The 56,211-nt window shown below is 58.4% G+C and carries 52 protein-coding genes, 1 tRNA gene and 1 pseudogene (1 of these 54 only partly in view); 24 read left to right on the top strand and 30 right to left on the bottom strand.

The genetic code is table 11. The features are described from left to right. Positions 1-353: the 5' end (the start) of an ABC transporter ATP-binding protein gene (locus AC3ZVB_RS12610; RefSeq protein ID WP_162436987.1), read on the bottom strand. 421 nt of this gene lie to the left of the window's left edge; the window shows 353 of its 774 coding nt (coding positions 1-353); the start codon lies at positions 351-353; the stop codon falls past the left edge of the window. A 564-nt stretch (positions 354-917) separates the two neighbouring features. Between AC3ZVB_RS12610 and gabP the strand changes: the two genes are divergently transcribed. After that, positions 918-2,309 carry a GABA permease gene (gene gabP, locus AC3ZVB_RS12605; protein ID WP_490146676.1) on the top strand — a complete coding sequence of 464 codons (1,392 nt, stop codon included), beginning with the start codon at positions 918-920 and terminating at the stop codon, positions 2,307-2,309. Positions 2,310-2,388: 79 nt separating this feature from the next. Here gabP and vapC read toward each other — a convergent pair whose 3' ends face one another. The 6 genes from vapC to AC3ZVB_RS12575 form a co-directional block, all read right to left on the bottom strand. Next, the gene (vapC, locus tag AC3ZVB_RS12600; RefSeq protein ID WP_194691760.1) at positions 2,389-2,793 is read right to left on the bottom strand and encodes a type II toxin-antitoxin system tRNA(fMet)-specific endonuclease VapC; all 405 of its coding nucleotides are present in this window, start codon (positions 2,791-2,793) and stop codon (positions 2,389-2,391) included. Further along, entirely contained in the window at positions 2,793-3,023 is a 231-nt protein-coding gene (gene vapB, locus AC3ZVB_RS12595) for a type II toxin-antitoxin system VapB family antitoxin (protein WP_194691759.1), read from the bottom strand. The genes vapC and vapB overlap by 1 nt, the downstream gene beginning before the upstream one ends. 173 nt (positions 3,024-3,196) lie before the next feature. Beyond that, positions 3,197-3,661, bottom strand: a complete 465-nt coding sequence (locus AC3ZVB_RS12590) for a hypothetical protein (protein WP_194691758.1) — start codon at positions 3,659-3,661, stop codon at positions 3,197-3,199. Positions 3,662-3,667: 6 nt separating this feature from the next. Then, a complete protein-coding gene (locus AC3ZVB_RS12585) occupies positions 3,668-4,084 on the bottom strand; it encodes a hypothetical protein (RefSeq protein ID WP_162436984.1) in 417 nt (138 codons plus the stop codon). A 37-nt stretch (positions 4,085-4,121) separates the two neighbouring features. Further along, a complete protein-coding gene (locus tag AC3ZVB_RS12580; protein WP_490146675.1) occupies positions 4,122-5,075 on the bottom strand; it encodes an alpha/beta hydrolase family protein in 954 nt (317 codons plus the stop codon). 62 nt (positions 5,076-5,137) lie between these two features. Next, a complete protein-coding gene (locus AC3ZVB_RS12575) occupies positions 5,138-6,202 on the bottom strand; it encodes a PDDEXK nuclease domain-containing protein (protein WP_490146674.1) in 1,065 nt (354 codons plus the stop codon). A gap of 260 nt (positions 6,203-6,462) precedes the next feature. Between AC3ZVB_RS12575 and AC3ZVB_RS12570 the strand changes: the two genes are divergently transcribed. Beyond that, the gene (locus AC3ZVB_RS12570; RefSeq protein ID WP_162436982.1) at positions 6,463-6,906 is read left to right on the top strand and encodes a carboxypeptidase regulatory-like domain-containing protein; all 444 of its coding nucleotides are present in this window, start codon (positions 6,463-6,465) and stop codon (positions 6,904-6,906) included. A gap of 90 nt (positions 6,907-6,996) precedes the next feature. Here AC3ZVB_RS12570 and AC3ZVB_RS12565 read toward each other — a convergent pair whose 3' ends face one another. The 6 genes from AC3ZVB_RS12565 to AC3ZVB_RS12540 all read right to left on the bottom strand — a co-directional run bounded on the left by AC3ZVB_RS12565 (position 6,997) and on the right by AC3ZVB_RS12540 (position 12,908). Next, complete coding sequence (locus AC3ZVB_RS12565) at positions 6,997-7,788, bottom strand: TSUP family transporter (protein ID WP_490146673.1); 792 nt, start codon at positions 7,786-7,788, stop codon at positions 6,997-6,999. A gap of 66 nt (positions 7,789-7,854) precedes the next feature. Beyond that, complete coding sequence (locus AC3ZVB_RS12560; protein WP_490146672.1) at positions 7,855-8,934, bottom strand: hypothetical protein; 1,080 nt, start codon at positions 8,932-8,934, stop codon at positions 7,855-7,857. Positions 8,935-9,170: 236 nt separating this feature from the next. Further along, positions 9,171-9,246: transfer RNA gene (locus tag AC3ZVB_RS12555), tRNA-Phe, on the bottom strand. A gap of 103 nt (positions 9,247-9,349) precedes the next feature. Beyond that, complete coding sequence (locus AC3ZVB_RS12550) at positions 9,350-9,622, bottom strand: oxidative damage protection protein (protein ID WP_010464608.1); 273 nt, start codon at positions 9,620-9,622, stop codon at positions 9,350-9,352. After that, complete coding sequence (gene mutY, locus AC3ZVB_RS12545) at positions 9,619-10,686, bottom strand: A/G-specific adenine glycosylase (RefSeq protein ID WP_490146671.1); 1,068 nt, start codon at positions 10,684-10,686, stop codon at positions 9,619-9,621. Before mutY ends, AC3ZVB_RS12550 begins: the two co-directional genes overlap by 4 nt. Next, positions 10,683-12,908, bottom strand: coding sequence for an AsmA family protein (locus tag AC3ZVB_RS12540; RefSeq protein ID WP_490146670.1), 2,226 nt, complete (start codon positions 12,906-12,908; stop codon positions 10,683-10,685). The genes mutY and AC3ZVB_RS12540 overlap by 4 nt, the downstream gene beginning before the upstream one ends. Positions 12,909-13,326: 418 nt before the next feature. Here AC3ZVB_RS12540 and AC3ZVB_RS12535 point away from each other — a divergent pair, with 418 nt between their 5' ends. From AC3ZVB_RS12535 to AC3ZVB_RS12505, 7 genes are all read left to right on the top strand, one after another. Beyond that, positions 13,327-14,988 carry an OFA family MFS transporter gene (locus AC3ZVB_RS12535; RefSeq protein ID WP_490146669.1) on the top strand — a complete coding sequence of 554 codons (1,662 nt, stop codon included), beginning with the start codon at positions 13,327-13,329 and terminating at the stop codon, positions 14,986-14,988. Positions 14,989-15,250: 262 nt separating this feature from the next. Beyond that, entirely contained in the window at positions 15,251-15,844 is a 594-nt protein-coding gene (gene hisB, locus AC3ZVB_RS12530; protein WP_003218037.1) for an imidazoleglycerol-phosphate dehydratase HisB, read from the top strand. Further along, complete coding sequence (gene hisH / locus AC3ZVB_RS12525) at positions 15,844-16,482, top strand: imidazole glycerol phosphate synthase subunit HisH (protein WP_162436976.1); 639 nt, start codon at positions 15,844-15,846, stop codon at positions 16,480-16,482. The genes hisB and hisH overlap by 1 nt, the downstream gene beginning before the upstream one ends. After that, positions 16,483-16,740, top strand: a complete 258-nt coding sequence (locus AC3ZVB_RS12520) for a DUF2164 domain-containing protein (protein ID WP_157711279.1) — start codon at positions 16,483-16,485, stop codon at positions 16,738-16,740. A 42-nt stretch (positions 16,741-16,782) separates the two neighbouring features. Next, positions 16,783-17,520 (top strand): 1-(5-phosphoribosyl)-5-[(5-phosphoribosylamino)methylideneamino]imidazole-4-carboxamide isomerase, encoded by a 738-nt coding sequence (gene hisA / locus AC3ZVB_RS12515; protein WP_162436975.1) that lies wholly within the window; start codon positions 16,783-16,785, stop codon positions 17,518-17,520. A gap of 9 nt (positions 17,521-17,529) precedes the next feature. Continuing rightward, complete coding sequence (gene hisF / locus AC3ZVB_RS12510) at positions 17,530-18,300, top strand: imidazole glycerol phosphate synthase subunit HisF (RefSeq protein ID WP_108230810.1); 771 nt, start codon at positions 17,530-17,532, stop codon at positions 18,298-18,300. 78 nt (positions 18,301-18,378) lie between these two features. After that, positions 18,379-19,134 carry a substrate-binding periplasmic protein gene (locus AC3ZVB_RS12505; protein WP_162436974.1) on the top strand — a complete coding sequence of 252 codons (756 nt, stop codon included), beginning with the start codon at positions 18,379-18,381 and terminating at the stop codon, positions 19,132-19,134. 8 nt (positions 19,135-19,142) lie between these two features. Here the strand turns inward: AC3ZVB_RS12505 and AC3ZVB_RS12500 are convergent, their stop codons facing one another. The 6 genes from AC3ZVB_RS12500 to gpmI form a co-directional block, all read right to left on the bottom strand. Continuing rightward, positions 19,143-20,375, bottom strand: coding sequence for a trypsin-like serine peptidase (locus AC3ZVB_RS12500; protein WP_490146668.1), 1,233 nt, complete (start codon positions 20,373-20,375; stop codon positions 19,143-19,145). Positions 20,376-20,388: 13 nt separating this feature from the next. Beyond that, complete coding sequence (locus AC3ZVB_RS12495) at positions 20,389-21,729, bottom strand: Vps62-related protein (protein WP_490146667.1); 1,341 nt, start codon at positions 21,727-21,729, stop codon at positions 20,389-20,391. A 118-nt stretch (positions 21,730-21,847) separates the two neighbouring features. Continuing rightward, positions 21,848-22,624 carry a divergent polysaccharide deacetylase family protein gene (locus tag AC3ZVB_RS12490; protein ID WP_162436971.1) on the bottom strand — a complete coding sequence of 259 codons (777 nt, stop codon included), beginning with the start codon at positions 22,622-22,624 and terminating at the stop codon, positions 21,848-21,850. 1 nt (position 22,625) lies between these two features. Beyond that, complete coding sequence (locus AC3ZVB_RS12485; protein ID WP_162436970.1) at positions 22,626-23,945, bottom strand: S41 family peptidase; 1,320 nt, start codon at positions 23,943-23,945, stop codon at positions 22,626-22,628. A gap of 31 nt (positions 23,946-23,976) precedes the next feature. Further along, on the bottom strand, positions 23,977-25,278 hold the full coding sequence (locus AC3ZVB_RS12480; protein ID WP_490146666.1) for a murein hydrolase activator EnvC family protein: 1,302 nt from the start codon (positions 25,276-25,278) through the stop codon (positions 23,977-23,979). Between the two features lie 252 nt (positions 25,279-25,530). After that, entirely contained in the window at positions 25,531-27,060 is a 1,530-nt protein-coding gene (gene gpmI / locus AC3ZVB_RS12475) for a 2,3-bisphosphoglycerate-independent phosphoglycerate mutase (RefSeq protein ID WP_162436968.1), read from the bottom strand. Between the two features lie 153 nt (positions 27,061-27,213). On the opposite strand from gpmI, the gene AC3ZVB_RS12470 reads away from it, so the two are divergent. Genes AC3ZVB_RS12470 through secB form a run of 3 tightly spaced genes read left to right on the top strand, consistent with a single transcriptional unit; the run spans position 27,214 to position 28,414 of the window. Continuing rightward, positions 27,214-27,627 (top strand): rhodanese-like domain-containing protein, encoded by a 414-nt coding sequence (locus tag AC3ZVB_RS12470; RefSeq protein ID WP_162436967.1) that lies wholly within the window; start codon positions 27,214-27,216, stop codon positions 27,625-27,627. A gap of 1 nt (position 27,628) precedes the next feature. Further along, the gene (gene grxC, locus AC3ZVB_RS12465) at positions 27,629-27,883 is read left to right on the top strand and encodes a glutaredoxin 3 (protein ID WP_010464569.1); all 255 of its coding nucleotides are present in this window, start codon (positions 27,629-27,631) and stop codon (positions 27,881-27,883) included. 39 nt (positions 27,884-27,922) lie between these two features. Further along, on the top strand, positions 27,923-28,414 hold the full coding sequence (gene secB / locus AC3ZVB_RS12460) for a protein-export chaperone SecB (RefSeq protein ID WP_194691701.1): 492 nt from the start codon (positions 27,923-27,925) through the stop codon (positions 28,412-28,414). 108 nt (positions 28,415-28,522) lie between these two features. Here secB and trmL read toward each other — a convergent pair whose 3' ends face one another. Next, positions 28,523-28,978, bottom strand: a complete 456-nt coding sequence (gene trmL / locus AC3ZVB_RS12455; RefSeq protein WP_162436965.1) for a tRNA (uridine(34)/cytosine(34)/5-carboxymethylaminomethyluridine(34)-2'-O)-methyltransferase TrmL — start codon at positions 28,976-28,978, stop codon at positions 28,523-28,525. On the opposite strand from trmL, the gene AC3ZVB_RS12450 reads away from it, so the two are divergent. After that, positions 28,977-29,417, top strand: a complete 441-nt coding sequence (locus AC3ZVB_RS12450; RefSeq protein ID WP_194691700.1) for a hypothetical protein — start codon at positions 28,977-28,979, stop codon at positions 29,415-29,417. The two genes, trmL and AC3ZVB_RS12450, sit on opposite strands and share 2 nt — an antisense overlap. Before the next feature lie 551 nt (positions 29,418-29,968). On the opposite strand, the gene ntrC is transcribed toward AC3ZVB_RS12450, so the two are convergent. The 5 genes from ntrC to glnA form a co-directional block, all read right to left on the bottom strand. Then, entirely contained in the window at positions 29,969-31,405 is a 1,437-nt protein-coding gene (ntrC, locus tag AC3ZVB_RS12445) for a nitrogen regulation protein NR(I) (RefSeq protein ID WP_054055303.1), read from the bottom strand. Next, on the bottom strand, positions 31,402-32,487 hold the full coding sequence (gene glnL, locus AC3ZVB_RS12440; RefSeq protein WP_162436963.1) for a nitrogen regulation protein NR(II): 1,086 nt from the start codon (positions 32,485-32,487) through the stop codon (positions 31,402-31,404). The genes ntrC and glnL overlap by 4 nt, the downstream gene beginning before the upstream one ends. Positions 32,488-32,718: 231 nt before the next feature. Then, positions 32,719-33,339, bottom strand: a complete 621-nt coding sequence (locus AC3ZVB_RS12435; RefSeq protein WP_490146665.1) for a DUF4124 domain-containing protein — start codon at positions 33,337-33,339, stop codon at positions 32,719-32,721. Beyond that, the gene (locus AC3ZVB_RS12430; protein WP_162436961.1) at positions 33,336-33,845 is read right to left on the bottom strand and encodes a DUF4124 domain-containing protein; all 510 of its coding nucleotides are present in this window, start codon (positions 33,843-33,845) and stop codon (positions 33,336-33,338) included. The genes AC3ZVB_RS12435 and AC3ZVB_RS12430 overlap by 4 nt, the downstream gene beginning before the upstream one ends. 244 nt (positions 33,846-34,089) lie before the next feature. Continuing rightward, on the bottom strand, positions 34,090-35,496 hold the full coding sequence (gene glnA / locus AC3ZVB_RS12425; RefSeq protein WP_162436960.1) for a type I glutamate--ammonia ligase: 1,407 nt from the start codon (positions 35,494-35,496) through the stop codon (positions 34,090-34,092). A 331-nt stretch (positions 35,497-35,827) separates the two neighbouring features. On the opposite strand from glnA, the gene thiI reads away from it, so the two are divergent. Together thiI and typA are read left to right on the top strand one after the other, a co-directional pair. Next, on the top strand, positions 35,828-37,282 hold the full coding sequence (gene thiI / locus AC3ZVB_RS12420; protein WP_162436959.1) for a tRNA uracil 4-sulfurtransferase ThiI: 1,455 nt from the start codon (positions 35,828-35,830) through the stop codon (positions 37,280-37,282). Between the two features lie 139 nt (positions 37,283-37,421). Next, the gene (typA, locus tag AC3ZVB_RS12415) at positions 37,422-39,242 is read left to right on the top strand and encodes a translational GTPase TypA (RefSeq protein WP_162436958.1); all 1,821 of its coding nucleotides are present in this window, start codon (positions 37,422-37,424) and stop codon (positions 39,240-39,242) included. 172 nt (positions 39,243-39,414) lie between these two features. On the opposite strand, the gene AC3ZVB_RS12410 is transcribed toward typA, so the two are convergent. Further along, on the bottom strand, positions 39,415-39,855 hold the full coding sequence (locus AC3ZVB_RS12410) for a YkgJ family cysteine cluster protein (protein ID WP_178114283.1): 441 nt from the start codon (positions 39,853-39,855) through the stop codon (positions 39,415-39,417). A gap of 259 nt (positions 39,856-40,114) precedes the next feature. On the opposite strand from AC3ZVB_RS12410, the gene AC3ZVB_RS12405 reads away from it, so the two are divergent. The 5 genes from AC3ZVB_RS12405 to AC3ZVB_RS12385 all read left to right on the top strand — a co-directional run bounded on the left by AC3ZVB_RS12405 (position 40,115) and on the right by AC3ZVB_RS12385 (position 49,526). After that, positions 40,115-42,565: a glycogen/starch/alpha-glucan phosphorylase gene (locus AC3ZVB_RS12405; protein ID WP_490146664.1), complete on the top strand. Its 2,451-nt coding sequence runs from the start codon at positions 40,115-40,117 to the stop codon at positions 42,563-42,565. 171 nt (positions 42,566-42,736) lie between these two features. Next, complete coding sequence (locus AC3ZVB_RS12400; protein ID WP_490146663.1) at positions 42,737-46,303, top strand: DUF2339 domain-containing protein; 3,567 nt, start codon at positions 42,737-42,739, stop codon at positions 46,301-46,303. Then, positions 46,300-47,673: a DUF3999 domain-containing protein gene (locus AC3ZVB_RS12395; protein ID WP_490146662.1), complete on the top strand. Its 1,374-nt coding sequence runs from the start codon at positions 46,300-46,302 to the stop codon at positions 47,671-47,673. Before AC3ZVB_RS12400 ends, AC3ZVB_RS12395 begins: the two co-directional genes overlap by 4 nt. A 237-nt stretch (positions 47,674-47,910) precedes the next feature. Further along, positions 47,911-48,921 (top strand): class 1 fructose-bisphosphatase, encoded by a 1,011-nt coding sequence (locus AC3ZVB_RS12390; RefSeq protein ID WP_194691697.1) that lies wholly within the window; start codon positions 47,911-47,913, stop codon positions 48,919-48,921. A gap of 2 nt (positions 48,922-48,923) precedes the next feature. Next, positions 48,924-49,526: a DUF924 family protein gene (locus AC3ZVB_RS12385; protein WP_490146661.1), complete on the top strand. Its 603-nt coding sequence runs from the start codon at positions 48,924-48,926 to the stop codon at positions 49,524-49,526. A 148-nt stretch (positions 49,527-49,674) separates the two neighbouring features. Here AC3ZVB_RS12385 and AC3ZVB_RS12380 read toward each other — a convergent pair whose 3' ends face one another. After that, complete coding sequence (locus AC3ZVB_RS12380) at positions 49,675-50,439, bottom strand: methyl-accepting chemotaxis protein (protein ID WP_490146750.1); 765 nt, start codon at positions 50,437-50,439, stop codon at positions 49,675-49,677. A gap of 93 nt (positions 50,440-50,532) precedes the next feature. Further along, a pseudogene (locus tag AC3ZVB_RS12375) lies at positions 50,533-51,555 on the bottom strand (HAMP domain-containing protein); the annotation flags it as partial. A gap of 271 nt (positions 51,556-51,826) precedes the next feature. On the opposite strand from AC3ZVB_RS12375, the gene AC3ZVB_RS12370 reads away from it, so the two are divergent. Further along, a complete protein-coding gene (locus AC3ZVB_RS12370) occupies positions 51,827-52,081 on the top strand; it encodes an outer membrane protein assembly factor BamE (RefSeq protein WP_162441041.1) in 255 nt (84 codons plus the stop codon). A gap of 31 nt (positions 52,082-52,112) precedes the next feature. Beyond that, entirely contained in the window at positions 52,113-52,682 is a 570-nt protein-coding gene (locus tag AC3ZVB_RS12365; protein ID WP_162441042.1) for a lipocalin family protein, read from the top strand. 122 nt (positions 52,683-52,804) lie between these two features. On the opposite strand, the gene AC3ZVB_RS12360 is transcribed toward AC3ZVB_RS12365, so the two are convergent. Further along, a complete protein-coding gene (locus tag AC3ZVB_RS12360; protein ID WP_490146660.1) occupies positions 52,805-54,169 on the bottom strand; it encodes a formimidoylglutamate deiminase in 1,365 nt (454 codons plus the stop codon). A 147-nt stretch (positions 54,170-54,316) separates the two neighbouring features. Here AC3ZVB_RS12360 and hutC point away from each other — a divergent pair, with 147 nt between their 5' ends. Both hutC and AC3ZVB_RS12350 read left to right on the top strand, forming a co-directional pair. Next, complete coding sequence (gene hutC, locus AC3ZVB_RS12355; RefSeq protein WP_162441046.1) at positions 54,317-55,027, top strand: histidine utilization transcriptional repressor HutC; 711 nt, start codon at positions 54,317-54,319, stop codon at positions 55,025-55,027. Next, complete coding sequence (locus AC3ZVB_RS12350) at positions 55,024-55,593, top strand: HutD/Ves family protein (protein ID WP_490146659.1); 570 nt, start codon at positions 55,024-55,026, stop codon at positions 55,591-55,593. The genes hutC and AC3ZVB_RS12350 overlap by 4 nt, the downstream gene beginning before the upstream one ends. Before the next feature lie 357 nt (positions 55,594-55,950). On the opposite strand, the gene AC3ZVB_RS12345 is transcribed toward AC3ZVB_RS12350, so the two are convergent. Then, positions 55,951-56,211: hypothetical protein (locus AC3ZVB_RS12345; protein WP_490146658.1), on the bottom strand; the 261-nt coding region annotated here is incomplete at its 5' end.

Here is a 56,211-nt window from a genome sequence, read left to right as displayed (position 1 = left end):
GCTTCGATGATGTTGTCGAGCACGCTCATGTGCGGCCAGAGATTAAAGTTTTGAAACACAAAACCAATCTCGCTGCGCAGGCGGTTGATCTGCTTGCCGTCAGCGGCAACCAGTTCTCCGTTCTTGGCGGCTTTGAGCTTGAGTTCTTCGCCGGCCACCAGGATCTGTCCCTGATGCGGGTTTTCCAGCAGGTTGATGCAACGCAGGAACGTGGACTTGCCGGAACCGGAGGAACCGAGGATCGAGATCACATCGCCGTCGCGGGCGGTCAGCGAGATACCTTTAAGCACCTCCAGCGAACCGTAGCGTTTGTGCAAGTTGCGGATTTCAAGCGCGGGCGCGGCCTCAGCCATGTGCGTTCCTCATAGTGTGTTGCTCCTGCTGTTGGCGGCCTTCCTGGCGAGGCGGCCAAGCTAGCATAGCGTCTGAATGGCAGCCAACAGCGCTACGGGCGGTAAACGGATGTCGTGTGGCAGGTTGTCGCATCGGTACAGCAGACTGTCGCGCTGCTATCAACCGAACAGCCGTTTGAACACGGCCTGTCGATAAAAAACGCGGTAGCTGTCCCAAAAAAGGGCGCGATGTTGCCAGCTTTGGCGGGGTGTTGGAAGCGTTGATCGGACAAACGTTCCTGATCTGCACTTTTATCGTGCGCCCAGCATTTTTTTAGTGTGTTTCTGGTGCGCCGATTCGTTTCTAAAGTGAGTCGGTGGGTAACGTTCTGGCGAATTGCCATTAATCTCAATAACTTGCGATGACTGTCCGGTCACTCCACAGGGCCCGTGGTTGAAGACTTTGTTACATTTTGGCGCAATTATTGCGTGCAGAATACGGAACGCCCTGTTGGTTTCTTTTTACGAGAAAGGAATGCCACGGCGGGGTGGACGTAATCGCTTCTCCTTACAAAGGTAGTTTCAATGAGCAGTACCCCAAGCTCCAATGGCCTCGAACAGGGGCTCAAACCGCGTCATGTGACCATGCTGTCGATCGCCGGGGTTATCGGCGCCGGGCTGTTTGTCGGTTCCGGCCACGCCATTGCTGCCGCCGGCCCTGCCGTGCTTCTGGCCTACGCCGCCGCCGGTACCTTGGTGGTGCTGGTGATGCGCATGCTCGGTGAGATGGCTGTTGCTTCGCCAGACACGGGCTCCTTCTCTACGTATGCCGATCGCGCGATCGGTCACTGGGCCGGTTTCACTATCGGCTGGCTGTACTGGTGGTTCTGGGTGTTGGTGATTCCGCTGGAAGCGAACGCTGCCGCGACGATCCTGCATGCCTGGTTCCCGAATGTGGCGATCTGGGCGTTTACGCTGGTCATCACCCTGCTGCTGACAGTGACTAACCTGTTCAGCGTGAAAAATTACGGTGAATTCGAATTCTGGTTTGCCCTGGTTAAAGTCTTGGCAATCATCGGTTTCATTGCCCTTGGTGTTGCGGCGATTTTTGGCTTTTTGCCGAATAGCCAGGTCAGCGGCGTTTCACACCTGTTCGACACTCAGGGCTTCCTGCCGAATGGCATGGGTGCGGTGCTGGGCGCGATTCTGACAACGATGTTCTCCTTCATGGGTACCGAGATCGTGACCATTGCGGCCGCGGAATCGAAGAACCCGGGTCAACAGATTTCCAAGGCCACCAATTCGGTGATCTGGCGGATCGGTTTGTTCTATCTCGTATCGATCTTCATCGTCGTGGCCCTGGTGCCTTGGAATGACCCGGTGCTGGCAGCGGTAGGTTCGTACCAGACAGTGCTTGAGCGCATGGGCATCCCGAATGCCAAGCTGATCGTCGACATCGTGGTTCTGGTTGCGGTAACCAGCTGCCTGAATTCGGCGCTGTACACCGCCTCGCGCATGATGTTCTCGTTGGGTAAACGTGGTGATGCACCGGCCATTTCCCAGCGCACCAACAAAAGTGGCACGCCGTATTGGGCCGTTATCCTGTCCACGGCAGCGGCTTTCCTGGCGGTGTTCGCCAACTACGTGGCCCCGGCTGCCGTGTTCGAATTCCTGCTGGCCAGCTCCGGCGCCATCGCACTGCTGGTTTACCTGGTGATCGCCTTTTCGCAACTGCGCATGCGCAAGCAGCGTATGGCTCGCGGCGAGAAAATTGCCTTCAGCATGTGGCTGTTTCCGGGCCTGACTTACGCGGTGATCATCTTCATCGTGGTGGCCCTCACCATCATGCCGTTCCAGGAAGCGCATCGCGTAGAGATTCTCGCCACCGGTTTCCTGAGCCTGTTGGTGGTAGCGGCCGGTTTGTTTGTGTCTCGCCGTCGCAAGCTGCAGAAACATGGCGCTGTGGTGTTGACCTGATTCGCGCCGCGTAACCTAAAACGGCCGCTGTCAGTGATGACAAGCGGCCGTTTTTGTTTGTGGCTGTTGTAAGAGCTGATCAGGGATGAACCCAATCCTCTACGCGTAGCCCTGGCACCCTTTCGAATTCCCGCAGATTGTTAGTGACGACAATGAACCCGCGTGAACGCGCATGGCCGGCAATCATGTGGTCGTAAGGCCCGATAGGTGTTCCAGCCTTCGCTAGCTCTGAGCGGATCATTCCAGTATGTGCAGCAGCCTCATTGTCGAAAGGCAAAATCTCAAGGCGAGCGGCCAAACCCTCAACTACTGCGAGGTTTTTTTCGGGAGCTGCTGATTTTTCGGCACCGTAGATCAATTCCATCAGCGTGACCGCACTGATACACAGCTGCCCATTATGGCGATTGAAGGCTTCTCTAACGATCTGGGGTTTGTTCTTGATGGTGAAGATGCAAATGTTGGTATCAAGCATGTATTTGATCATCAGAACGACTCGCGCTCCTGGTCGGTGGGTTCGTCGCGATCAGTCATAAAGTCTGCACTGGTGTTATCTCCGTCGAACCAGCTGTCCCAGGTCTCGTCGGCAGGGGTAATGATTCGAGCCCGGCCGATGGCGACTACGTTGACTCGTTTTACGTCGCTGGGCATCGCAACGGCTTTGGGAAGACGAACAGCCTGGCTTCGATTGCTCATGAAGAGCGTTGTTTGTTCCATTCCGGCCTCCTTGGATCTGCGGGTATATAGAGCCCAAGAATAGTTTTCTATTGGGATATGTCAACGGGATATACGTCGCCGCTGACAGGAGGTAACTGGTTTAATTGCCTCTCACAAAAACGGCCGCTGTCAGTGATGACGAGCGGCCGTTTTTGATTTTTAAAAAGGGTGAATTACTCGCCCTTTTCTTCCTCTGCATCCAGCGACTTGCGATAGCTGTCCAGTGCTGTGCCGAAGTCTGTGATGAACTGCGGGTCCGTCAGCCAGGCCTGGGCGGCATCGTGGTCCATGCCGTCAGCCCACATGCGATAGTCGATCAGCATGTCGGCGGCCAGGTGGGTGGCAGCCATGGCTTCGTTGTCGGCGTTTTCCATGTCGAGCAGGTCGGGATGGTCGGTGATGATGCCGGCGAGGTCGGTCAGCAGGGCCAGCAGCATGTCGTTGCGGCTGACGGCTTCTGCGTCGCGCATTTTGCTGAACATGGCCAGGGTGTATTCCGGGATCGGCTCGCCCGGTTCGTCCAGGTCATTGTCCAGGTCGTCGTCCAGCGCGGCGGGTTTTCGTCCGTGGATATTGATTTGCTTGGCTTTGATCTTGGCGCGCTTGGCGCGTTTTTGTTGCTTGTTCAGGGAGGCCATGGGAACTCAGTTCGGTGTCTGTGGGTTTTGGGCCGCGATGGCTTCGGATGCCGCCACGTAGTCAATCTGGAAATCCGGGGATTCGATCCACGCCAAGGCACCGGCTTCGTCCACTTCGGTGGACCATTGGCGATACTCGATCAGCGCAGCGATGATGAAGTCTGTAGCGGTTTCTTCGCCTTCCTGCTCCAGCACCAGCGCGAGCAACGGGTGTTCCAGGAACACGGTGCACATGGCTTGCTGGCTGATCTTCTGGGCGTCGATCATTTCTTTGAACAGTTCGGTCAGGTCTACCGATTCGAAGTCGATTCTATCGTCATTCGGATCCAGTTCGACCGGCGCGACCGCCCGTTGGGTGCGGTTCTGCTTGGCCTTGGCTTTGGCGCGGGTGGCGCGTTTTTGCTGCTTGTTGGCGGAGGCCATGGGCGTCGTTCCGTATTTCGTTGAAGGGGCGCATTGGTCAGTGGCGGGGCACTAGCCGTCCCGGAGTGTCAGCGGCCAGTTCGCCGATTTGCAGCCAGGACAATGCAATGGGCCATAGTGTGGCTTGGTATGCGCTGCGAAAAAAGGCGAAATGTCCGACTTCTGTCTGGCCGATGTCTTCGGGGGCGATTCGCAGGTGGGTGTTTGTGCTTTGGGTGAAGTAGCCCAGCAGTCGTTCGATAGCCGGGATCGTGCCATAGGGATCGTCGGTGATGCTGATGGCCAGTGTTTTTGCAGTGACGCGGCCAAAGGCCCTTACGTGGCTGTCCTGGCCGCTGGGGCGCTTCTCGTAACGAGCGGTGGGCGTGCTCCAGTCGCGGACGACGCCGGCCGGCGTGTCTTCCAGCCAGCCAAGCCGTTTTCCGGGGAAATATCCGCACAGCATTGTCACTAACGGCATGACCAGGTGCCACTTGCCGAACATCCGCCAGCGATGAGCGGGCGCGTAGTCGCGCCAGTAGGCGAATTGCGCGCCGACGGTCACCAGGCGTCGAATGAGATGCCCAGACGCTCCCAGGCCCGCTGCACAGCCTCCAAAGCTGTGGGCGACGACGTCGATGGGCTGGCCGGGGAAATCGCGCTGAGCGCGCTTGAGCATCGCCTCAAAGTCCAGGGCGCCCCAGTCGGACCATGACGCCTTCAGTCCTTTCAGCGAATCAGGTCGTGATTCACCAATGCCGCGATAATCGAAGGTCATGACGTCGAAGCCATGGGCGCAAAGGTAGTCGGCGAAGCGCGAATAATGGCGGCAGCGGACAGAGGTAGCGGCATTGATGATGACGACCGGGCGCTTTGCGTCAGGGATAGCATGCCGCCAGATGAATCCGCCGAGGATAAAGCCATCTTCGGCGGGCTCCTTGAACGGCTTTGCCGCAGTGGGAGTTCGCTCGATTTGGGTGGAGGCCGGGGGCATGTCCTGCTGCAGATTCATCGGTATCGGACCTTGGCGAGAAGCAACCAACGATAGTCTTCGCGCAGCGGATGGACAATCCGTCAGCTATTCGGTGGTTGAAGATGAAGCAACCGCTCCTCAAGCAAAGCGCGCTCGCGGTCCAGTTCGGCTCGAAGTTCTTCTTCGCTTGGCAGCACTAGCCTGTACTTAGTGGCGAACAGGTGGTCGTTGCCTTCCAATACCGAATAACGCACCACGGACTCGTCTTTTTGCGCGCAAAGGATGATGCCGACAGTCGGGCCATCCTCCGGGCCGCGTCTGAGGTCATCGTACATGCGTACATACATGTCCATCTGCCCGACGTCCTGGTGTGTCAGTTCTCCGCGTTTCAAATCAAAGATCACAAAGCATTTAAGCAAGTAGTTGTAGAACACCAGATCGATATAGAAATCTTTGCTGTCGGTGCTGATGCGTTGTTGGCGAGCGATGAAGGCAAAACCTTTTCCGAGCTCCAGCAGAAACGATTGCAGTTGGTTGATCAGCGCTTGCTCGAGCTCGCTTTCCATCACCAGGCCTGCATCAGGCAGGCCGAGGAACTCCAATACCACTGGATCCCTGATGAAGTCTCGAGGACTGGTGTTCAACTGCTGGATGTTCGAGGCGGCTTCCTGCATGACGGCAGGGCGATCCCTGCTCGCCAACAAGCGTTCGTAGTAGAGCGTATTGATCTGGCGTTCCAATGCTCGCGATGACCAGTTTTGTACGGCGGACTCTTTCATGTACCAGTGTCGGGCGGGTTCACTGTCGACCCTCAAGAGTCTGCGGTAGTGCGTCCAGCTCAATTCGAGACGCAGTGCGTCTCGAATTGGAAAGGCCTGGTAAAAAAGCCGCATTTTCCGCAAGTTTGTCTCATCAAAGCCCTTCCCGAACTCTGCCGTCAGCACCTTTGCCAGCGATGCCAGTAGGTGTTTGCCATAGGCGGCTCGTTGAGCGCCGCCTTGCTCGAACTCGACAATATGCCGCCCGATCTGCCAGCAGGTTTGTACCTGAACCGTGTCAACCGTTCGCAGGACCTTCTGGCGTGCCTCCCGAATCACTTCGCCGAGATTGCTCAGGAGGGAGGTTACATTTGGGTCTTGAATCATGTCCTGACGGGGCGCTTTCATGGATTCTTCCGAGGCTGATGAGCGGGCGTAAAAGAATCGCAGGGCAGGAGCAGAGACCGATGCCGGGCGCGGCTGGTAAATGTGAACGAAGGGACTGAGGGGGTTGCAGGATCGATCCGACGACTTGGCACAGTTTCGGAATTCGACTTGTAGTCCAATTCGCAGTGAGCCCAAGCACTAATCATTCTAAAACTTGAACGTTTAGCGACAAATCAAACAAGGGTAATGATTGAGCTCTACGGAGCTCGGGAGTTGCCATCATGAAACACGGATACTCATTGATTCTTGTGCTCGTCTGCCTATCGATGTTCCCGGTGGCGCTGCAGGCTGCCAGCCTGGAACCGGTCGACAGCTCAGGTGTGCAAGTTCAGCGGCAGGACCAGAATGGCGTTGCCTATCTGTCTGGCGGTATTGGCGAGGACGAGGCGAAGGCGATCCAGCAAGCCACTGGCTACAACCTGCACATGACATTTTCTATCGGCGTGGAGAACAAGTACGTTCCGGATGTTGATGTGGTCATTCATAACGCTCAGGGGCAAACCGTGTTGACCCTGACGCAGGCCGGTCCGCTGGTTTATGTCCAGCTGCCACCTGGCAAGTACACGGTGGCTGCGACGAGAAATGGTGAAGAGCGACGTGACACCACAGATGTTGGCAGCGGTGCTGCGCGCAACCTGGTTTTTCACTGGAATGACGGTGAGTAGGGAGCGTCATCGAGGCGAAGTGCGCTGACGGGATTAAGGCTCGGGCGGCCAAGCGTACGCTCGCGCCACCCAAGCTGACGCCATCGCCAGTCATAACGACGCCAATGAATCGATGATCGCGACGCGTAAAGGGTTGGTTTCCATGCTCAGAAGTTTGATGGCCAAGGCGCAACAGACCACGATCAGCATGGGTTTGATTAACCGCGGTCCGACATGGACAGCCGCTCGTGCACCCAACTGAGCACCGATGAACGCCGCCAACGCCATGGCTATAGCAATCGGCCAGACAATCACACCTTTGGTGATGAAAACAGACAGAGACCCCAGATTGCACGAGGCGTTGGCGAGTTTGGTAAAGCTCATGGCTCGCATCATGCCCAAGCCGCAGAGCAGGACAAATCCGACGATAAAGAAAGAGCCGACGCCGGGGCCGAATATGCCGTCGTAAAAACCCAGGATTGGCGCCACGGTGAATGAAAAAATCAGGATGCTTACTCTTTTGCGTCGATCTTGATCGGCCAGTTTGGGAGAGAGTGCAAAATAAATGGCCACCAGAATCAGCATGATCGGCACGCAAACTTCCAGAAAGCGCTTATCAACGTAACTGACCAGCAGCGCACCGCCGGCACCGCCCAAAAATCCGCAAATAACCAGATAACGGCCTTCGCGCCATTCGATCATTCCTTTGCGAGCAAAGGTTGCAGTTGCTGAAACAGTTGCCGAGGCGGCCTGAAATTTGTTCGTTGCGATCGCGCTGATCGGGTCCAGACCGGCCAGAACCAATGCGGGCAACGTAATCAGGCCGCCGCCACCTGCGATCGCGTCGAAAAAACCTGCGCAAAATGCGACGAGCGCCAATATGCCAATGACATCCCAAGACATCCGATTCCCTCTATGTAGTTATTGGCCCAGTGCTCACGCGACGGGTCGTTCAAGCGGATGAATAAATCAGCCCTGCAAGAGCAACGGGTCCTCTGACAGAACGATTGGGGAAGAAAATTTTGAAAGACCGAAGAGGCGTACCAGGACTCGTCGGTTGTCTCTGATGACATCGCGGCAGTGCAGGGTCCGGGTGTTATTGATGACCATGGCTGATTCCTGGGTCAGTGTGTATTCGCAGGGAGCTGCTTCGCTCACGCCTTGGCAGAGGGCGCTGTAAGCCGCTTTTACAAAAGGCGAGGCGGTGTCATTGACCGAAAAACGGTAGGCGTAAAAGCGCGCTGCGAAGCCAGCCTTGTCGTCGAACTCCAAAATCGAAACGTTGTGACCGTCCTCCCCTTTGCCACTGACAAAGGAGTCGCTACGAGTGAAATGGAAGTTGCCGGAGGTCAGTGCAAGGCAGTGGGTGAAGCCGATTTTTTCGAGTATGGAAGTCAGTGGAATGACTCGCGTAGGTTCCTCGGCGGGATTCCACAAGGCTGAGAGTATGAGTGAGGAGGGGGAGGGCGAATGTCCGTCTTTTGCATTCACGGCGCACCAGTAAGGCGCCTCGGTATGAGGGCCCAGGGCGAGGCCGGAATGCGAACTCAGTTCTTTGGTTTCCGGCTCGGCATTGATTTTTGTGAGTCCGCCGCCCTTGAAGTTGGCCACCAATCGAACCAGCTGTCCTTCATTGTCCATGTCGTAGGCGAAGGCGCTGTTATCGACCAGTTTCAACAAGATCTGATTACGGGCAGCCATGCAAAGGACGTCGTGATTATTCTTCAGGCATGTCAGGTCCGGCAGTTCATTTGGAGGACTGACAGAAGTGATTTTTTGCAGACCTTCAAAGATCAGAACGCACACCAGTCCATCGGAGTAGGCGTCCAGCAGTTCGCATTGATCCTTGGAAAACGAACGCTTTAATTCAGTGGCCGCCAGTGCCGCTTTGAATCGGGCTCCTTGAGCCTGCGGCCCGCCGAGGGCGGCCAGTTCCTCGGCGCAGGTGTGAAGCGCTGTAGATTGCTGCCTATCAAAATTGAACGTTCTGATTTCTTGTTCGGTAAAAAATCCAGCGGCTTCGACGTCTGGACTGATGGCGTCAGTCATTGTTTACATCCCTGTCGTGTATCTGCTCCCGGTTATGCGGTAGCTCCTCTCCCGATTCTGCCCAATCCGCAAATCAGTGTATGTCGTCCATTTCCCGTAAAGCAGACGGAGCGCTCCTACAGATCCGTGACGGAGGCTATGTCTGGTTTAACGCCTCGATGGAGGCTGAAACAGCGTCTTGCCAAATCCCAGGCATAAAAAAACCCTGAATCTTGCGATTCAGGGTTTTCGGTATTTGGTGCCCAGAGACGGAATCGAACCGCCGACACGGGGATTTTCAATCCCCTGCTCTACCGACTGAGCTATCTGGGCAACGGGGCGCATTAAACTGGTTTTTCAGGGGGGCGTCAAGCAAGTTTTCAAAAAATATTTAATTATTACCGTCGCTTACGTACCGACCCCCGAGAAAACGGGATTATTCAGCCGGCGGAACGTAGCCGTCAGCCTTGGCGTATTCCTCGCCGGAGAAGTACTTGTCCATCTCGCCCTGAAGATATTTGCGGTCTTCGGCGTTCATCATGTTCAGGCGTTTTTCATTGATCAGCAGGGTCTGATGTTTCTGCCAGTCCGCCCAGGCCTTCGCCGAGACGTGGTCAAAAATGTCCTGGCCTTTAGCGCCCGGGAACGGAGCGCGCTCCAGGGCGGGCAATTCTTCTTTGTACTTGCGGCACATGATGGTGCGGGTCATGACGACTCTCCTGCGTTCAATACGGCGGCCGCGCGTTCGAGCAAGGTTTTGACCGGGGCGGCAAGGCCCAGGCGCGGCGGGGTGGCGAGGTTATACCAGAGCCAGTCGGCCTCGGCCACGTGATGGCCGGCCTCCTGGACCTGAACCAGCCAGGGTTCGATGGACAACTGAAAGTGGCTGAACGTGTGAACAAGGCTTGGCAAGGCTTGCTGAGTGCCCAGTTCCAGCGAGTGCTGGGCCGCCAGATGCTGCAGGTCGTCGAGGTCGTCGAGTTCCGGCAGGCTCCAGAGTCCGCCCCACAAGCCCGTGGAAGGGCGACGGTAAAGCAGGATCGCGCCTTCGCCGTTGGCGAGCATCGGCATCAGCGTACGCTTCTGGGGCACGGCTTTACGCGGTTTGGGGATCGGGTAGCGGGTTTCCAGGCCAAGCATGTGCGCTTCACAGCTTTTTTCCAGCGGGCACAGAAGGCAGCTCGGTTTGCTGCGAGTGCATAACGTGGCACCCAGATCCATCATCGCCTGGGTGTAGGCGTTGACCCGATCATGCGGTGTGAAGCGCTCAGCGTTCGCCCACAGCTGTTTGGCGACCTTCGGCTCGCCTGGATAGCCCTCTTGTGCAGTAAAGCGCGCCAGGACCCGTTTGACGTTGCCATCAAGGATCGGCGCCCGCAGGCCCATGCTCAGGCTGGCAATGGCCCCGGCTGTGGATAATCCGATACCTGGCAGCTCCACCAGTTTCTCAACGTCGCGCGGAAACTCGCCGCCGTATTCCGCCACGACGATCTTTGCGGTCTTCTGCAAATTGCGCGCGCGGGTGTAGTAACCAAGGCCTGTCCACAAGTGCAGCACTTCGTCTTCCGGCGCAGAGGCCAAGGCTTCGACCGTTGGCAGCGACGCCATGAAGCGATCGAAGTAGTTCAGCACGGTGCTGACCTGGGTCTGCTGCAGCATGATCTCCGAGACCCACACCCGATACGGGGTGATGCTCTGTTGCCAAGGCAAATCGTGGCGACCGTGGCGGTCGTACCAGTCCAGTACTGCCGATGAAAATTGCTCGGATCTCATCGCTTGAACAAACCCTTCAGTGCATTTTTCAATTCAGGACTGACCTTGTCGCCAAGCTTCTCGTCGATTTTTTCGCTGAGTTTGTCGCCCGCCAGCTTGCTCGCGACCTGGCCCATGCGCTCATTGTCCAGGCGGCAGGCTTTGGCGCCGAGTTCCAGCGGGCCGCGGCAGCGCAGTGGCCACTCGATGCCGACAAACTTCTCGCCGACCTGGCAAGCCGGGTCCGGCATGTCACTCTTGTCGCCTTCGACGATGATGCCGACGCGATAATCCATCCCCAGCACTCGCAGGTCGACGTCGCCGTCACCGTTGATGGTCATGCCCGGGATGCGCACTTTCAGGTCAGGGTTGCTGGCCACGCCGTTACGGAAGGTCAGGTTGCCCTTGAGTTCCTGGAATGGCGTGTCCTTGCCTCGTGGTTCGCCGCTGAGGGTTTTGCGGTTGAGGGTGGCAATGCCCTTGCACAGTTGCTGTTCGAGGTTGGCGTTGAGCAGCACGCCGTTGTTGATCACGAAACTGGCGTTGCCGTTGAGGCTGTCGATCAGCGCTTTCTGGCTATTGCCGCTGCCTGTCAGGTTGCTGTTGAGTGTGACCAGACCTTTGACCGGTGGATTCTTGCCCTGGCTTTCGAGGATTTTCTCAACCGGGACTTTGTTGAGCTGCGTCTGCATGTTCAGCGCCGGCACCTGTTGGCGCACGTCGAGGGTACCTTTGGCCTCGAAGCTGCCGTCGTACAGGTCGCCTCGCAGGTTTTCCAGGGTCAGCAGGCCGCCTTGGCCAGTGGCCTTGAGCGCGGCATTCTGGATGGGCAGTTTGTCGAGTGTCAGCTGGCCGAAGGTCAGGTCGGCGTCGACGTCGAGTTTGCTCAGGCGCTCGACCGGCAGCAGGCGATCGGAGCTCCATGCGGTTTTGGTCGGCGCATCTGGCAGCGGAGTGCTACCCGCGCCCGCCATGGCATTGGCTTCGGTGCTGGCCACCTCGGCCTGACGCACTTGAGTCGCGCTGTTGGCTTCAGCCGATTTCGGCTTCAGGTATCGGTCGACGTTGAAGGTGTCAGCCTTCAGCACGGCACGCAGCGACTGCTTGGCGAAATCCTCGACCGCAATGCGACCGTTGAAGCTGCTGTCATCGATTTTCAGATTGATGTTGTCGAACGAAACGCTGCTCGGCGTACCGGCAAGGCGGGTGACCAGTTCGACTTTGCTCAGACTGCCTTCAGCCATGGCTGGAAGGGTTTGGCCAATGCTGTCGATGAATTTCGCCAGGTCGAACTGGGCGATCGACAGGGCGCCGTTGATTTGCGGCGTCTTGTCGAGGTCGTTGACCTTGAGTTCGCCCAGCGCACGCAGTTGGTTGGCAGAAATCTTGATGCCGGTCCATTCGGCGACGTTCGCAGCTTTATCCAGCAGAAGCTGGCCCTGGGCGGCGAAAGTCATCGTCTTGCCTTGCAGCGGATCACCCGCCACTTCGCCGGAGAGTTTCATGTCTTCGAATTTGTAGCGTTGCAGCGCGCGTTCGAAGCGCAGCTCGCCATTGAGCTCGGTGCGCACACGCAAGACCGGCTGGTTGGTGCCCAGGAACGCCGTCAGTTTGACCGGGATATTGGTCGAGTCGTGCACGGCGCCGGTGCTCAGCTGGATGCTTTCCGCGCTGAATTGCTTGCCGGTTTTTTCGTCGTTGTATTCAACGCGGGCGTTATTGACGGTCAGGCTGTCGATATCCAGGCGGATCGGCTGGGCCGGTTTCTCGACCTGGACTGTGGTGTCTGGCGCCGGTTCGCCCGGGGTGACGGGTGCAGTCGTCGAATTGGCCGCTACCGGCACCTTGCCGATATCTTCCCAGTTGCCGTGGCCGTCCTTGTCGCGGTTCAAGCGCAAGTTCAAGCCTTCGACGCGCACATCGCTCATCTGTACTTCACGGCGCAGCAGCGGCAACACGCGAACGGACAGGCCGAGCATCTGCAGGTCAGCGAACGGTTCGGTGGGTTTGGCCAGGGTCGCAACACTGGCTTCGTGCAGTTCCAGGCCTAGCCAGGGGAACAGGCTCCAGCCGATATCGCCATTGAGCGTCAGCTCGATATGGGCCTTGTCGCGGGCAATCTGGCGAATCTCTTCTTTATAGTCGTTGGGATCAAAGAGGTGGGTCAGGGCAAAACCCAAGGCCACAATGATCAGCAACAGCCCGAGAAGTACCAGACCCAGGATTTTGCCGAACGCTTTCATGGGCGAGTCCTTGTAGTTAGTCGAATTCGAAATTTAGCCGGGGAGTATAGCGCTCCCAAACGGATGACCGGTCAGCGATCACCTCACCCGTCAGTCCAGCGGTAATTTGAGCTTGGCTGCCAGCGCCTGAGCCCGTTCATTGGCACGAAAACGAACGGCATGGCGGCGCCAATGATTTCGTTACGGTATTGGCCTGTGGCAGCCTTCACGGGGTCGAGATCAGACGGCTTGCCGAAAGGTGATATCAGTATGATTTTTCTGCTACACACAAATGGTAACCTTTGCCCGTTCGCTCGTCCTTCTGCGACTTGATGTCGCATCAAATGGAGCTTCATTCAAAAAACGGTCATGCCTGCGTGCATTAAGGCTGAGAGTGAGGAGTGGCTGGCGAACCATACTAATAATTGGGGGATACACAATGACCACGAGCATCACGGCTGACGGCATTGCCGACCAGCCTGCGTTCCTGTCCAAGGAGCGCATCATCGCCAAGCCGGGTTTCAACCGCTGGCTGGTACCACCGGCCGCGCTGGCCATCCACCTTTGCATTGGCATGGCCTACGGCTTTTCGGTGTTCTGGCTGCCGCTTTCCAAAGCCCTGGGCGTGACCGCTCCGGTGGCTTGCGCGCCGGACATGAGCTTCATTTCGCAAGTCTTCTCGTCCCAATGCGACTGGCCGATCTCGATGCTCGGCTGGATCTACACCCTGTTCTTCATCTTTCTGGGTTGCTCTGCGGCGATCTGGGGCGGCTGGCTGGAACATGCCGGTCCACGCAAGGCTGGCGTTGTCTCGGCGCTGTGCTGGTGCGGTGGTCTGCTGATTTCGGCGTTGGGTATTTATACCCATCAGATCTGGCTGATGTGGGTGGGCTCCGGCGTCATTGGCGGTATCGGCCTCGGCCTGGGCTACATCTCACCGGTTTCGACCCTGATCAAATGGTTTCCGGACAAGCGCGGCATGGCGACCGGCATGGCGATCATGGGTTTCGGCGGTGGCGCGATGGTGGGGGCTCCGCTGGCGGCGGCTCTGATGGGTCATTTCGGTTCGCCAACCGGCGTTGGCGTATGGCAGAGCTTCCTGGTGATGGCTGCGATTTACTTCGTGTTCATGATCGGCGGCGCATTGTCTTATCGCGTTCCGCCAACCGGGTGGAAGCCTGAAGGCTGGACGGCGCCGGCGAAAAAAGCGTCGAACTCGATGATCACGCACCGTCACGTTCACGTGAACGTGGCGTGGAAAACCCCGCAATTTTGCCTGGTGTGGCTGGTGCTGTGCCTGAACGTATCGGCGGGTATCGGCATCCTGGGCATGGCGTCGCCGCTGTTGCAGGAGGTTTTTGGCGGCAAACTGATCGGTGTTGACCTGCCATTTGGTCAACTGGACGCCGGTCAACTGGCCTCCATCGCCGCCATTGCTGCCGGCTTTACCGGTTTGCTGAGCCTGTTCAACATCGGCGGGCGCTTCTTCTGGGCCTCGTTCTCCGACTATCTGGGTCGCAAAAACACGTACTTCGTGTTCTTTGCACTGGGTTTTGCCCTGTACGCGCTTATCCCGAACCTTGGTCACCTGGGTAACGTTGCGCTGTTCGTGGCGGCGTTCTGCATCATTCTGTCGATGTACGGCGGTGGTTTCGCGACGGTGCCGGCTTACCTGGCGGATCTGTTTGGTACGCAAATGGTCGGCGCGATTCACGGTCGGCTGCTGACTGCATGGGCAGCGGCTGGCGTTCTGGGGCCGGTATTGGTGAATTACCTGCGTGAGTATCAGCTGAGCATCGGCGTAGAACGCGCCGCGGCATATGACATCACGCTTTATATCCTTGCGGGCCTGCTGGTGCTGGGTTTCCTCTGCAACCTGCTGGTACGGCCGGTGGCTGACAAATACTTCATGACTGACGCAGAGCTGGCCGCCGAACAGGCGCTGGGTCACGACAAAGGTGCTGACAGCAGCACCGTGCTGGAGTGGAAAGCGGCGCCGGGCAGCAAGCCTCTGGCGATCACGGCGTGGCTGGCGGTGGGTATTCCGTTGGCGTGGGGTGTCTGGGTGACGCTGCAGAAGACGGCAGTGCTGTTTCATTAAGTAATCGCAGTACCCCTGTAGGAGTGAGCCTGCTCGCGATAGCGGTCTGACAGTCGACAGAAATGTCGAATGTGAGGGGCCCATCGCGAGCAGGCTCACTCCTGCAATTGTTTTGGAGTCTCCAAAATGAGTTGTATGGACATGTCTATCCCCGACAGCACGGGGTTCTATCCGTCAGTGATATCACCTCTCATGTTTCTGTTTCCCGCCCGCGCCCCTATAATGGCTGCCTTTTTCGCCCAATGATTTTGCGGAGCTGGTGATGGCCGAACGTAAGGCGTCAGTCGAGCGCGACACTCTGGAAACCCAGATCAAAGCCTCGATCAACCTGGATGGCACCGGAAAGGCCCGATTTGATATCGGTGTTCCTTTTCTTGAGCACATGCTGGACCAGATCGCCCGTCACGGGCTGATCGACCTGGATATTGTCAGCAAGGGCGACCTGCATATCGACGACCACCACACCGTGGAAGACGTCGGTATCACCCTGGGTCAGGCCTTCGCCAAAGCCATCGGCGACAAGAAAGGCATCCGTCGCTACGGCCACGCCTATGTGCCGCTCGATGAAGCGCTGTCGCGTGTCGTGATCGACTTTTCCGGTCGTCCTGGCTTGCAGATGCATGTTCCCTACACCCGCGCCACCGTCGGCGGCTTCGACGTTGACCTGTTCCAGGAATTCTTCCAGGGCTTCGTCAACCATGCGCTCGTCAGCCTCCACATCGACAACCTGCGTGGCACCAACACCCACCACCAGATCGAAACCGTGTTCAAGGCTTTCGGCCGCGCGCTGCGCATGGCTGTAGAGCTCGATGACCGCATGGCCGGCCAGATGCCGTCGACCAAAGGCGTTCTGTAATGCAGACGGTCGCGGTTATCGATTACGGCATGGGCAACCTGCACTCGGTGGCCAAGGCCCTCGAGCACGTCGGTGCCGGCAAGGTCCTGATTACCAGTGATGCCAACGTCATTCGCGAAGCCGACCGGGTGGTTTTCCCCGGCGTCGGCGCGATTCGCGATTGCATGGCTGAGATCCGTCGCCTGGGCTTTGACTCGCTGGTGCGTGAAGTCAGCCAGGATCGCCCGTTCCTTGGCATCTGCGTCGGCATGCAAGCCTTGCTCGACAGCAGTGAAGAGAACGACGGCGTCGACTGCATCGGTTTGTTTGCGGGCGAAGTAAAGTTCTTCGGCAAAGGCCTGCATGAAGACGGCGAGCACCTGAAAGTCCCGCACATGGGCTGGAACGAAGTGAAGCAGACGGTGACGCACCCGCTGTGGCACAACATTCCGGACCTCGCGCGTTTTTACTTCGTGCACAGCTACTACATCGCTGCCGCCAACGCGCGCCAGGTGGTGGGTGGCGGTCACTACGGTGTCGATTTCGCCGCAGCGCTGGCCGAGGGCTCGCGTTTCGCCGTGCAGTTTCACCCGGAGAAGAGCCATACCCATGGCCTGCAATTGCTGCAGAACTTCGCCGCGTGGGATGGTCGCTGGTAAATGGCTGCCAAAAAGAAGCCGCCGATCCTGACCCTCACTCCCGAGCAGGAGAACGAGGCCAATCAGAAGATCAAACGCTTCATGGAGGATCGCTTCGAACTCGACCTGGGTTCGTTCGAAGCGGCCGAAATCCTTGAGCTGTTTACCCGTGAAATTGCTCCGCATTATTACAACAGGGCGATTTTCGATGTGCAGACGCACCTCAAAGAGAGGTTTGAAAGCATCGAAAGCGACTTGTGGGCGCTCGAGAAAAACTGATTTCCGAGCGAAGCTGAATACTCGAATTTGAAGGTTTGCCAGATGCTGATTATTCCCGCTATCGATCTCAAAGACGGTGCCTGTGTTCGTCTGCGCCAGGGCCGCATGGAAGATTCCACAGTGTTCTCCGATGACCCGGTGAGCATGGCTGCCAAGTGGGTGGAGGGCGGTTGCCGTCGTCTGCATCTGGTCGATCTGAACGGCGCTTTCGAAGGCCAGCCGGTCAATGGTGAAGTCGTCACTGCCATCGCCAAGCGTTACCCGAACCTGCCGATCCAGATTGGCGGCGGTATCCGCTCCCTGGAAACCATCGAGCACTACGTGAAAGCCGGCGTGAGCTACGTGATCATCGGCACCAAAGCCGTCAAAGATCCGGCCTTCGTCGCTGAAGCCTGCCGCGCGTTTCCGGGCAAGGTGATCGTCGGTCTGGATGCCAAAGATGGCTTCGTTGCCACCGACGGCTGGGCTGAAATCAGCACCGTTCAAGTGATCGATCTGGCCAAGCAATTTGAAGCCGACGGCGTGTCCGCGATCGTTTATACCGACATCGCCAAAGACGGCATGATGCAGGGCTGCAACGTTCCGTTTACCGCTGCACTGGCCGCTGCCACGAAGATCCCGGTGATCGCCTCCGGCGGCATCCACAACCTGGGTGACATCAAGTCGCTGCTCGACGCCAGAGCGCCAGGCATCATCGGCGCGATCACCGGCCGGGCGATCTACGAAGGCACCCTCGACGTCGCTGAAGCGCAAGCTTTCTGCGATTCGTACAAAGGCTGAGGACTGACCATGGCGCTGGCCAAACGCATCATCCCTTGCCTGGACGTGGACAACGGTCGGGTCGTCAAGGGTGTGAAGTTCGAAAACATCCGCGACGCCGGCGATCCGGTGGAAATCGCTCGTCGCTACGACGAGCAGGGTGCTGACGAGATTACCTTTCTTGACATCACCGCCAGCGTCGATGGCCGCGATACCACGCTGCATACCGTCGAGCGCATGGCCAGCCAGGTGTTCATTCCGCTGACCGTCGGCGGTGGCGTTCGCACCGTGCAGGACATTCGTAACCTGCTCAACGCGGGCGCGGACAAGGTGTCGATCAACACCGCCGCCGTGTTCAATCCGGAATTTGTCGGCGAAGCGGCGCAGCATTTCGGTTCGCAATGCATCGTCGTCGCCATCGACGCCAAGAAGGTTTCCGGGCCGGGTGAAACGCCTCGCTGGGAAATCTTCACCCACGGCGGTCGCAAGCCGACAGGCCTGGATGCGGTGGAGTGGGCGAAGAAGATGGAAAGCCTGGGTGCCGGTGAAATCCTGCTGACCAGCATGGATCAGGACGGCATGAAAAACGGTTTCGATCTGGGCGTCACTCGCGCAATCAGCGATGCCTTGGGTATCCCGGTGATTGCCTCTGGCGGCGTCGGCAACCTGCAGCACTTGGCCGACGGCATCATCGAAGGCCACGCCAGTGCAGTGTTGGCAGCGAGTATTTTCCACTTCGGTGAATACACCGTGCAGGAAGCCAAAGCCTACATGGCCCATCGCGGAATCGTGATGCGCTGAACAATCCGATACAGGCCAGTGGACATCATGGCGGGCTCAGGGCACTCTTGGGAACGCCATGGATTTCGGTAGCCAGACATGCTTAAACGCCTTCTACTTGCCCTTGCCAGCGCTTCTTTATTGCTCATCAATGGAGCACAGGCTGCAGAAAACCCCGCCGCCGATCTGGTGTTGCTGACGGAAAATTTCCCGCCCTACAACATGGCGAGGAACGGCAAGAATTTCGCTCAAGACGAAAACATCAATGGCATTGCCGTGGACATCGTCCGCGAGATGTTCAAACGCGCCAACATCACTTACAGCCTTACGCTGCGTTTCCCTTGGGAGCGGATCTACAAGATCGCCCTCGAGAAACCCGGTTATGGCGTGTTCGTGATGGCGCGGTTGCCGGATCGTGAAAAGCTCTTCAAGTGGGTCGGTCCGATCGGCCCGGACGACTGGATCATGCTGGCCAAGGCCGACAGCAAGATCAACCTGGAAAGTCTGGATGATGCGCGCAAGTACAGGATCGGCGCGTACAAGGGCGATGCGATTGCCGAGACATTAGCCAAGCAAGGGTTGAAGCCGATTGTCGTGCTGCGGGATCAGGACAACGCGAAGAAACTCACAAGCGGTCAGATCGATTTGTGGGCCACAGGTGACCCTGCCGGGCGTTATCTGGCGCGCCAGGATGGCGTGATCGGGCTCAAGACGGTGTTGCGTTTCAACAGCGCGGAGTTGTATCTGGCACTGAACAAAGAAGTGCCAGATGAGACCGTCGCCAAGTTGCAAGCCGCGCTCGATCAGTTACGCAAGGAAGGCGTGGTGGACGAGATCATGGCGCGGTATCTCTAGCAGCTATCTTACTGGGCTTGCGGCGGAACCCGCGGTGGCGGGTTCAAATACACGGCGCTCGTGAACACATTGTTCAATGTTGCCACCGTCAGGCTTTGTTGCGCGGAGTCAACACCAATAATGCAAAGTGCGTGCACTCCATTTGATGGACCTATTTCAGTATTGATATGCGCTTCTTCAGTACTAATGGCTGCGCTGTAGTTGTGAGGCACCTTGCATTCTTTGGCGTCACGGACTGCTTTAAAGCGATAGAACGGCGCATCTAACGAGAACCTGAAATCCCATGTTGGCAGTCCAAGCTGCCCGGCTGTGTTACGCGATCTATCAACGTATGTCTTGAGTTTCCATGGCTCAGTAACGGTCAATTCGACAGGCTTCAAGGTACAGGCCGGTCCATTGCTGGTGAATACACCGTCAATAAAGCATGCGGCCAGAAAGTTGGCTGGGTAGCTGTAGTTGAAACGGGCGGCCTTGCAGGATGAGGAGTCCTCGCAACCTTCGGGCTCTGGTATTGCGCGCGAGTCAGCGATCTTACTGACGATGCCGGTGATTTCATTTGTTCGACGGTTGAGCATCGGACTGCCGGAGTTGCCGGCATGAAGGTCGCATCGGTTTCGCATTGCCAGAGGGAATACCCCAGGGTGATCGATGAATGTACCTGCAGTTTGTTCGTCGCAAGCGCTCAATCGAAGCCCGCTTTCGCTAAAGCCTTGTGGCGCGCCAACGTTAAGTGAGTCGTGGCTCTCATTGATTTGGTGGGATGCCAGGTTAAGCGGGTTGATGCCGGCCTGAATTAACGAGGCCAGGGTGGCGTCTACTTCAAGTACGGCAAGATCAGTTCCGGAGAGACTGGTCCATCGGGCGGTCCGAACTGAAAATTGGCTGTGCCGCTCGGGCGTGTCATAAAAGTATTTGAAAGTGACCGTCGCTTCCATCGGCAGATTGATCCGTGCCGAACCGTACTGGAACAGTACGCAATGTCCGCTGGTGAGCAGATAGCCAGGTCCGGTGGCCTTACCTTGCCTGTTTCGCGTATTTAGCAGGACGGCACTACAGGATTCTCCCGATTGCAGGGTCAATTGCCCGATGCCACTCCAGATTTCGTAAAGGCGTCCGCTGTTTTGCAATGCTCTCGAATCTGAGCCATTAACAGCACCCTCTCCGAGGTCGCGCGCTTGCACGGAAGCAGTGCCTATCAAGCTGATCATGACTGACAGGTAAAGATACTTAAGGTATTTCACGTCCATTCCTTGGTTATGAAATTGAGGTACCCACTATTCGGGCATCACTGTGATTCTCCGTGGCGCAAATGTTGTCGCCTTGTTCCGGCGGAAACTCGGCCACATACAGGCTATCGAGATCGCAGTAATTGATAGGTGACGCTACTTGAGTGCCGTCTTCACGAAAGAGCCTGTAAACACTTTTCAGACGATAAACCACGATCAGCTTGCGCTTTGGTGCGATAGCGACGACTTCCACCGGTGTCACGCGGCTCCAACCGTCGGATGATTTCTCGGTATGAGTAAAGCTTTTTTCCAGTCTCGCCGAAAACTGGATTGAAGCGGTCCACAAGTGATTTACGGTGCTCACGTGTGCCAAATGAATCAAGGGCCATTCGGTTTCGGTTCTGATACTGGTGATGCCGGTAAACTCAGACAGCATTTCAGCGCTTTGGACCTTGGACGCAGACCACTGGAAGGTTTTGCTGATAGCGCCAGTGTTGTGGCCGTACCCCAGAAACTCATACTGGTCAGATCTTTCCAGGCGGTAAAACGCTGATGTCCGCAATTGCTCCACAGCATTCAGGTCAGGGTCTATAACGGTGAACCATGGAAGGTAGGCAATCTTCGTGACTGTGGTTGCCTCATCGGCGGCAGGGGGCTCATAGCCTGTAAGAACAGGCGCAACGATCGAAGAACGGGTCCGCGTGGCGATTTTCATGCGTAGTGAGTAAGCGACGTCGCCTGTCGGTCTTGTATGGTTGTTGATGCCAACAAACGTGCCGGGTGAAAAGCAGATTTCTCCAGCAGGCGCACTTGGAGGGGAGGTGCTCCAGGCTGAAAAGTTTTTCTTGGCGCCACTCCCGCGGTCGTCCCAGATCATGCGGTTAGCGGGCGAAGCGATCACCAGGTCCGCGCGCACGCAACGGACGGTATTGCGCAACGGCTTGTCGCGGCCGTTGGAGCAAACCATGCCCAGCGCCACATAACCGTCCGGGGGTATCGGGCGCCAGATAGTGATGTCAGCTTTGGCTCCGGAACCTGAATCTTTCCAGACTTGTTCGAAGTCGATAGGGACGCCGAGGGCTTTGCCTTTCGAGGTGTCTCCATTCTCCGGAAAGCCTTCGCAGACAACTGCCACGATATTGCTCTCATTTATGTTCTCGAAGCCAGGCGAAACGACGTCCCCCAGCGGGAAATATCCAGGCAACAAATCTGCGGAAGGTAAAGGGCGCCAAAAGCTCCCTTTTTTCGAACCAGAGCCCGCGCTATCCCAGATCCGGTTGAATTGCGTCGTGAAGTTGATCAGCAGATTGTCAACCTGGATCGATGCCAAAGGCCTCGCGGCCGGTGCGGCTGTTTCATTGGTGGGCATGATGGTTCCTGATAGTTTGACAGGCGACTTGGGCGTAGTCGCAACAAGGTTCACGTCACTATCTGGAATTAGGCGAAGCGTTCGGCGGTAATTATTTATGGGTGAGTGCGGCGGGGTATTACCGGTAAATACCGTCTTTGCCATGAGCCGCTGTCGCACGGTTTCCACGCACGCTGATCATCAGTTTGATATCAATCCAGTCGATACCCTGTCCTTTGAGTTTCGGCAACTCACGCTCCAGTACCGCCAGCGTCTGCGGATACGGATGCCCGATCATCACTGCCGAACCCTGTTTACGCGCCAGGCTGATGGCCGTCTGTAACTGGGTGAAGATCGCCGCTTCAGTGCGCTCGTCATCCAGAAAAACGTCCCGGGATACGCTTGCCAATCCAATCTTCTGCGCCTCGGCAGCCGCTACTGTCTGCGCGCTGGTACGGCTGTCGACGAAGAATTTGTGCTTGCGCTGCAAGTGCGCCATCAACCAGGCCATTGCAGCCGGTTGCGAGGTCATGCGGCTGCCCATGTGGTTGTTGATGCCTGCGGTGTAGGGGACCATTTTGAATGCCGCGTTCAGGCGTTTTTCCAGCTCGTCGAGAGGTAAGTCAGGGTGCCAGGCGAACGGGCCGGTAGCCGGGTCCATAGGCATGTGCAGGATGACTATCTTGCCGGCGCGATGGGCTTCGCGGGCGAATTCAGTGGCGTGGGGCGTATCAGGCATGATCGCAGCCGTGACCGGGCCGGGCAGGGCGAGCACGCGGCGATCCCGAGGCAGGTTCTGTCCCAGGTCATCGATGATCAGGCTCAGGTAGGCCTTTTGCGGAGCCGGCTTGGCGGGCGTTGCGTGCGCAACACCCATCAGACAGCACAGCAGGCCGAGGGCTAACCGCAGGCGCATCTCAGCGGCCGGAGGTGATGCTCAGCCCTTTAAGCAGGCTCAGCGCCTGGGCCAATTGGTAATCGTCGTCCTGCGGCATTACCTTGGGTTTGGCGCCCGAGCCGGTCGGCTTGTCTTCGCCGCCATTGCCATTACCCAGATGCCCTTGCAGATCGGCTTCCTTGAAGTACTCGCCATCCTGCTCGCTGGTGATCTTGGCCTTGCGCACTTCGATGTCCGGGACGATGCCCTGGGCCTGGATCGAGCGGCCATTCGGCGTGTAATACAGCGCAGTGGTGATCTTCAGTGCGCGGTCGTTGTTCAGTGGCAGTACGGTTTGGACCGAGCCCTTACCGAAGCTAGTGGTGCCCATGACCACTGCGCGTTTCTGATCCTGCAAGGCGCCGGCGACAATTTCCGAGGCTGAGGCGCTGCCGCCGTTGATCAACACGACCATTGGCACCGCTTCGCTTTCATCCTTTCCAGTGGCCGAGAAGCGCAATTCGGAGTTGGCGATGCGACCCTTGGTGTAGACGATCAAGCCCTTGGTGATGAAGTGGTCGACCACTTCCACCGCTGCTTGCAGCACGCCGCCCGGATTGTTGCGCAGGTCAAGGATGACACCTTTGAGTTTCTTGCCATTGTCCTTGCGCAGCTTGGCCAGGGCCTTGGAGACCTCTTCGCCGGTCTTGACCTGGAACTGAGTGATGCGGATATAGCCGTAGCCCGACTCGAGCAACTGAGCCTTCACGCTCTTCACCTGGATGATGGCGCGTGCGAGGGTCACGTCAAACGGTGTGCCGCCGTCACGTACCAGGGTCAGGGTGATTTTCTGACCGATCTTGCCGCGCATCTTGTCCACGGCTTCAGTCATGCTCTGGCCGCGAGTCGGTTGGCCGTTGATCTTGACGATGAAGTCGCCCGCCTGAATGCCGGCCTTGGACGCCGGGGTGTCATCGATTGGCGATACCACCTTGATGAAACCGTCTTCGGCGCCCACTTCGATACCCAGGCCACCAAACTCGCCGCTGGTGCTTTCCTGCAACTCCGCGAAATCTTCCGGGCCAAGGTAGGCAGAGTGCGGGTCGAGGTTGCTGAGCATGCCTTTGATGGCATTTTCCAGCAGGGTCTTGTCGTCTACCGGTTCGACATATGCGGCTTTGATCCGGTCCATGACCTCGGCAAATGTGCGCAACTCTTCCAGAGGCAATGGTGCCTTGGTGGTCGCAGCAGTGCCCGCAGGTGCAACCGCTGGCGCAGGTTGAGCGGCGAACGCCAGAGGCGCGCCGATCACCAGAGCGATCGTCAGGGCCAGCGAGGTAAGGCGGGACAGATGCAGCATGTCGAACGAACTCCTGAATTAGGTAAGGCGCTTATCCTTGCGCGCGACACCATTGTGCCGGATCACTCGGGTGACCCTGCTGACGAATTGCGAAATACAGCGCTGGTGTGTCCTGCCCGCCACTGCTACCGACAGTGGAGATGGACTCACCGGCTTTAACCACATCACCCGCAGACTTCAACAGCGTCTGGTTGTGACCATAAAGACTCAAGAAACCGTTGCCGTGATCGAGAATCACCAGCAGGCCGGCACCACGCAACCAGTCGGCAAACACCACGCGGCCGCCGTGAACGGCATGTACCTGACTGCCGGCGGACGCACTGATCATCACGCCGTCCCATTTGGTACGAGCGTCGTCGCCACGGGATTCGCCAAATCGCGCCAGCAGTCGACCATCAACAGGCCAAGGAAGTTTTCCCCGAGTTGAAGCAAACGCGCCACCGAAGGTCTCGCCTGAACTTGAAACAAGGGCGCCGGGTGTCGATTTGACAGGTTTGCGTGGGGCGTCGGTCGTATCGGCCGCGTCTGCTGATGCCTGGGCCTCACGTAAACGCTTTTTTTCGGCTTCCTGCTGGGCGATCAGCGCTTTTTGCCGCGCTTCTTCTGCCTCACGGGCCTGGCGGGCCAAGGTTTCTTCAATGGTTTTAAGGACTTTAGACAGGTCTGCCTGATCCTGCTCGCGGGACGCCAGTTTTTGATCGCGAGCCTTTACGTCTTCATTGAGCTTGGCCAAGGCTTGCTGACGCTCTTTGCGGACCTTGTCGAGTTCGTCGCGCTGACTGTCGAGGCTACTTTTCTGAACGAGTAACTGCGCCTGCTGCATGTCGATGTCTTTTTCGACATTGGCCAGTTGGCGCAGGGTTTCGTTGAAATTTTTCAGCTGTTCCAGGCGGGCCTGGCTCAGGTAGTCGTAATAGGTGAGGGTACGGGCGAATTTTTCCGGATTCTGCTGGTTGAGCAGCAATTTCAGATACTCCTGACGACCGTTCTGATAGGCCGCACGGGCCTGAATGGCGATCAGTCGTTGCTGTTCAGTGCGCGCGCTCTGGAGTTTTTTTTTCTCCGCATCGAGTCGTTGCAGCTCGGATTCGCTTTTCTTCAGCTCTTTTTGCAGGGCATCGACCTGCTTTTCGAGCTTGCCCATCTCGGTTTCGGTGCCCTTCAGGTCTTTTTGCACACCGGACCTTTCTTCCTGAATCTTGCCCAGCAGTTTCTTCAGCTCGGCAATGTCCTGACGCGTGGCGTCCAACTGTTGTTGGGTTTGCGCGCGCTCGTCAGCGAAGGCCGGTTGGAGCAGGCAAGTCAGAGCAAGGGCTATCAGGACGCGAAGCATAGAGGCGGGCGACACCAGGGAAAGGGACGGCCTAGTATGCCCGCCAAGCGCCGCAAAAAAAACGCCCAATTGGGGTTGTGTGATAACCGGGCTGGCAAGTGGGTGTGATTAATCTTTGAAACCACCACAAACCACTGTGGGAGCGGGCTTGCCCGCGATGGCGTCTTAACATTCAACAGTGATGTTGGCTGTCAGATTGCTATCGCTGGCGAGCCCGCTCCCACAGGGTTTGGTGGTGATTTGACGGGCGGGTTACACGAGGATCGAAGTACCCGTCATTTCTTCCGGTTTTTCCATCCCCAGCAGCATCAGCATGGTCGGCGCCACATCCGCCAGCACGCCGCCGTTGCGCACCTTGAAGTCACGCTTGCCGACATAAATGAACGGCACAGGCTCGGTGGTGTGGGCGGTGTGAGCCTGGCCGGTGGATTCGTCAGCCATTTGCTCGACGTTGCCATGGTCAGCCGTGATCAGCGCTTCGCCGCCAACCTTGTCCAGCGCGTCGACGATACGGCCGACACACAGGTCCAGGCATTCAACGGCTTTGACCGCCGCATCGAACACGCCGCTGTGGCCGACCATGTCGCCGTTGGCGTAGTTGACCACGATCACGTCGTAACGCTGGTTTTCGATAGCGTCGACGATGCGATCGGTCACTTCCGGGGCGCTCATCTCGGGCTGCAAGTCATAGGTGGCGACTTTTGGCGACGGGATCAGGATACGTTCTTCGCCCGGGAACGGTTCTTCGCGACCGCCGGAGAAGAAGAAGGTGACGTGGGCGTATTTCTCGGTTTCAGCGATGCGCAGCTGGGTTTTGCCGTTTTTCGCCAGGTAGTCGCCCAACACGTTTTCCAGGCTGCCGGCGGCAAACGCCGAGGGGGCAGGAATGCTGGCGGCGTATTGGGTCAGCATTACAAAGCCGGCCAGTTTCGGCTGGCGGGCGCGTTCGAATTCCTTGAAATCGTCTTCGACGAACACGCGAGTCAGTTCACGGGCGCGGTCGGCACGGAAGTTCATGAATACGACGGCATCGCCGTCTTCGACTTTGACCGGCTCGCCGATGGAGGTGGCTTTAACGAATTCATCGCTCTCGCCACGGTCGTAGGCTGCTTGCAGACCTTCCTGAGCAGTGGCAGCGTTGAATTCGCCGTTGCCGTCGACAATCAGGTTGTAAGCCTGCGATACACGGTCCCAACGATTATCGCGGTCCATGGCGAAATAACGGCCAACAATGCTGGCGATCCGGCCTTTACCGAGAGCCTCGAACGTTGCATCGAGCAGTTCAATAGACGACTGAGCGCTTTTTGGCGGGGTGTCGCGACCGTCGAGGAAGGCGTGGAGGTAGATTTTTTCGGCGCCGCGTTTGAAGGCCAGTTCAGCCATGGCAACCAGGTGATCCTGATGGCTGTGAACGCCGCCATCGGACAGCAGGCCCATGAAGTGCACGGCTTTGCCGGCAGCGACTGCTTTATCCACGGCGGCGCAAATGGTCGGGTTCTCGAAGAATTCGCCATCACGGATCGATTTGGTGACGCGCGTGAAATCCTGATACACCACGCGGCCGGCACCAAGGTTCATGTGACCGACTTCTGAATTGCCCATCTGGCCATCCGGCAGACCGACATCCATGCCGCTGCCCGAGATCAGGCCGTTTGGCACGGTGGCAGTCAAACGGTCCAGTACGGGCTTCTTGGCCGCGAACACGGCGTTGGATTCAGGGCTGTCGCTGTGACCGAAGCCGTCGAGAATAATCAGGACCAAAGGTTTAGGCGTGGTAGTCATGGATTCCACTCGTGGCTGAGTTAAAAGAGGGCGATGGAAAAGGGAGTAGGAGTTTAAAGCTAAGTTCCGGCTGCGTCACCGCCGGACGGGGTTTGGCCCACCATAGGGGCTGTGTATACTGGCCGACATTTTAACGCCCTGGAACCTCCTTCAATGGTTGATCACCTGATTGCATTTGCCACCACCCACTATCTGCTCGTCGGTATCTTCGCCGTTCTGCTGGCTCTGCTGATCGCCCATGAGATGAAAGGCGGCGGCCGTAGCCTGAGCACCGGTGAACTGACCGGGCTGGTCAACAAGGACGAGGGCGTGGTGATCGATATTCGTCCGACCAAGGACTTCGCCGCCGGTCACATTGTTGGCGCGTTGAACATTCCTCACGACAAGCTGACCGCTCGCGTCGGTGAGTTGGAGAAGCACAAGTCCAAGACCATCATCCTGGTTGACGCCATGGGCCAGACCGCTGGCACTCACGCTCGCGAATTGATGAAATCGGGCTTCACTGCGGCCAAGCTGTCCGGCGGGATTTCCAGCTGGAAAGGCGACAACCTGCCGCTGGTGAAGTGATATGAGCAACGTCGTCGTCTATTCCAGCGATTACTGCCCTTACTGCTCGCGAGCCAAGTACCTGCTCGAGAACAAAGGCGTGGCCTTCGAAGAGATCAAGGTCGATGGCAAGCCGCAGGTGCGTGCCGCCATGGCCCAGAAAGCCGGGCGTACGTCCGTGCCGCAAATCTGGATCGGTGAGCGCCACATTGGTGGCTGTGATGATTTGTTTGCCCTGGAGCGCGCCGGCAAGCTCGACGCGATGCTCAAGGCCTAATTCCTTCCCTATAAGACCCAAGATCAGAAAGGATCTGAGATGACTGACCAACAGAACACAGCAGCTAGCGAAGAAGACACCTCGCCGCAATTCTCTTTGCAGCGCATCTACGTACGTGACTTGTCTTTCGAAGCCCCGAAAAGCCCTGCGATCTTCCGCCAGCAGTGGGAACCGAGCGTTGGCCTGGATCTGAATACCCGTCAAAAGGCTTTGGAAGCTGACTTCCACGAAGTGGTGCTGACCCTGTCGGTGACCGTGAAGAACGGCGAAAACGGCGAAGTGGCGTTCATCGCTGAAGTGCAACAGGCCGGGATCTTCCTGATCAAGAACCTGGACGACGCTTCGATGAGCCATACCCTGGGCGCGTTCTGCCCGAACATCCTGTTCCCGTACGCTCGCGAAACCCTGGATAGCCTGGTTACCCGTGGTTCGTTCCCTGCTCTGATGCTGGCTCCAGTGAACTTCGACGCGCTGTACGCACAAGAACTGCAACGCATGCAGGCGGCTGGCGAAACTCCGACCGTTCAATAAGCAGCGCTGTTGAAAATCGCGGGCAAGCCCGCTCCCACAGGATCGTGCAAAACCTGTGGGAGCGGGCTTGCCCGCGATTGTTTCTGTCAGACGAAAAAGATCTTCGGGTTATTTGAAGCCGTTTTGCCGCCACGCTTCGTAAACCGCTACCGCCACGGTGTTCGACAGGTTCAGGCTGCGGCAGCCTTCGCGCATCGGTAGCCGCAGGCGTTGCTCGCCGGGCAGGGCGTCCAGTACGTCAGCGGGTAGGCCGCGGCTTTCCGGACCGAAGAGGAACGCATCGCCTTCTGCAAAGCTGGCATCGTGGAACGGCCGCGAGCCCTTGGTGGTAAAGGCGAACAGGCGTGGGTGGCCAAGGCTTTCCAGGCAACTGGCAAGGTCGGCGTGGCGTTGCAGGGTGGCGTATTCGTGATAGTCGAGGCCGGCCCTGCGCAGGCGCTTGTCGTCCATCTCGAAACCCAGCGGTTCGATCAAATGCAGGTGGCAGCCACTGTTGGCGCACAGCCTGATAACGTTGCCGGTATTCGGCGGAATTTCTGGTTGGAAAAGGATGACGTGAAACATGCACGGCTCCGAAGGTAAAGATGACCGGCATTCTACGCCGCAAGCGGACAAGCGTTCGAAACTATTCCCACGGGTGATGGGTTCGCTGGCGATTGTCGGGGTTATGGTGGGATTGATGATCGGTCGCCTGACCACGCCGGATCCCAGCACTTTGCAGCAGGTCGACGTGACGAGCGATGGCCTGGTGCTGTGGTTCAACAACGAACCCAAGGTCCATGGCGAGATCGTGGACGGCAGTGTGGCGCTGTTGTTCAGTGCCGAAGGCAAGGCGCAGAACGGTCAGCTCAAGCTCAACGACAAAGGCGTGAACTGGCGTGTACGTTTGAGTGATGGGGGGTTGTTGCTGACGGTGGTGGCGGCCCGACCGCTTCAGGGCGACTGGGCCGGTAGCGAGGTCGACGACCGCTGGCGACTGGAGATCCATCTCCGAGAGCAATAAAAGAGGGAATCCCCGGCCTGCCTGTACCAAGGTCCCCAAAACGGGAGGGATCACGCGTTGCCTCGTGAACCCGGTGTAAAGAAGGAACCCCTGACCTGCCTGTATCAAGGGCCCCAAAACTGCGTGGCTCGTCGCAAGTGCGGTATGAGCCCGGTGTAAAGAGGGGAATCCCCGGCCTGCCTGTACCAAGGTCCCCGAAACTGGGTAGTGAATCGAATCACTGAAGGGACTATTGCAGGGGGCGTGCCAGCTTTTAACAAGTTGAAACAGAAAGTCGTCGTTGAATGCTGAAAGCCCCGTATTGCGGGGCTTTCGTGTTTTTTCGGTGAGTGTTCGATTGCGAAAAAAGGTGGGATTTGAAGGCAGTGTTTGTGCGCGATTGCGGTTCACGGTGCCTTCAGTCGGTGCACCGAACCCCCAAAAGCATCGCGGGCAAGCCCGCTCCCACAGTATTCAGCGGTGTACACAAAATTGTGAAAGCACCAAAGATCACGGTGGGAGCGGGCTTGCCCGCGAATGGATCTAACGATCAGCGAAGATATACAGGCTGATTAGCCCTCTTCCCCTTCGTCATCATCCCCACCATCAACTTTCATCCCCAGTTCCTTGATCTTGCGAGTCAGGGTATTTCGTCCCCAGCCCAACAAAACCGCAGCATCGCGGCGACGGCCAGCGGTGTGTTTCAGGGCGGTTTCAATCATGATTCGCTCAAAGGCCGGCACGGCGCTGTCAAGCAAGCTCGACTGACCGCGAGCCAGCGCCTGGTCTGCCCACTGGCGCAATGCTTGTTCCCAGTTGGTGACCGGCGCCGAATCCTGCGGCAGGTTCAGCAACTCTGGTGGCAAGTCGCTGATGTGCACTTCACGGCCGGAAGCCATCACCGTGATCCAGCGGCAGGTATTCTCCAGCTGGCGCACGTTGCCGCCCCACGGCAGGTTCTTCAGGTATTCCTCGGTTTCACTTTTCAGCAGCTTCGGCTCAACCGCGAGTTCTTGCGCGGCGCGGCTGAGGAAGTGTTTGGCAAGGGTCGGGATGTCTTCGCGACGGTCCGACAGGCGCGGGATGTGAATGCGGATCACGTTGAGGCGATGGAACAAGTCCTCACGGAATTTCCCCGCGTGCACCAAAGTTTCGAGGTTCTGGTGCGTCGCGGCGATGATTCGCACATCCACCTTGACCGGCGTATGACCGCCAACGCGGTAGAACTCGCCGTCCGCCAGCACGCGCAGCAAGCGGGTTTGCGTATCTGCCGGCATGTCGCCGATTTCGTCGAGGAACAACGTGCCGCCATCAGCCTGTTCAAAACGCCCGCGACGAAGGTTGGCTGCGCCGGTAAACGCGCCCTTCTCGTGACCGAACAGCTCGGATTCCATCAAGTCTTTCGGAATTGCCGCCATGTTCAGCGCAATAAATGGCGACGCCGCGCGAGGGCTGTGGCGGTGCAGGGCATGCGCCACCAGCTCTTTGCCAGTCCCGGATTCACCATTGATCAACACGGTGATGTTGGAGTGGCTCAAGCGCCCGATGGCGCGAAACACTTCCTGCATCGCCGGCGCTTCGCCGATGATTTCCGGGGTGCGGGTCAGGGCGACTGGCACTTCCAGGCCTTGCTGTTCCTGAGCATGCTGGTTGGCGCGCTTGACCAGGGACACGGCTTCGTCGACGTCGAACGGCTTGGGCAGGTATTCGAATGCGCCGCCCTGATAGGACGCGACAGCGCTGTCCAGGTCGGAATGCGCGGTCATGATGATGACCGGCAGCCGTGGGTGTTGCTCGCGAATCCGCGCCAGGAGGTCCAGACCGCTGGCGCCCGGCATGCGGATGTCGGAGATGATCACGTCCGGCTGCTGGCGCGCCAGGCGGCTCATCACGCCATCGGCGCTGTCGAAGCTTTGCGTGGTCATGCCTTCCTGTTGCAAGGCTTTTTCCAGAACCCAACGGATTGATCGGTCGTCATCGACGATCCACACGGTTTCACTACGGCTCATGTCGATGTGGCTCCTTGTTCCAGTGGCAGAAAGATCGAGAAGGTGGTGTGGCCTGGATGGCTGTCACATTCGATCAGGCCCTGGTGCTGGCTGATGATGTTCTGGGTAATGGCCAGGCCCAGCCCGGTACCGTCCGGACGGCCGCTGACCATGGGAAAGAAGATGGTTTCCTGCAGTTCCGCTGGAATACCGGGACCGTTGTCGATGATTTCGATCTTGGTCACCAGTCGATGGCGCACATGGCCGATGGTGAACTGGCGCATGGCGCGCGTACGCAGGCTGATGCGGCCCAGGCGCAGCTCGTTCTGGCTGCTGATGGCCTGCATCGCGTTGCGCACGATGTTCAACACCGCCTGAATCATCTGTTCGCGGTCGATCAGGACGTCCGGAATGCTTGGGTCGTAATCGCGCACCAAGGTAATGCAACCCTGGCTTTCGGCCTCGACCAGGTGGCAGACGCGCTCCAGCACTTCGTGGATGTTGCACATGGCCAGTGACGGCAGCTTGTTGGAGCCGAGCATGCGATCGACGAGGTTACGCAGGCGATCGGCTTCTTCGATGATCACGTTGGTGTAATCGCGCAGGCTTTCTTCCGGCAGTTCACGGGCGAGCAATTGCGCCGCACCACGAATCCCGCCGAGCGGATTCTTGATTTCATGAGCGAGGCCGCGCACCAGCATCTTGCTGGTTTCCTGCTTCGACAGCTGCGCCTCTTCCTTGGTGATCCGCAGCAAGCGATCACGGGGATGGACTTCCAGCAGCAGCATGGTGGCGCCGTTGGCCAGGATCGGAGTCACCGCGTAGTCGACGGTCAGCGTCTGGCCGGTGAGGGCAGTAAGCATCGCTTCGCGCTTGGTGAACGGATGGGCCTGCTCGACTGCCTGGCGCAGAGAATTCAGTGCTTCGGTGGACTCGGTGAACAACTCGCTGATGAACTGTCCATGGCTACGCTGGCCGCTGATGGCCAGCAGCATTTCAGCCGCCGGGTTCATGTACTCGAGGCGCAGTTCGGCGTCGAGCAGGATGGTGGCGGTGGTGAGGTTGTCGAGTAGCAATCGATGCAGTGCGTCGCTAATGGTCATCAGGACCTCTTTTGGAGCAGGGCGCGCGCATGAATAAAGCGCTGATGCGGGGAAAATGCAAAAACCAAACCAAGGCTCCGAAAAGAAGCGTTTAAGGCCTGAAACGGGCGTTTGACGCTCATTTACGTGGCGTTCTGCCAGCTATCACGGGTACTTTCGAACCAAAATGGGATGGGAGTTGGGAACGACGGCGCAATTCGCACCAATACAGTGCGCAATCGTAAGTGACAATTAAAAGAAGCGCAGGAAGGGATTTTTTTCCTCTTCGGGTTTTTCTTTGAGCGGGCATTCGGGTCGCTGACCGTAATCGGTCAGCACGCAGGGTTTGACCTGGCGTTTTTGCGCGAGGGAAATACGCAGCATGTGGAAGGGCTGGTTGGCAGTGCGCTCGACGGTGCGGCCCTGCTCGTCAATGATTTCCACCGACAGGTTGTGGGAGCCGCGGTCGAGGTTGTTCAGGGCAAACACCGGGCTCCGTCCGGGTTCGGACGTGGGCTGGCCGTCCACCAGCAGGCGATAGCGGTGACCTCGTTGCAGGCCGGGTTCGCTGGTGACGCTGACAATCAGTTCACCGGCGCTGCTGCGGACCGTGGCGTCGGGTTCCGGTATCAGCACTCTCAGCATGTCGTAATGAAACGGCGGTGGTGTTGCCGTTTTCTTCCCGGCAATGACGGGTGCTGCGCCGGTCGGGTTGGCGGACATCCGATTGCTCGGCGCCATCGGCACACGTTTGGCGTTGCCCGTGCCGGGTTGATCGGTGAAGACCCGATTGCCCTGGGCGTCGGTATAGGTGAAGACCTCGGCTGCCACGGGCAGCGCGATCAGGCAGGCCAGCAGCAGCCACGCCCTCACGGTTTATGGACCCGTTGCACAGTGAAGGTGATGGTCGGGCTTTGCTGAATGATGCTTTCTCCGTCGATAACCTGAACGGCGAGGCTGTGTTCACCGCGGTCGATGTTGACCAGTTGCAGGATCGGTACGTTGCTCGGCTGGCCGTAAGGTTGATCATCCAGCAACAGCCTGAACAGATGAGGTCCTTGCAGGCGAGGTTTGATCTGCACATTGACCGTGAACGTGCCGTTGTTGGCGCGCAGGGCTTCGGTGGTGGGCAAGTTGGTCAGCTCAAGCACCTCATAGGCGCTCAGTGGCTGCTGACGGTTACTGGCTTCGGCAGCTGGTGCAGGAGGGGCCTGTCGCTCGACGCTGTTCAGGGGTGGCAAGTCGACGGGTTGCGCCTGCACGCCATCGGGCGGCTGATTGCTGTACGCGGTATTGCCGGCGGCGTCGGTGTACTTATAGATCTGCGCTGCGGCAGGCAGGGCGATCAGCAGCAACATCAATAGAAAACCACGACCCATAAAATCGACCAGAAACGAAAGCGTTGGGGTGCAGCATAGGTCAGGGCTGGCGGTTGACCCAAGTTGTTAACATTCGGGTGCATAAAAGCGAGTTCAAAAGATCGCAGCCTTCGGCAGCTCCTACAGGTTGTACGCGTTCCAAAGTAGGAGCTGCCGAAGGCTGCGATCTTTTGACTTTGCCCACAAAAAAGGCCTCCCGAAGGAGGCCTCTTTTTGTCACGCCGCTTGCGCAGGCGCTACCGGATCAGCAGCTGTAGTACAGCTCGTATTCCAGTGGGTGTACGAAGGTACGGACCTTGATTTCTTCTTCGCTTTTCAGGGCGATGTAAGCGTCGATGAAGTCGTCGCTGAAAACGCCGCCTTTGGTCAGGAACGCACGACCTTTGTCCAGCTCTTCCAGGGCTTCTTTCAGGCTGCCGCAAACTTGTGGGATCTCTTTCGCCTCTTCAGGCGGCAGGTCGTACAGGTTTTTGTCAGCTGCATCGCCAGGGTGGATCTTGTTCTGGATACCGTCCAGGCCAGCCATTACCAGGGCAGCGAAGGCCAGGTACGGGTTGGCTGCCGGATCCGGGAAGCGAGCTTCGATACGGCGAGCGCGAGGGCTGGACACGTAAGGAATACGGATCGAAGCGGAACGGTTACGAGCCGAGTAAGCCAGCATCACTGGCGCTTCGAAACCTGGGACCAGACGCTTGTAGGAGTTGGTCGACGGGTTGGTGAAGCCGTTCAGTGCCTTACCGTGCTTGATGATGCCGCCGATGAAGAACAGGGCGGTGTCGGACAGGCCGGCATAGCCTTCGCCAGCGAAGGTGTTCTTGCCTTCTTTAGCGATGGACAGGTGAACGTGCATACCCGAACCGTTATCGCCGTACAGAGGCTTAGGCATGAAGGTAGCAGTACGGCCGTAAGCAACAGCCACGTTGTGTACGCAATACTTCAGGGTCTGAACTTCGTCAGCCTTGGCGACCAGGGTGTTGAACTTCACACCGATTTCGTTCTGGCCAGCAGTTGCCACTTCGTGGTGGTGCACTTCGATGACCAGGCCCATTTCTTCCATGGCGTTGCACATGGAGGTACGGATTTCGTGGTCGTGGTCAAACGGTGGAACCGGGAAGTAGCCGCCTTTGATGCCTGGACGGTGGCCGTGGTTGCCGCCTTCGACGTCCTGGTCAGACATCCACGAACCTTGTTCGGAGATGATTTTGAACATCGAGCCGGAGATGTCCGACTTGAATTTCACTTGGTCGAAGATGAAGAACTCTGGCTCCGGACCAACGAAAACGGTGTCGCCGATACCGGTCGACTTCAGGTATTCCTCGGCACGCTTGGCGATCGCACGTGGGTCACGGTCGTAGCCCTGCATGGTCGACGGCTCGATGACGTCGCACACGATGATCAGCGTTGGGTCTTCGGTGAACGGATCGAGAACGGCAGTGCTGTCGTCCGGCAGCAGGATCATGTCGGAAGCTTCAATGCCTTTCCAGCCAGCGATGGAGGAACCGTCGAACATTTTGCCTTCTTCGAAGAAAGCGTCATCCAGCGCGTCGCGAGCCGGCATGGTCACGTGGTGCTGAGTGCCTTTGGTGTCCGTGAAGCGCAGATCAATCCACTTGACGTCATGATCTTTGATGAGTTGAACCGACTTCGACATAGTGTCCTCCGGGTGGCTTCGGGCTTAAGTAGTGGATGCCCTTAGAATGTGGGTGATGCCGGCGCGAATACTCTGCCAAGGCAACCTGCCTCACAAGGGAGCAAATTGCATGCCAGTGCCCCACCGTGGGTTTTTTGCCCCAAATTCACGCTTATAAAGGCTTGATAAGACGTTTACTGAAAAATATCGCCCTGTAATGTGGCGCTGCTTTCAGTAAATGACCTGTTTTGGTGCGCGCAAAACCTTCTGCACATTAACTGGTTAAACCTTGAGCAATTTCCGCTATAATCCGCGCCCCCCTTTTTCGGCTGGCCCAGCGCGCGCTGTTTTCATGAAACTAATCGTAAAAGTCTTCCCCGAGATCACCATCAAGAGCCGCCCGGTACGGATGCGTTTCATCCGCCAGTTGGCCAAAAACATCCGCACCGTGCTCCGCGACCTGGACCCGGCCGTGGTGGTGAACGGTGTGTGGGACAATCTCGAGCTTGAAACCCGCGTAGCCGAGCCCAAAGTACTGAAGGAGATGACCGAGCGCCTGAGCTGCATGCCGGGTATCGCGCATTTCCTGCAGGTCGACGAGTACCCTTTGGGCGACTTCGACGACATCGTTGCCAAGTGCAAACAGCACTTCGGTGACGCGCTGGCAGGGAAGATTTTTTCGGTGCGCTGCAAGCGTGCCGGCAAGCATGAATTCAGCTCGATGGACGTCGAGAAATACGTCGGCAGCCAACTGCGTCGTCAGTGCGGCGCTGCCGGAATCTCGCTGAAAGAGCCGGAAATCGAAGTTCGCATCGAAATTCGCGACAAACGGTTGTTCGTGATCCACAACCAGCACAACAGCATCGGCGGTTATCCGCTGGGTGCCTTGGAACAGACGCTTGTACTGATGTCCGGCGGCTTCGACTCCACCGTGGCCGCGTACCAGATCATGCGCCGCGGGCTGATGAGCCATTTCTGCTTCTTCAACCTGGGCGGAAGGGCCCATGAGCTGGGCGTGATGGAAGTCGCGCACTTCATCTGGAAGAAGTACGGAAGCTCCCAGCGCGTGTTATTTGTCAGTGTGCCGTTCGAGGAAGTACTGGGAGAAATTCTCGGGAAAGTCGATAACAGTCATATGGGTGTGGTTTTGAAGCGTATGATGTTGCGCGCTGCATCCCGAATCGCTGATCGGCTGGAGATCGAGGCGCTGGTTACCGGCGAAGCGATTTCCCAGGTGTCGAGCCAGACACTGCCGAACCTGTCCGTGATCGACTGTGTGACCGACAAGCTGGTCTTGCGTCCGCTGATCGCCAGTCACAAGCAGGACATCATTGATCTGGCCAACGAAATCGGTACCGCCGATTTCGCCAAGCACATGCCGGAATACTGCGGGGTCATCTCGGTGAACCCCAAGACCCACGCCAAGCGTCCGCGCGTGGAGCATGAAGAGAAAGAATTCGACATGGCGGTCCTTGAGCGTGCGCTCGAGAACGCCAAACTGGTACCGATCGATCGCGTAATCGACGAATTGGGCCAGGACTTGCAGATCGAAGAAGTCAGCGAGGCACTGGCGGGCCAGATCATCATCGACATCCGTCACCCGGATGCCGCTGAAGACGACCCGATGGCAATTGCTGGCATTGAGGTACAGACGATGCCGTTTTATGCATTGAACGCTCGTTTCAAGGAACTGGACCCTACTCGCCAGTACCTGCTGTATTGCGACAAAGGCGTGATGAGTCGCCTGCATGCCCACCATTTGCTCAGTGAGGGGCATGCCAATGTGCGCGTTTATCGACCGAGCTAAGAGCCCGGGGCTGTATGCCTGTGGCCTGCGTCACCGGCCCCCCGACTCTGCCGTCAAGCTGTAACGGCAAGGCCTGACTCTACTGTAAATCGCTGCCAAGACTTGTCAGCACACCGAATCCTCTGATCGAGATACACAAGTGATCGAAAATCTACGCAACATCGCCATCATTGCTCACGTTGACCATGGTAAGACCACCCTGGTAGACAAACTCTTGCGTCAATCCGGCACCCTGGAGCGCAACGAGCTCAACGACGAGCGCGTGATGGACTCCAACGACCAGGAGAAAGAGCGCGGTATTACCATTCTGGCGAAAAACACCGCCATCAACTGGAACGGCTACCACATCAACATCGTGGACACCCCGGGCCACGCCGACTTCGGCGGCGAAGTTGAACGCGTAATGTCGATGGTTGACTCCGTTCTGCTGCTGGTTGACGCTCAAGACGGCCCTATGCCGCAAACCCGTTTCGTGACCAAGAAGGCTTTCGAAGCCGGCCTGCGTCCAATCGTGGTCATCAACAAGGTTGACCGTCCAGGCGCACGTCCGGACTGGGTTCTGGACCAGATCTTCGACCTGTTCGACAACCTCGGTGCTACCGAAGAACAGCTGGACTTCAAAGTCGTCTACGCCTCGGCCCTGAACGGCATTGCCGGTCTGGAACACACCGACATGGCTGAAGACATGACCCCGCTGTACCAGTCGATCGTCGACAACGTACCAGCACCGAAAGTTGACCGTGATGGTCCGTTCCAGATGCAAATCTCGGCACTGGACTACAACAGCTTCCTGGGCATCATCGGCGTTGGCCGTATCGCTCGTGGTCGCGTCAAGCCGAACACCCAGGTTGTTGCGATCGATGCAGACGGCAAGCGCCGTAACGGTCGTATCCTGAAGCTGATGGGTCACCACGGTCTGCACCGTATCGACGTTGAAGAAGCAGCTGCCGGCGATATCGTCTGCATCAGCGGCTTCGACCAGTTGTTCATCTCCGACACTCTGTGCGACCCACTGAACGTCGAAGCGATGAAGCCGCTGACCGTTGACGAACCAACCGTTTCGATGACCTTCCAGGTTAACGACTCGCCGTTCTGCGGCCGTGAAGGCAAGTTCGTCACCAGCCGTAACATCAAAGAGCGTCTGGACAAAGAACTGCTCTACAACGTTGCCCTGCGCGTTGAAGAAGGCGACACCGCCGACAAGTTCAAAGTCTCCGGCCGTGGTGAGCTGCACCTCTCGGTACTGATCGAAACCATGCGTCGCGAAGGCTTCGAAATGGGTGTTGGTCGTCCGGAAGTGATCATCCGCATGGTTGATGGCGTCAAGCACGAACCGTACGAAAACGTGACCATCGACCTGCCAGAAGAATCGCAAGGTTCGATCATGGAGCAGATCGGTATCCGTAAAGGCGACCTGACCAACATGGTTCCGGATGGCAAGGGCCGTGTGCGCCTTGAGTACAACATCCCGGCTCGCGGCTTGATCGGTTTCCGTAACGAGTTCCTGACCCTGACCTCCGGTGCAGGCATCCTGACCTCGATCTTCGACCGTTACGACGTGATGAAGTCCGGCGACATGTCCGGCCGTCAGAACGGCGTGCTGGTTTCGGTTGCTACCGGTAAGGCTCTGACTTACTCGCTGGAAACCCTGCAAGCTCGCGGCAAATTGTTCCTGGGTCACGGTGAAGACGTGTACGAAGGTCAAATCGTCGGCATCAACAGCCGCGACAACGACCTGGGCGTTAACCCAACCAAAGGCAAGAAGCTCGACAACATGCGTGCCTCGGGTAAAGACGAAACCATCGCTCTGGTTCCGCCTATCCGTTTCACCCTGGAACAAGCTCTGGAATTCGTTCAAGAAGACGAATTGTGCGAAGTGACTCCTAAGTCCATCCGTCTTCGTAAGAAGATCCTGGGCGAAAGCGAGCGTACCCGCGCTGCCAAGAAGTCCGGTAACTAAGTCATTTAGTTAGCTGACAAAAAAACGCCCCCGACCGCAAGGTCGGGGGCGTTTTTGTTTGTCTGGAGCAAATTCAAAAGATCGCAGCCTCGTTTCACTCGACAGCTCCTACGGGCATGCGCATAACCCTGTAGGAGCTGTCGAGTGAAACGAGGCTGCGATCTTTTAGGGTTTAAAACTTCTCGAGGGTACGGCGCGAGTTGCTGGTTTCACGCGCCACTTCTTTGGGCTTGTAAGCGCAATAGCCCGGCCGCGGGCCGATTTTTGGGTGATTGCGGCAAGTATCCGGGCGCTTTTCATAAATAGTGCACAGACGACTCTTACGATCCAGGTACAGGCAATCGTTATTGCTCATGCGCTGGAGGGTGAAGATCTCGGACTTCTGGTTGTAGCGCTCGACGATCCCTTCCTTCTGCAAACGCTTGGCGATGTTCTTCGCCGGTTCGCCGCGCTCGAACTCGTCGACGATGCCGATACGGATCAGATCCTTGATCTTGACCTCGACCGGCAGGGTGCAGCAGCTGGATATGCACGAACCGCACATCGGCGCAGAGTACTTGGCCCAGGTATCGAGGCGATCGATCTCAGCAGCGGCGATCAGATTGGACTTCATCATCGGTTGTTACCAGCGTGTGCATCAGGGCGCGCGATCATACCGGGACTGGTGGATTTTTGAACAACCTTTCGCCAGATTTTTTCGCATATCGCTTCTCAACCGCCATATTTCGGCACGGGCCCTGCATTATTTCCAGCACATGACTCTTTAATGTCGACCTATCTCGCACTAACGGGAAAAACTGCCGAACCAGAGTTCCAACGACCTGTCAGACCGTCTAGGCTCAACTACTCCACGCTCGCTCGAGGTCCTATCGATGACTCAAGAACCACTTGTTCGCGAAGCAGAGGTGGCCGCATTTCGCGACGCCGTCTTGACCAAACTCACCTATGCGGTGGGCAAAGACCCCGATCACGCCTTCGACCACGACTGGTTCGAAGCCATTGCCCTGGCCGCGCGCGATCACATGGTCGAGCACTGGATGGATCACACGCGGCAGATCTACCGCAAAGGTCAGAAGCGCGTTTATTACCTCTCCCTTGAATTTCTTATCGGCCGTCTGCTCTACGACAGCCTGAGCAACCTCGGCCTGCTCGATGTTGCCCGCGAAGCCATGACCGAACTCGGCGTCGACATTGAACGCATTCGTTTGCTGGAACCCGACGCAGCCCTGGGCAACGGTGGCCTGGGCCGTCTGGCAGCGTGCTTCATGGAAAGCATGTCGACCCTCGGCATTGCCGGACATGGCTATGGTATTCGTTACGAGCACGGCTTGTTCCGCCAGGCCATCGTCGATGGCTGGCAACAAGAGCAAACCGAACACTGGCTCGATTTCGGTAACCCGTGGGAGTTCGAACGGCCGGAAGTGGTGTACCCCATCGGCTTCGGTGGCAGCGTTGAGACCGTCACTGATGAGGCCGGCAAGTCCAAGCAGGTGTGGACGCCGGTGGAAACCGTTCGCGCCATTGCGTACGACACACCGGTAGTCGGCTGGCGCGGGGCGAGCGTCAACACGCTGCGCCTGTGGCGTGCCCGCGCCATGGAAGATTTGCACCTGGAACGTTTCAACGCCGGTGACCACTTGGGCGCCGTCGCCGAAGTCGCCCGGGCAGAAAGTATTTCCCGCGTGCTCTACCCCGCAGACAGCACTGAAGCCGGTCAGGAGCTGCGCCTGCGTCAGGAGTATTTCTTCGTCGCCGCGTCCTTGCAGGATCTTCTGCGGCGCCACCGCAACATGCACACCTCGGTGCTGACCCTGGGCGACCATGCGGCGATCCAGCTCAACGATACGCACCCCTCGATTGCGGTGGCCGAGCTGATGCGGCAACTGGTCGACGTCTATGACGTCGCCTGGGATGCTGCGTGGCAGGTCACGGTGGATACGCTCTCGTACACCAACCACACGCTGCTGCCGGAAGCGCTGGAAACCTGGCCGGTCGGCCTTATGGAACGCATGCTGCCACGGCACATGCAGATCATTTACCTGATCAACGCCCAGCACATCGACTCGCTTCGGGCCAAAGGCATTCACGACTTCGACGTTTTGCGCGCGGTGTCGCTGATCGAGGAAGACAACGGCCGCCGTGTACGCATGGGCAACCTCGCATTCCTGGGCTCACACAGCGTCAACGGCGTGTCGGGCCTGCACACCCAGCTGATGCGCAAAACCGTGTTCTCCGAACTGCACAAGCTCTACCCGGAGCGGATCAACAACAAGACCAACGGCATCACCTTCCGCCGCTGGCTCTACCAGGCCAACTCCGAACTCACGTCCATGCTGGTCGACGCATTGGGCCCCGACTTGCTGGATAACCCGGAAGAGCGCCTGCTCGACCTGGAACCTTTCTCCGAGAAACCGGCGTTCCTCAAGGCCTTCGCCGAGCAGCGCCTGCACAGCAAAAAAGCCCTGGCGTACATCATTCATGAGCGACTCGGAGTGGCAGTCAACCCGGCCGCCCTGTTCGACGTGCAGGTCAAACGGATCCACGAATACAAACGCCAGCTGCTCAACCTGCTGCACACCGTGGCGCTCTATCAGGCGATTCGTGCGGAGCCGGAAATCGACTGGGTGCCGCGTGTGAAGATTTTCGCCGGCAAAGCGGCGGCCAGTTATCACCAGGCCAAGCTGATCATCAAATTGACCAACGACATCGCCCGGGTGGTCAACAACGACCCGACCGTGCGCGGCTTGCTCAAAGTGGTGTTCCTGCCCAACTACAACGTCAGCCTGGCGGAGAGCATTATTCCGGCCGCGGATCTGTCGGAGCAGATCTCCACCGCCGGCTTCGAAGCGTCGGGCACCAGCAACATGAAATTCGGCCTTAACGGCGCGTTGACGATCGGTACTCTGGATGGCGCCAACGTGGAAATGTGCGAGCGCATTGGTGCCGAGCATATGTTCATTTTCGGCCTCAGCGCCCAGCAGGTGGAAGCGCGCAAACAGAACCACGAGTTCAATGCGACACCGGACATCGCGGCGTCTCACCGACTCAATGACGTGCTGCAAGCGATTCGCGGCGGGGTGTTCTCGCCGGATGATCCGTCCCGTTATGCAGGTTTGATTGATTCGTTGATCGACTACGACCGCTTCCTGGTCTGCGCCGATTTCGATTCCTACTGGGACGCGCAGATGCGGGTCGAAGCGCATTGGCACGATTCCAAAGAATGGTGGCGCTCGGCAGTGCTGAACACGTCGCGGATGGGCTGGTTCTCTTCCGACCGGACGATTCGCGAGTACGCCACGGAAATCTGGAAAGCGCTGGAGTAAGTCTTCGCCTGGCTCGATATACTGGCGTGCCGGAAAAGATCGCAGCCTTCGGCAGCTTCTACAGGATCGTGTCTTGCCACGCCTTTGTAGGAGCTGCCGAAGGCTGCGATCTTTTAGTGTCGGGCTGCGCTAATCTTCCCGGATTGGCCAATGCGCTTAGGGATATCGACCATGCAATGGATTTTCATGCTGATAGGGCTGGTGCTCGGCTGGATACTCGACGAGTCGTTCAGCGATGCGCTGCTGGGCGCGTTGCTCGGTCTGGGTATGGGTCAAGCCATCCGTATCAACCGTCTGGATTCGCAAACCGCCGCCCAGCATCTGTTGCTCGAGCAAACGCAGGCCACGTTGACTTCGGTTCAGCAGCGGCTGGCATGGCTGGAGACGTCTGGCGTCAAAGCGCCTGAACGCAGCGAACCGGCGCCTGAATTCATTCTCGATGAAATCCCCGTTGAGTCTCCAGAGCTGATCTGGGAGCTACCTCCCGAACTCGAACCCGTCACCGCCGCGTCCACTGAAGCCAGTCGACCCCTGCCTGTGGACGCCTGGAAGCCAGAACCGGTCTCCCGCGAACCCCAGGAGCCTGCCGCCCCACGCGGCCCCAACTTCATCGAGCGCGCCATCAACGGTGCTCGAGCCTGGTTGTTCGACGGCAACACCGTGCTGCGCGTTGGCGTGGTGCTGTTGTTTCTCGGGCTGGCGTTTCTGCTGCGCTATGCCACTGAAGGCATGGTGGTGCCGATCGAACTGCGTTATGCCGGGGTAGCTGGCGCCGCCTTGGGCTTGCTCGGTTTAGGTTGGTGGCTGCGCACGCGCAACAGGCAATATGCGCTCATGTTGCAAGGCACCGGGATCGCGGTGTTGTACCTGACAGTATTTGCCGCGATGCGCTTGCACCCGTTGCTCGACCCTGGTGCCGCATTGGGATTGCTGGTGGCAGTGACGGTGTTCTCGGCGATCCTCGCTATCACTCAGGATGCATTGGGCCTGGCCGCTGTTGCGGCACTCGGCGGTTTCGCCGCGCCGATTCTGACGTCGACTGGCGCAGGTAACCATGTCGCCCTGTTCAGCTACTTCGCGTTACTCAACGCCGGCATTCTCGGCATTGCCTGGTTCAAGGCCTGGCGACTGCTGAACCTGATTGGCTTCGTCGGCACCTTCGGCATCGGTTTCGCCTGGGGATTGCGCTCCTATACGCCGGAACTGCTGTGGAGCACCGAGCCGTTTCTTGTCCTGTTCTTCCTGATGTACCTGGCCATCGGCTTGCTGTTTGCCCGGCGCAAACTGCTGGAGATGAGCGACGCGCCCGAGAACGACAGTCGCGAGGCGCTGTTGCGCTGGTCGGCGCGCAAGGGTGATTACGTCGACGGCACGATGCTGTTTGGTCCGCCACTGGTGGGCTTCGGTTTGCAGTTCGCGCTGGTCCAGCATCTGGAGTTCGCGGCGGCGTTCAGCGCGCTGGCGCTGGGCATGATCTACATGGGGCTGGCGCGTTTACTGAGTGGTGGTCGGGCGTTGCTGTTAGCGGAAACCTGCCTGGCACTCGGCGTGATTTTTACCAGCCTGGCGATTCCGTTGGGGCTCGACGCTCGCTGGACCTCGGCCGCTTGGGCCGTGGAAGGTGCGGGCATCTTCTGGCTCGGCCTGCGTCAACAACGACCGTTGGCTCGTGCCTTTGCCTTGCTGCTGCAATTGGGCGCGGCAGCGGCATTTCTCAGCGAGCTGCGCGGCGGCGAAAGTAGCCTGCTCGATGGGGCACCGCTCGGTGCATTGATGCTCGGCGTGGCGCTGCTGTTCAGCTTCTACCAATTGCGCAAAGCGACGCCGGAACAGACCTCGGAATGGGAACGCAAAGGGCTGCCTGTGTTGGCGTGCCTGGGTTTGACGTTCCTCTATCTGTTGGCGCCGTTGTTCTTCTTCACACAAGGCACGACGATCAGTTGGGCGCTCGCCGGTCTGGCCACCTTGTTCGTCGGGCTGCGCCTGCAATCACGCACCTTCCTGTTCAGCGCATTTGCCGTGCAGTTGCTGGGCGGTGCGTTGTTCCTGATGCGGCTGCAAGGTTCGAGTGGCGAGACAGGCGCCGTATTCAGCGCCGGTTGGAGCGGCTTGCTCAGCGCGTCGTTGATCGGCCTGGCGCTGATTGCCGGGATGTTGCTGGCGGCAAAGGACGAAATGGTGCGCAGTGATCCGCGGCTGTTGCGCGGTTTGTCGGTGGTGTTGCTGGCGGGTCTGGTGCTGATCAACCTGGCGGTGCTGTTCGTTCTGCCTTGGCAAACAGCGAGCGCCGTGTGGGCGGCCAGCGGGCTGTTCATCATCTGGCTGAGCCTGTATCTGACGCAGCGAGTGAGCTTTATCTTCGGTCTGCTGTTGCAGGTGATCGGCGGCACGGCGTTTTTGCTGTCGGGTCCGCAGCTGTTCGGTGCGTTGGCCAGCGAGGGTCTGCGACCCCTGGCACACGGCGGTTTCTGGACGCCACTGGTCTTGGGTCTGGCGGCATTGATCGGCGCCTGGCGCTTGCAACTCGGCACCCATGCCTCGGCGTTCGATTCGCTCAGCTTGCAGCGTTTGTCCCAGGTGTTGCTGGTGTGGGGCGCGGGTTGGTGGGCGTTGGCGTGGGGGCTGGAAATCCTGCGGTTTGCGCCGGTGGGCCTGCAAGCGACTTTGCTGCTGGTCGCCACGGCAGTGAGCGTTGCGTTGTGGACGTGGTTGGCGTTGCGCCTTGAATGGTCATCGCTGGGCTTGCTTTGTCTCTCGCTGATACCGGCGGCTGGTCTGGTGCTGCTCGACGCCTTGTACGCCCGTTTCCACCCGGCTGCCAATGTCGGCTGGCTGGCGTGGGCCGCCGTGTTCGCCGTGCACTTCATCTCCGTGCGGCGCCTGGCGCCCATGCTGGCGCCCCGTGCGATCAGCGCCGCCCATGTGCTCGGCGCCTGGCTGTTGATCGGCGTGCTGGCCCTGGAGTTGCGTTACGGCTTGCTGCTGTTGTCCGAGCAATACAACGCCTGGCGCTGGCTGGGCTGGGCGATTCTGCCAAGCCTGTACCTGGTGCTGATGGCCGCGCCGCGCAATTGGCCATGGCCGGTGTCCGCCTATTCTCGTGAATACCGTCTCTACGCGGCGGCGCCTCTGGCGTTGCTGATGCTCGGCTGGTTCTGGCTGGCGAATATTGTCAGCGACGGCACCGCCGAGCCCTTGCCCTATGCGCCGCTGATCAACCCGCTGGAGCTGGGGCTGCTGTTCGCGTTGTTCGGCGTGTTCGTCTGGTCCCGATACGCCGTGACGCAACTGGCGATCCGCAAGCCTTTCGTTGATCTCGCCAGCCAACTGGTCGCAGGTGTCTCGCTGTTTGCCTTCTTTACCGCGCTGGTGATGCGCACCGCTCATCATTGGGGTGGTGTTCCATTCGAGCTGGATGCGCTGCTGGCATCCATGCTGGTGCAGGCGGGGCTGTCGATCGTGTGGACCTTGATGGCGTTGAGCTTGATGATTGGCGGCCATCTGCGTCATCGCCGCGAAGTCTGGCTGATCGGTGCGGCGCTGATCGGCGTCGTGGTCGCCAAACTGTTCTTTGTCGAATTGAGTAACCGCGGCGGACTGGCGCGGATCGTGTCGTTCATCGGCGTGGGTGTGTTGCTGTTGGTGGTCGGCTATTTCGCCCCGCTGCCACCCAAGCGTGCCGAAGCTGCGCCGGAGGCGGATAAGCCCGCCCCGCAAACCGAAGGAGTGTCGTCTTGAGTCAGAAGCTGAACCTGGGATGGTTGGGTGCCGTTGCGTTGGGTGTGGCGCTCACGGCCAATGCTCAGGAAAAACCGGCGGATTTCACCACGCAGGTGCCCTTGTCGGTGAGCGGGGAAGGGCCGTGGTATCGCCTTGAGCTGCCGTTGAATGTGCAATTGAATGCACGCCAGACAGATCTTAGCGATGTGCGCGTCTTCAACGCTGCCGGTGAGCCACAGGCCTACGCCTTGGTTCGGGCGTCGGCGCAATCCAGCGAGCAACGTGTGCTGTCCGATGTGAAATGGTTCCCGCTGTACAGCGCCGCCGATTCCACCGAACGCGCGCCGGGTGTGCGGGTGCAATCGACCGCCAACGGCACGCTGGTCGAAGTGCAGCCATCCAGCCAACTCGAGGCCGGCGAAGAAGTGCTGCGTGGCTGGTTGCTGGACGCCAGCGCCATCAAAGCGCCGTTGCAGCAATTGATCCTCGACTGGACCAGCGATCGCGACGGCTTCCAGCGATTCAGCATCGAAGCCAGCGATGATCTGCAGCACTGGCAATCCTGGGGCGACGGGCAAGTCGCGCGCCTGACGTTTGCCGACGAACGGGTCGAGCAACGTGAAGTCAGTTTGCCGGGGCAGACGGCGCGTTACCTGCGCCTGCTCTGGAGCTCACCACAATCGGCACCTGCCTTGACCTCGGCACAAGTCGAAAGCGTCGGTGCGCGCAACGTGCCGCAGCCGTTGGTCTGGTCGCAACCGTTGGCGGGCAGCAGCGTGAAGGCGGGTGAATACACCTGGCAATTGCCGATGGGATTGAATGTCGAGCGCGTTCAGGTCGAGTTGAGTCAGCCCAACAGTCTGGCGCCAGCCATTGTGTCCGGCCGTCGGGAAAGCAGTCTGCCGTGGCAAGCATTAAGCACCGGGTTGCTCTATCGCCTGACCCAGAATGGCCAGGACGTGATGCAAAACGAGCTGCAACTGCCGGGGCAAACCGTGCAGCAGTTGAAGCTTGTGGTGGACGAACGTGGTGGTGGTTTGGGAACGCAAGCGCCGACGATCCGTTTCGCCGTACGATCGACGCAGTTAGTGTTCCTGGCGCGCGGCACCGGGCCTTACACGCTGGCGCTGGGCAGTGCGACGGCGAAGGCGGCGAACCTGCCGTTGTCGACGTTGATCCCGGATTACAAGGCGGCGAAATGGGTGGCGTTGGGCAAGGCGTCGGTTGAAGGCGCAGCCGTGTTGAGTACTACTTCGACGGTGACAGCGGCCGCTACGACGGACACGAACTGGAAGAAGTTCGGGTTGTGGGCGGTGTTGCTGTTGAGCGTGTTGTTTCTGGCGGCGATGGCGTTCAGTTTGTTGCGTAAACCGCCCGTCAAGCCGTGAAGACCGGTGCTGCGCACCATCGCGAGCAGGCTCACTCCCACAATGAGTACGCGTGACACTGTAGGAGCGAGCCTGCTCGCGATAGCGGTTCAATGGTCGGTAAAAATGCCCGTTTCGAACTACGCTAAACCCCGCGCATGAACTCTATTCGGCATCTCACGTCTGATAGGAGGAAATGCGCCCCGACTCGCGTTAAACTGCGCGGGTTTTCAGTCCCCCATTCCACCGGAGCCTTCCATGTCCCGCGTTACCCTGAGTCGCTATCTGATTGAGCAGACCCGTAGCAACAACACGCCTGCCGATCTGCGTTTCCTGATCGAAGTGGTGGCGCGCGCCTGTAAAGAAATCAGCCACGCCGTTTCCAAAGGCGCCCTGGGCGGTGTTCTGGGCAGCATGGGCACCGAAAACGTCCAAGGTGAAGTGCAGAAGAAACTCGACGTCATCTCCAACGAGATCCTGCTCGAAGCCAACGAATGGGGCGGTCACCTGGCCGGCATGGCGTCCGAAGAAATGGACAATGCCTACCAGATCCCGGGCAAATACCCGAAAGGCGCCTACCTGTTGGTATTCGACCCGCTGGACGGTTCGTCGAACATCGACATCAACGCACCGGTCGGTACCATCTTCTCGGTACTGCGTTGCCCGAGCGAATACCTGAGCCAGAACGAAGCGCTGAATGAAAAAGCCTTCCTGCAGCCAGGCACCGAGCAGGTTGCTGCCGGTTATGCCATCTACGGTCCGCAAACCATGCTGGTGCTGACCCTGGGCGACGGCGTGAAAGGCTTTACCCTGGACCGTGAAATGGGCAGCTTCGTACTGACTCACGAAGACATCACGATCCCGGAGTCCACTCAGGAGTTCGCGATCAACGCCTCCAACCAGCGTCACTGGGAAGCGCCGGTACAGCGCTACGTCGGCGAACTGCTGGCTGGCGATGAAGGGCCGCTGAAAAAGAACTACAACATGCGCTGGGTCGCCGCGATGGTCGCCGATGTGCACCGTATCCTGACCCGTGGTGGTTTGTTCATGTACCCACGTGACAGCCGCGAGCCGTCGAAGCCGGGCAAGCTGCGCTTGATGTACGAAGCCAACCCGATGTCGTTCCTGGTTGAACAGGCTGGCGGCGCTTCCACCGACGGCCACCAGCGCATCCTCGACATTCAGCCTGAAGGCCTGCACCAGCGCGTAGCGGTGTTCCTCGGCTCGAAAGAAGAAGTTGAACGCGTCACGGCTTACCACAAGGAATAAACATGACCGCGCCCTGGCAGCCGTTGCTTGAATGGTGGTTCGGAGATTGCGAATCATCCACCGAGGTGGCGGCACAGAAGGGCAAGTTGTGGTTCGGCAAGCGTGACAGCCAGGACCTCGAAGCGCGCGAGCGTTTCGGGGACTGGGTCGAACAGGCACTGGCCGGCGGATTGACCGAGTGGACGCAACGTCCCGAAGGTTGGCTGGCCCTGGTGTTGCTGCTCGATCAAGTTCCGCGAATGATCTTTCGCGACACTCCAAAATCCTTTTCAGGCGATCCAAGGGCTCAGGCACTGGTAGCGCAGGGCATTGCTGCGGATTTCGATCGGCAATTGCGGCCTATCCAGCGGGTGTTCATCTATCTGGTGTTTGAGCACTGCGAGAATCTGGCGGTGCAGAACGAGTGCATCTCGCGCTACATCGATCTGGTGGCGCAACAGCCTGAAGACGACCGGGCGCTGTTTGCCGATTACCTGGATTACGCCGAGAAGCATCAGAAGGTGATCGCGCAGTTCGGGCGGTTTCCGCATCGCAATGCGGTGTTGGGGCGGGAGTCTACGGCTGAGGAGTTGGAGTTTCTTTCGAAGCCTGGTTCCAGGTTTTAGATTTTAGTTGCGGCTGATGCCGTCATCGCTGGCAAGTCGAATCGTCGCACCGCAGCTCCCACAGGGGGCTGTGCCGTCCACTTAATGCGTGTCCGCCACAGATAATTGTGGGAGCTGGCTTGCCAGCGAAGGGGCCTGTAAATCTGGCTCAGATTCTGAAGCTGCCGACCAGCTGCTTCAACCGCGTCGCCTGCTGCTCAAGGTCTGCACACGCGCGTAAAGTCGACTGCAGGTTCTCCACGCCTTCCTGGTTCAACGTGTTGATCTCGGTAATGTCGACGTTGATCGACTCCACCACGGCCGTCTGTTCTTCCGTTGCCGTGGCCACCGACTGGTTCATCCCGTCGATCTCACCGATACGCTGAGTCACGCTACCGAGCCGTTCACCAGCCTGATTGGCAATGCCAACGCTGCTTTCACTCTGGCGCTGGCTGTCGGTCATGGTGCTGACCGCTTCACGCGCACCGACCTGCAACTCCTCGATCATCTTCTGCACTTGCTGCGCAGAATCCTGAGTGCGGTGCGCAAGGTTGCGCACCTCGTCAGCCACCACGGCGAAACCACGACCTGCTTCGCCGGCACGGGCCGCTTCGATGGCGGCGTTCAACGCCAGCAAATTGGTCTGCTGCGAGATGCTGGTAATCACTTCCAGGATCTGCCCGATGTTCACGGTGTTGCTGTTGAGCGTTTCGATGTTGCCGCATGAATCGCTGATCTTCGCTGACAGTTGCTGCATCGCGGCGATGGTCTTGTCGACCACCTGCTGGCCGTCTTCCGCCAGGGCGCGGGCGTCGCTCGAATGCTGAGAGGCGAGGGCGGCGTTCTGCGCGATTTCCTGCGCGGCGGCACCCAGTTCGTTGATCGCCGCAGCCACACTGCTGGTGCGCGAGGCTTGCTGGTCGGAATTGAACATCGACGAATTCGAGGCAGCCACCACACGTAGCGCCACTTCGTTGACCTGACCCGTTGCCGAAGCCACTTCGCTGATCGATGTGTGAATGCGTTCCACAAAGCGGTTGAACGAAGTCCCCAGGGCGCCGAATTCATCATGGCCGTGGATGGTCAGGCGTTTCGTCAGGTCACCTTCGCCTTCGGCGATGTCGTGCATGGCGCGGCCCATGGTCAGCAGCGGCTGCATCAGGAAGCTGATCAGCATGCCCAGCAGCGCGATGATGATGACCACCGCGATGACCATGGCGATGATCGCCGACGTGCGAAATTCGCTGAGCATCGAGAACGCGGTGTCCTGATCGAGCACCAGCGCCACGTACCAGTCCGCCGACGGCACGCCGTTGACGTGGGTGAAGGAGATGAACTGGCTTGTGCCATCGATCTCGACTTCTTTCATGCCAGGGCTGACGTTTGGCGCACCGTACGGGTAGGCGTCGGCCAGGCTCTTGAGCACCAGTTTGCTGTCCGGGTGAATCAGAATCTTGCCATCAGCGCTGACGATGAATGCGTGGCCATGGCCGCCGAAATTCAGGGAGTTGATGATCGCGCTGACGCTGGACAGGTCGATGTCCGCACCTGCAACGCCAATCATCTGGCCCTGGCGCTGAACCGGAGTGGCCACGGTGATTACCAGCTTGCCGGAGGACGCAGCGATGTACGGTTCGGTGACGATGGTCTGTTGCGCGCTGTTGGCCGCCTTATACCAGCCACGGGCGCGAGGATCGTAGTCCGCAGCGCGATTGCCGGCCGGAACCGAGAACATCACGCCGTCGCTGCCGCCGAAGTAGCTCAGCTGGAAATTGCTGGTGTAGGCCGGAAGGTCGATAACCCGCTTGAGGCTGGCCGGGGCGCTGCCGTCCGCGGCGATCTGCTGGGACAGCGATTGCAGCAACTGAATGCGGCTTTCCAGCCAGGTCTGAATGTTGCTGGTGGTCAGGCTGCCGAGTTCCTGCATCGACGCTTCGGTACTGCTGCGCAAGGTCTGGCGCTGGCGGTAGTCGTTGAACAGGATGAAACAGGCAAATGCAACGGCCACCACGAGGGCAGCAGCCAACAGGATCTTGTGGCTGAACTTCATGTTTCTGGTCATTAAATGAGCTACCGCGGAGGGGCTGATCAACAGGGGGGCTTGCGCTGCTTCTATGTCGACCGGTCGGCGCCAAAGATTAGGCGTCTTTGTCGAAAATCGACGAAATGTTCATTGGCGCGAGAAAGTCGCTGATTTTTCGGCAAATGGCAGACGAGCGGCCTGATAAATAGCCGGACCTGCGGGGAACCAGATAGGGGTTTTCTCTTCTAAGCTTCTGCTTGGCAGCCATGCCAACCCCCTTCGCCCCAGGAGCTACACCATGTCGCTGCGCTCTATCGCCCTGCTTTCGTTCTGCGTGTTGTTGGCCGCATGCAGCAAGGTCAATCAGGAAAACTACTCGAAGTTGTCTGCCGGTATGCCCAAGGCCGAGGTTGAAAACCTGCTGGGTAAACCCGCCGATTGTTCGGGCGCGCTGGGCATGTCCAGTTGCACCTGGGGCGACAAGAACAGCTTTATCAGCGTGCAATACGCCGGTGACAAAGTGTTGATGTTTTCTGGCCAAGGCCTGAAGTAAACCGGGGCTACGCGCCCACGGGAGAAAAACAATGAAGCGGTTATTTTTTGTACTTTTAGCGGGCCTGGTATTGGCCGGCTGCGCCACTTCTGGCGAAGATCCGTTGGCGCCGAAAACCGTCAACAGCGTCAACCTCAAGAAGTATCAGGGCACCTGGTATGAGTTGGCGCGCTTGCCGATGTATTTCCAGCGCAACTGCGCGCAATCCGAAGCCCATTACACGCTCAAGCCCGACGGTAATGTGTTGGTGCTCAACCGTTGCCTGACGGCGGACTGGCAATGGGAAGAAGCCAAGGGCACGGCTTATCCACAGGTGCCGGGCAAGACCGACAAGTTGTGGGTCGAGTTTGATACCTGGTTTTCGCGATTGCTGCCGGGTGTAGCGAAAGGGCAATACTGGGTGTTGTACGTCAGCGACGACTACAAGACCGCCATCGTCGGCGATCCGAGCCGCCGGTATCTCTGGCTGCTGTCCCGGACGCCTTCGGTCAATGGTGTAGTGCGTGAAGAACTGCTGAGCAAGGCGCGTCAGCAGGGTTACGACACCACGCGGCTGATCTGGCGGGCGTCGGATACGCAGATGGCCAAGACCTCGAACTAAAGGTTACCGAAGATCAAAACTGTGGGAGCGAGCCTGCTCGCGATAGCGGTCTGTCAGTCAACATCTCCGTTGGATATGACAACCTCATCGCGAGCAGGCTCGCTCCCACATTTTGTTTTGCGTTAACCGAGGAGATCGCGCAGGACCTGAGTGAACGCCCGGCTGCTTTCTTCCTCATCCGCATGACGTCCGTTACGCACGACCCACTGGCCGTTGACCAGTACATCACGCACTTGACGATCGCCTCCGGCAAACAGCCAACGGTTCAAAATCCCGTCGCCACTGGCCGTGGCCAGGTACGGATCATTGCCGTCCAGCACCAGCCAGTCAGCGCGCTTGCCCACTTCCAGAGCGCCAATCGGCTGGCCCAGCGCCTGCGCGCCGCCGTCCAGTGCCGCGTCGTATAACGTACGGCCGACCATCGGCTGATCCGCGCCATACAACCGGTTACGCCGCTGATCGCGTAGTCGCTGGCCATATTCCAGCCAGCGCAACTCTTCCACCACGCTCAATGACACATGGCTATCGGAACCGATGCCCATGCGCCCGCCCTGCGCGAGAAAATCCACCGCCGGAAAGATCCCGTCGCCGAGGTTGGCTTCGGTGGTCAGGCACAGCCCGGCAATGGCGCGACTCTTGGCCATCAGCGTGACTTCTTCCGGGTTGGCGTGGGTGGCGTGGACCAGGCACCAGCGCTGATCGACTTCAGTGTTTTCGTACAGCCATTGCAGCGGACGGCGACCGCTCCAGCTCACGCAGTCATCGACTTCCTTTTGCTGCTCGGCGATGTGGATGTGCACGGGGCATTGCTTGTCGCTGGCGGCGAGCACTTCGCTGATCTGCTGCGGGGTGACCGCTCGCAACGAGTGGAAGCACAAACCAAGGGATTGCGCCGGTTGTTGCGCCAGGATCGGCTGCAAGCGCGACTGCAGCTTGAGGTAGTTCTCGGTGCTGTTTATAAAACGGCGCTGACCCTCATTTGGTGCCTGGCCGCCGAACCCGGAGTGGCTGTAGAGCACCGGCAACACCGTCAGGCCGATGCCGGCAGAGGCGGCGGCCTGGCTGACGCGCAGAGCCAGCTCGGCAGGGTCTGCGTAAGGCTGGCCGTTGAGGTCGTGATGCACGTAATGAAATTCAGCGACGGACGTGTAGCCCGCCTTGAGCATTTCGATGTACAGCTGACGGGCAATGACGCCGAGTTGGTCCGGGCTGATTTTTCCGACGAGGCGGTACATCAAATCGCGCCAGGTCCAGAAACTATCGTTCGGATTGCCCGCCACTTCGGCGAGCCCGGCCATTGCCCGCTGGAACGCATGGGAGTGCAAATTCGGCATGCCCGGAAGTAGCGGGCCACTCAGCCTTTCGGCGCCATCTGCAGTGGAATCAGCCTGGACATGAGTCAATACGCCATCGGCGCTGACCTCAAGACGTACGTTATTGGCCCATCCGTTAGGCAGAAGCGCGCGCTCGGCAAAGAAAGCGGACATGGTTCAGCACCCCATCGTGTGTTATTTGTATATACATATACAGACGTTTGCCTGCTCGGTAAACTCCGGCAAGCTAGCAATCTCATCCAGACGAACAAAGGATTAACCGTGCCGACTCCGCCTGCAGTCTCTCCGTTGGCCGCGAACATGGGCGACAGTCCGGCGCCCCTGTACGCCCGCGTTAAACAGATGATTACCCAGCAAATCGACAGCGGTAATTGGCCGCCTCACTACCGCGTTCCGTCGGAAAGCGAGCTGGTCAGCCAGTTGGGTTTCAGCCGCATGACCATCAACCGCGCGCTGCGCGAGATGACCGCCGACGGTCTTTTGGTGCGCATGCAAGGTGTCGGCACGTTCGTCGCCGAGCCGAAAAGTCAGTCCGCTTTGTTTGAAGTGCACAACATCGCCGACGAAATCGCCTCTCGCGGTCATCGTCACACCTGCAAGGTCATCACCCTCGAAGAAGAGGCGGCCGGTTCCGAGCGTGCCCTGGCGCTGGACATGCGCGAAGGCCAGAAAGTCTTTCACTCACTGATCGTGCATTTTGAAAACGATATCCCGGTGCAAATCGAGGATCGTTTCGTCAACGCACTGGTGGCGCCGGACTACCTCAAACAGGATTTCACCCTGCAAACGCCCTATGCCTATCTGAACCAGGTGGCGCCGCTGACTGAAGGCGAGCACGTGGTCGAGGCGATACTGGCTGAAGCGACCGAATGCAAACTGCTGCAGATTGAAAAGGGCGAGCCCTGCCTGCTGATTCGTCGTCGCACCTGGTCTGGCCGCCAGCCGGTAACAGCCGCTCGCCTGATCCACCCCGGTTCCCGTCATCGTCTGGAAGGTCGGTTCCATAAATGAATGAAATGAACGTTCTTCGCGCCAAGGATTACCCTCGTATGCCGTGGAAAAACGGCGGGGGTAGCACTGAAGAAATCACTCGCGACGCCGGCACCGGTCTTGATGGCTTTGGCTGGCGCCTGTCGATTGCCGACATCGGCGAGTCGGGCGGGTTTTCCACCTTTGCCGGGTATCAACGAGTGATCACCGTGCTGCAGGGCGATGGCATGACCTTGCGGGTTGACGGTCAGGACACGCGAACGTTGTTACCGCTGGACCCGTTTTCCTTCAGCGGCGAGAGCCAGGTTTCCTGTGCATTGGTGGGTGGCCCGATTCGCGACTTCAACCTGATCTATGCGCCGCAGCGTTACGACGCACGATTGCAGTGGCTGGATGGCGATCAACGGTTTTTCAGTTCGGCGGGCACTGTGTTGGTGTTCAGTGTTGCTGATGGCCTGGAAGTGAAGGTTGATCAACGCGACGCACAGTTGGGTCGTCATGATTGCCTGCAGTTCAACGGTAACGCCGGCCTGCTGGAAATCTCCAGCAACGGTCCATGCTGCGTGATCGAACTGACTGCACGCTAAACCTGTGGTGAGGGGGTTTATCTGTGGCGAGGGGATTTAGCGAAACGTCGCACCGCCCCGTTGGGCTGCGAAGCGGCCCTAAAGATATGGGACTGCTGCGCAGTCCAACGGGGATAAATCCCCTCGCCACAAGAAGATCTCCTCGCCACAAGAAGATCCCTTCACCACCACAAAAGCGGTACTTACACCGTTCCCCATCGCGCACCACTTTGTTACCGAACGCCCCAGCGTGGCGCAAAACCTCGTCCAAGTAACAGCCATCCCCCTGCGCTCAAAAGCCCTCCGCAAAAATTTCATTTCCCTCCCAGCCCTTGCTCTACCTGTGTTTCAAAGCGTTTCAGCATTTTCCTTGAACAATCATCCGGCAAGTTGGCCGCTTGATTGCATATGCTTGTATGTACAAGTAAAGACGTATGCGTATGAGTCATTCGAGACTCTCCGCAGCGTCCACTGATTCGCTTGTGGCGCAACGATGCGCACAGGCTGGCTTGCCCACTGCCAGGGTTGGTTTGAATTGATCGCTGAGGAGTCTTTTTCGTGACTGACAATAAACCTACGAAGTACCGTGACGTTGAAATCCGTGCCGCCCGCGGTAACACGCTGACCGCCAAAAGCTGG

The sequence above is a fragment of the Pseudomonas sp. MDV22-iso1 genome (genome assembly GCF_058145095.1).
Note: the sequence above shows the minus strand (reverse complement) of the source record. Positions and strands in the feature narration are given on the sequence as shown.

What these genes read in the sequence shown, in the direction of transcription:
- AC3ZVB_RS12590 (WP_194691758.1), bottom strand. Translation starts at nt 3,661, where the DNA reads ATGGCCTCCCTGAACAAGCAACAAAAACGCGCCAAGCGCGCCAAGATC.
- hisB (WP_003218037.1), top strand. Translation starts at nt 15,251, where the DNA reads ATGGCCGAACGTAAGGCGTCAGTCGAGCGCGACACTCTGGAAACCCAG.
- hisF (WP_108230810.1), top strand. Translation starts at nt 17,530, where the DNA reads ATGGCGCTGGCCAAACGCATCATCCCTTGCCTGGACGTGGACAACGGT.
- AC3ZVB_RS12505 (WP_162436974.1), top strand. Translation starts at nt 18,379, where the DNA reads ATGCTTAAACGCCTTCTACTTGCCCTTGCCAGCGCTTCTTTATTGCTC.
- AC3ZVB_RS12350 (WP_490146659.1), top strand. Translation starts at nt 55,024, where the DNA reads ATGAATGAAATGAACGTTCTTCGCGCCAAGGATTACCCTCGTATGCCG.
- AC3ZVB_RS12410 (WP_178114283.1), bottom strand. Translation starts at nt 39,855, where the DNA reads ATGAAGTCCAATCTGATCGCCGCTGCTGAGATCGATCGCCTCGATACC.
- mutY (WP_490146671.1), bottom strand. Translation starts at nt 10,686, where the DNA reads ATGAGATCCGAGCAATTTTCATCGGCAGTACTGGACTGGTACGACCGC.
- gpmI (WP_162436968.1), bottom strand. Translation starts at nt 27,060, where the DNA reads ATGACTACCACGCCTAAACCTTTGGTCCTGATTATTCTCGACGGCTTC.
- hutC (WP_162441046.1), top strand. Translation starts at nt 54,317, where the DNA reads ATGGGCGACAGTCCGGCGCCCCTGTACGCCCGCGTTAAACAGATGATT.
- AC3ZVB_RS12585 (WP_162436984.1), bottom strand. Translation starts at nt 4,084, where the DNA reads ATGGCCTCCGCCAACAAGCAGCAAAAACGCGCCACCCGCGCCAAAGCC.
- vapC (WP_194691760.1), bottom strand. Translation starts at nt 2,793, where the DNA reads ATGATCAAATACATGCTTGATACCAACATTTGCATCTTCACCATCAAG.
- hisA (WP_162436975.1), top strand. Translation starts at nt 16,783, where the DNA reads ATGCTGATTATTCCCGCTATCGATCTCAAAGACGGTGCCTGTGTTCGT.
- AC3ZVB_RS12520 (WP_157711279.1), top strand. Translation starts at nt 16,483, where the DNA reads ATGGCTGCCAAAAAGAAGCCGCCGATCCTGACCCTCACTCCCGAGCAG.
- ntrC (WP_054055303.1), bottom strand. Translation starts at nt 31,405, where the DNA reads ATGAGCCGTAGTGAAACCGTGTGGATCGTCGATGACGACCGATCAATC.
- AC3ZVB_RS12490 (WP_162436971.1), bottom strand. Translation starts at nt 22,624, where the DNA reads ATGCGCCTGCGGTTAGCCCTCGGCCTGCTGTGCTGTCTGATGGGTGTT.
- AC3ZVB_RS12365 (WP_162441042.1), top strand. Translation starts at nt 52,113, where the DNA reads ATGAAGCGGTTATTTTTTGTACTTTTAGCGGGCCTGGTATTGGCCGGC.
- secB (WP_194691701.1), top strand. Translation starts at nt 27,923, where the DNA reads ATGACTGACCAACAGAACACAGCAGCTAGCGAAGAAGACACCTCGCCG.
- gabP (WP_490146676.1), top strand. Translation starts at nt 918, where the DNA reads ATGAGCAGTACCCCAAGCTCCAATGGCCTCGAACAGGGGCTCAAACCG.
- AC3ZVB_RS12360 (WP_490146660.1), bottom strand. Translation starts at nt 54,169, where the DNA reads ATGTCCGCTTTCTTTGCCGAGCGCGCGCTTCTGCCTAACGGATGGGCC.
- AC3ZVB_RS12450 (WP_194691700.1), top strand. Translation starts at nt 28,977, where the DNA reads ATGCACGGCTCCGAAGGTAAAGATGACCGGCATTCTACGCCGCAAGCG.
- AC3ZVB_RS12480 (WP_490146666.1), bottom strand. Translation starts at nt 25,278, where the DNA reads ATGCTTCGCGTCCTGATAGCCCTTGCTCTGACTTGCCTGCTCCAACCG.
- AC3ZVB_RS12385 (WP_490146661.1), top strand. Translation starts at nt 48,924, where the DNA reads ATGACCGCGCCCTGGCAGCCGTTGCTTGAATGGTGGTTCGGAGATTGC.
- AC3ZVB_RS12485 (WP_162436970.1), bottom strand. Translation starts at nt 23,945, where the DNA reads ATGCTGCATCTGTCCCGCCTTACCTCGCTGGCCCTGACGATCGCTCTG.
- AC3ZVB_RS12550 (WP_010464608.1), bottom strand. Translation starts at nt 9,622, where the DNA reads ATGACCCGCACCATCATGTGCCGCAAGTACAAAGAAGAATTGCCCGCC.
- glnL (WP_162436963.1), bottom strand. Translation starts at nt 32,487, where the DNA reads ATGACCATTAGCGACGCACTGCATCGATTGCTACTCGACAACCTCACC.
- AC3ZVB_RS12430 (WP_162436961.1), bottom strand. Translation starts at nt 33,845, where the DNA reads ATGGGTCGTGGTTTTCTATTGATGTTGCTGCTGATCGCCCTGCCTGCC.
- thiI (WP_162436959.1), top strand. Translation starts at nt 35,828, where the DNA reads ATGAAACTAATCGTAAAAGTCTTCCCCGAGATCACCATCAAGAGCCGC.
- AC3ZVB_RS12535 (WP_490146669.1), top strand. Translation starts at nt 13,327, where the DNA reads ATGACCACGAGCATCACGGCTGACGGCATTGCCGACCAGCCTGCGTTC.
- AC3ZVB_RS12495 (WP_490146667.1), bottom strand. Translation starts at nt 21,729, where the DNA reads ATGCCCACCAATGAAACAGCCGCACCGGCCGCGAGGCCTTTGGCATCG.
- AC3ZVB_RS12575 (WP_490146674.1), bottom strand. Translation starts at nt 6,202, where the DNA reads ATGAAAGCGCCCCGTCAGGACATGATTCAAGACCCAAATGTAACCTCC.
- AC3ZVB_RS12560 (WP_490146672.1), bottom strand. Translation starts at nt 8,934, where the DNA reads ATGACTGACGCCATCAGTCCAGACGTCGAAGCCGCTGGATTTTTTACC.
- AC3ZVB_RS12370 (WP_162441041.1), top strand. Translation starts at nt 51,827, where the DNA reads ATGTCGCTGCGCTCTATCGCCCTGCTTTCGTTCTGCGTGTTGTTGGCC.
- AC3ZVB_RS12570 (WP_162436982.1), top strand. Translation starts at nt 6,463, where the DNA reads ATGAAACACGGATACTCATTGATTCTTGTGCTCGTCTGCCTATCGATG.
- AC3ZVB_RS12540 (WP_490146670.1), bottom strand. Translation starts at nt 12,908, where the DNA reads ATGAAAGCGTTCGGCAAAATCCTGGGTCTGGTACTTCTCGGGCTGTTG.
- glnA (WP_162436960.1), bottom strand. Translation starts at nt 35,496, where the DNA reads ATGTCGAAGTCGGTTCAACTCATCAAAGATCATGACGTCAAGTGGATT.
- AC3ZVB_RS12405 (WP_490146664.1), top strand. Translation starts at nt 40,115, where the DNA reads ATGACTCAAGAACCACTTGTTCGCGAAGCAGAGGTGGCCGCATTTCGC.
- AC3ZVB_RS12400 (WP_490146663.1), top strand. Translation starts at nt 42,737, where the DNA reads ATGCAATGGATTTTCATGCTGATAGGGCTGGTGCTCGGCTGGATACTC.
- AC3ZVB_RS12580 (WP_490146675.1), bottom strand. Translation starts at nt 5,075, where the DNA reads ATGAATCTGCAGCAGGACATGCCCCCGGCCTCCACCCAAATCGAGCGA.
- hisH (WP_162436976.1), top strand. Translation starts at nt 15,844, where the DNA reads ATGCAGACGGTCGCGGTTATCGATTACGGCATGGGCAACCTGCACTCG.
- vapB (WP_194691759.1), bottom strand. Translation starts at nt 3,023, where the DNA reads ATGGAACAAACAACGCTCTTCATGAGCAATCGAAGCCAGGCTGTTCGT.
- AC3ZVB_RS12470 (WP_162436967.1), top strand. Translation starts at nt 27,214, where the DNA reads ATGGTTGATCACCTGATTGCATTTGCCACCACCCACTATCTGCTCGTC.
- AC3ZVB_RS12390 (WP_194691697.1), top strand. Translation starts at nt 47,911, where the DNA reads ATGTCCCGCGTTACCCTGAGTCGCTATCTGATTGAGCAGACCCGTAGC.
- trmL (WP_162436965.1), bottom strand. Translation starts at nt 28,978, where the DNA reads ATGTTTCACGTCATCCTTTTCCAACCAGAAATTCCGCCGAATACCGGC.
- AC3ZVB_RS12565 (WP_490146673.1), bottom strand. Translation starts at nt 7,788, where the DNA reads ATGTCTTGGGATGTCATTGGCATATTGGCGCTCGTCGCATTTTGCGCA.
- AC3ZVB_RS12380 (WP_490146750.1), bottom strand. Translation starts at nt 50,439, where the DNA reads ATGTTCAATTCCGACCAGCAAGCCTCGCGCACCAGCAGTGTGGCTGCG.
- grxC (WP_010464569.1), top strand. Translation starts at nt 27,629, where the DNA reads ATGAGCAACGTCGTCGTCTATTCCAGCGATTACTGCCCTTACTGCTCG.